At 67.5% G+C, this 44152-nt stretch carries 39 protein-coding genes (1 of these 39 only partly in view); 24 read left to right on the top strand and 15 right to left on the bottom strand.

Going from position 1 to position 44152, the window contains the following annotated elements; all coding sequences use genetic code 11:
* Both Q1W68_RS08765 and Q1W68_RS08770 read left to right on the top strand, forming a co-directional pair.
* On the top strand, nucleotides 1-1359 hold the 3' portion of the coding sequence (locus Q1W68_RS08765) for an AsmA family protein (RefSeq protein ID WP_300661613.1). The gene continues 738 nt to the left of window position 1, outside the view; the window shows 1359 of its 2097 coding nt (coding positions 739-2097); its start codon lies beyond the left edge, outside the window; its stop codon occupies nucleotides 1357-1359.
* Nucleotides 1360-1484: 125 nt separating this feature from the next.
* The gene (locus Q1W68_RS08770; RefSeq protein ID WP_300651814.1) at nucleotides 1485-1649 is read left to right on the top strand and encodes a DUF1328 domain-containing protein; all 165 of its coding nucleotides are present in this window, start codon (nucleotides 1485-1487) and stop codon (nucleotides 1647-1649) included.
* 10 nt (nucleotides 1650-1659) lie between these two features.
* Here Q1W68_RS08770 and Q1W68_RS08775 read toward each other — a convergent pair whose 3' ends face one another.
* The 3 genes from Q1W68_RS08775 to Q1W68_RS08785 are packed head-to-tail and all read right to left on the bottom strand — an operon-like array spanning nucleotide 1660 to nucleotide 5125.
* Entirely contained in the window at nucleotides 1660-2349 is a 690-nt protein-coding gene (locus tag Q1W68_RS08775) for a hypothetical protein (protein WP_300651817.1), read from the bottom strand.
* On the bottom strand, nucleotides 2346-2831 hold the full coding sequence (locus Q1W68_RS08780; RefSeq protein WP_300651819.1) for a DUF1854 domain-containing protein: 486 nt from the start codon (nucleotides 2829-2831) through the stop codon (nucleotides 2346-2348). Before Q1W68_RS08780 ends, Q1W68_RS08775 begins: the two co-directional genes overlap by 4 nt.
* Nucleotides 2828-5125 (bottom strand): ABC transporter ATP-binding protein, encoded by a 2298-nt coding sequence (locus Q1W68_RS08785; protein ID WP_300716220.1) that lies wholly within the window; start codon nucleotides 5123-5125, stop codon nucleotides 2828-2830. Before Q1W68_RS08785 ends, Q1W68_RS08780 begins: the two co-directional genes overlap by 4 nt.
* Nucleotides 5126-5335: 210 nt before the next feature.
* Here Q1W68_RS08785 and Q1W68_RS08790 point away from each other — a divergent pair, with 210 nt between their 5' ends.
* Both Q1W68_RS08790 and cphA read left to right on the top strand, forming a co-directional pair.
* On the top strand, nucleotides 5336-7486 hold the full coding sequence (locus Q1W68_RS08790) for an acetate--CoA ligase family protein (RefSeq protein ID WP_300651825.1): 2151 nt from the start codon (nucleotides 5336-5338) through the stop codon (nucleotides 7484-7486).
* A gap of 46 nt (nucleotides 7487-7532) precedes the next feature.
* On the top strand, nucleotides 7533-10121 hold the full coding sequence (gene cphA, locus Q1W68_RS08795; protein ID WP_300716223.1) for a cyanophycin synthetase: 2589 nt from the start codon (nucleotides 7533-7535) through the stop codon (nucleotides 10119-10121).
* On the opposite strand, the gene Q1W68_RS08800 is transcribed toward cphA, so the two are convergent.
* From Q1W68_RS08800 to dnaA, 5 genes are all read right to left on the bottom strand, one after another.
* Complete coding sequence (locus tag Q1W68_RS08800) at nucleotides 10070-11194, bottom strand: acyltransferase (protein ID WP_300651831.1); 1125 nt, start codon at nucleotides 11192-11194, stop codon at nucleotides 10070-10072. The genes cphA and Q1W68_RS08800 overlap by 52 nt on opposite strands.
* 19 nt (nucleotides 11195-11213) lie before the next feature.
* Entirely contained in the window at nucleotides 11214-11873 is a 660-nt protein-coding gene (locus tag Q1W68_RS08805) for a hypothetical protein (RefSeq protein WP_300651834.1), read from the bottom strand.
* Between the two features lie 37 nt (nucleotides 11874-11910).
* Nucleotides 11911-14499 carry a DNA topoisomerase (ATP-hydrolyzing) subunit B gene (gene gyrB / locus Q1W68_RS08810; protein WP_300716226.1) on the bottom strand — a complete coding sequence of 863 codons (2589 nt, stop codon included), beginning with the start codon at nucleotides 14497-14499 and terminating at the stop codon, nucleotides 11911-11913.
* Nucleotides 14500-14578: 79 nt separating this feature from the next.
* Entirely contained in the window at nucleotides 14579-15685 is a 1107-nt protein-coding gene (dnaN, locus tag Q1W68_RS08815; protein ID WP_300716228.1) for a DNA polymerase III subunit beta, read from the bottom strand.
* A gap of 105 nt (nucleotides 15686-15790) precedes the next feature.
* Nucleotides 15791-17209 (bottom strand): chromosomal replication initiator protein DnaA, encoded by a 1419-nt coding sequence (dnaA, locus tag Q1W68_RS08820; RefSeq protein WP_300650574.1) that lies wholly within the window; start codon nucleotides 17207-17209, stop codon nucleotides 15791-15793.
* Nucleotides 17210-17431: 222 nt separating this feature from the next.
* Between dnaA and rpmH the strand changes: the two genes are divergently transcribed.
* The 7 genes from rpmH to Q1W68_RS08855 all read left to right on the top strand — a co-directional run bounded on the left by rpmH (nucleotide 17432) and on the right by Q1W68_RS08855 (nucleotide 22954).
* Nucleotides 17432-17566 carry a 50S ribosomal protein L34 gene (gene rpmH / locus Q1W68_RS08825; RefSeq protein ID WP_006299042.1) on the top strand — a complete coding sequence of 45 codons (135 nt, stop codon included), beginning with the start codon at nucleotides 17432-17434 and terminating at the stop codon, nucleotides 17564-17566.
* A gap of 80 nt (nucleotides 17567-17646) precedes the next feature.
* Nucleotides 17647-18066: a ribonuclease P protein component gene (locus Q1W68_RS08830; protein ID WP_300650577.1), complete on the top strand. Its 420-nt coding sequence runs from the start codon at nucleotides 17647-17649 to the stop codon at nucleotides 18064-18066.
* Nucleotides 18056-18343, top strand: a complete 288-nt coding sequence (gene yidD / locus Q1W68_RS08835; RefSeq protein WP_300650580.1) for a membrane protein insertion efficiency factor YidD — start codon at nucleotides 18056-18058, stop codon at nucleotides 18341-18343. The genes Q1W68_RS08830 and yidD overlap by 11 nt, the downstream gene beginning before the upstream one ends.
* Entirely contained in the window at nucleotides 18340-20052 is a 1713-nt protein-coding gene (gene yidC, locus Q1W68_RS08840) for a membrane protein insertase YidC (RefSeq protein ID WP_300661627.1), read from the top strand. The genes yidD and yidC overlap by 4 nt, the downstream gene beginning before the upstream one ends.
* A gap of 148 nt (nucleotides 20053-20200) precedes the next feature.
* The gene (mnmE, locus tag Q1W68_RS08845) at nucleotides 20201-21595 is read left to right on the top strand and encodes a tRNA uridine-5-carboxymethylaminomethyl(34) synthesis GTPase MnmE (protein ID WP_300650315.1); all 1395 of its coding nucleotides are present in this window, start codon (nucleotides 20201-20203) and stop codon (nucleotides 21593-21595) included.
* Nucleotides 21596-21701: 106 nt separating this feature from the next.
* Nucleotides 21702-22193 carry a cyclic nucleotide-binding domain-containing protein gene (locus Q1W68_RS08850; protein ID WP_300650318.1) on the top strand — a complete coding sequence of 164 codons (492 nt, stop codon included), beginning with the start codon at nucleotides 21702-21704 and terminating at the stop codon, nucleotides 22191-22193.
* A 110-nt stretch (nucleotides 22194-22303) separates the two neighbouring features.
* Complete coding sequence (locus Q1W68_RS08855) at nucleotides 22304-22954, top strand: hypothetical protein (RefSeq protein WP_300650320.1); 651 nt, start codon at nucleotides 22304-22306, stop codon at nucleotides 22952-22954.
* Nucleotides 22955-22972: 18 nt separating this feature from the next.
* Here the strand turns inward: Q1W68_RS08855 and Q1W68_RS08860 are convergent, their stop codons facing one another.
* The 3 genes from Q1W68_RS08860 to Q1W68_RS08870 all read right to left on the bottom strand — a co-directional run bounded on the left by Q1W68_RS08860 (nucleotide 22973) and on the right by Q1W68_RS08870 (nucleotide 26676).
* The gene (locus Q1W68_RS08860) at nucleotides 22973-23518 is read right to left on the bottom strand and encodes an adenine phosphoribosyltransferase (protein ID WP_300650321.1); all 546 of its coding nucleotides are present in this window, start codon (nucleotides 23516-23518) and stop codon (nucleotides 22973-22975) included.
* Nucleotides 23519-23607: 89 nt separating this feature from the next.
* Nucleotides 23608-24570 carry an MBL fold metallo-hydrolase gene (locus tag Q1W68_RS08865; RefSeq protein WP_300650322.1) on the bottom strand — a complete coding sequence of 321 codons (963 nt, stop codon included), beginning with the start codon at nucleotides 24568-24570 and terminating at the stop codon, nucleotides 23608-23610.
* Nucleotides 24571-24690: 120 nt separating this feature from the next.
* Nucleotides 24691-26676, bottom strand: a complete 1986-nt coding sequence (locus Q1W68_RS08870) for a monovalent cation:proton antiporter family protein (RefSeq protein ID WP_300661630.1) — start codon at nucleotides 26674-26676, stop codon at nucleotides 24691-24693.
* Between the two features lie 73 nt (nucleotides 26677-26749).
* On the opposite strand from Q1W68_RS08870, the gene Q1W68_RS08875 reads away from it, so the two are divergent.
* Genes Q1W68_RS08875 through Q1W68_RS08890 form a run of 4 tightly spaced genes read left to right on the top strand, consistent with a single transcriptional unit; the run spans nucleotide 26750 to nucleotide 29792 of the window.
* Nucleotides 26750-27748 carry a KpsF/GutQ family sugar-phosphate isomerase gene (locus Q1W68_RS08875; protein WP_300650152.1) on the top strand — a complete coding sequence of 333 codons (999 nt, stop codon included), beginning with the start codon at nucleotides 26750-26752 and terminating at the stop codon, nucleotides 27746-27748.
* Nucleotides 27749-28312: an HAD family hydrolase gene (locus Q1W68_RS08880; RefSeq protein ID WP_300650150.1), complete on the top strand. Its 564-nt coding sequence runs from the start codon at nucleotides 27749-27751 to the stop codon at nucleotides 28310-28312.
* Nucleotides 28309-28980 (top strand): LPS export ABC transporter periplasmic protein LptC, encoded by a 672-nt coding sequence (gene lptC, locus Q1W68_RS08885; RefSeq protein ID WP_300650148.1) that lies wholly within the window; start codon nucleotides 28309-28311, stop codon nucleotides 28978-28980. Before Q1W68_RS08880 ends, lptC begins: the two co-directional genes overlap by 4 nt.
* A gap of 5 nt (nucleotides 28981-28985) precedes the next feature.
* Entirely contained in the window at nucleotides 28986-29792 is an 807-nt protein-coding gene (locus tag Q1W68_RS08890) for an SDR family oxidoreductase (protein WP_300650146.1), read from the top strand.
* A gap of 117 nt (nucleotides 29793-29909) precedes the next feature.
* On the opposite strand, the gene Q1W68_RS08895 is transcribed toward Q1W68_RS08890, so the two are convergent.
* Nucleotides 29910-30341, bottom strand: coding sequence for an RNA-binding protein (locus Q1W68_RS08895; protein ID WP_069048428.1), 432 nt, complete (start codon nucleotides 30339-30341; stop codon nucleotides 29910-29912).
* A gap of 397 nt (nucleotides 30342-30738) precedes the next feature.
* Between Q1W68_RS08895 and Q1W68_RS08900 the strand changes: the two genes are divergently transcribed.
* Both Q1W68_RS08900 and metW read left to right on the top strand, forming a co-directional pair.
* Nucleotides 30739-31908 (top strand): homoserine O-acetyltransferase, encoded by a 1170-nt coding sequence (locus tag Q1W68_RS08900; RefSeq protein ID WP_300716238.1) that lies wholly within the window; start codon nucleotides 30739-30741, stop codon nucleotides 31906-31908.
* Nucleotides 31905-32486, top strand: a complete 582-nt coding sequence (metW, locus tag Q1W68_RS08905) for a methionine biosynthesis protein MetW (protein ID WP_300716240.1) — start codon at nucleotides 31905-31907, stop codon at nucleotides 32484-32486. Before Q1W68_RS08900 ends, metW begins: the two co-directional genes overlap by 4 nt.
* Nucleotides 32487-32492: 6 nt before the next feature.
* On the opposite strand, the gene Q1W68_RS08910 is transcribed toward metW, so the two are convergent.
* On the bottom strand, nucleotides 32493-33179 hold the full coding sequence (locus tag Q1W68_RS08910) for a transglutaminase family protein (protein WP_300652169.1): 687 nt from the start codon (nucleotides 33177-33179) through the stop codon (nucleotides 32493-32495).
* A gap of 239 nt (nucleotides 33180-33418) precedes the next feature.
* On the opposite strand from Q1W68_RS08910, the gene Q1W68_RS08915 reads away from it, so the two are divergent.
* From Q1W68_RS08915 to Q1W68_RS08945, 7 genes are all read left to right on the top strand, one after another.
* Entirely contained in the window at nucleotides 33419-34993 is a 1575-nt protein-coding gene (locus tag Q1W68_RS08915) for a methyl-accepting chemotaxis protein (protein ID WP_300661641.1), read from the top strand.
* 134 nt (nucleotides 34994-35127) lie between these two features.
* Complete coding sequence (locus Q1W68_RS08920) at nucleotides 35128-35655, top strand: chemotaxis protein CheW (protein WP_300652173.1); 528 nt, start codon at nucleotides 35128-35130, stop codon at nucleotides 35653-35655.
* A gap of 41 nt (nucleotides 35656-35696) precedes the next feature.
* Nucleotides 35697-37481 (top strand): methyl-accepting chemotaxis protein, encoded by a 1785-nt coding sequence (locus Q1W68_RS08925; RefSeq protein ID WP_300716245.1) that lies wholly within the window; start codon nucleotides 35697-35699, stop codon nucleotides 37479-37481.
* A gap of 59 nt (nucleotides 37482-37540) precedes the next feature.
* A complete protein-coding gene (locus tag Q1W68_RS08930; RefSeq protein WP_300716246.1) occupies nucleotides 37541-38968 on the top strand; it encodes a methyl-accepting chemotaxis protein in 1428 nt (475 codons plus the stop codon).
* A gap of 60 nt (nucleotides 38969-39028) precedes the next feature.
* Entirely contained in the window at nucleotides 39029-40600 is a 1572-nt protein-coding gene (locus tag Q1W68_RS08935) for a methyl-accepting chemotaxis protein (RefSeq protein WP_300716249.1), read from the top strand.
* Nucleotides 40601-40716: 116 nt separating this feature from the next.
* Nucleotides 40717-42219: a M20/M25/M40 family metallo-hydrolase gene (locus Q1W68_RS08940; RefSeq protein WP_300716251.1), complete on the top strand. Its 1503-nt coding sequence runs from the start codon at nucleotides 40717-40719 to the stop codon at nucleotides 42217-42219.
* A 34-nt stretch (nucleotides 42220-42253) separates the two neighbouring features.
* The gene (locus Q1W68_RS08945) at nucleotides 42254-43117 is read left to right on the top strand and encodes an alpha/beta hydrolase (protein WP_300660480.1); all 864 of its coding nucleotides are present in this window, start codon (nucleotides 42254-42256) and stop codon (nucleotides 43115-43117) included.
* A 4-nt stretch (nucleotides 43118-43121) separates the two neighbouring features.
* Here the strand turns inward: Q1W68_RS08945 and Q1W68_RS08950 are convergent, their stop codons facing one another.
* Together Q1W68_RS08950 and Q1W68_RS08955 are read right to left on the bottom strand one after the other, a co-directional pair.
* Nucleotides 43122-43619, bottom strand: coding sequence for a YidB family protein (locus Q1W68_RS08950; protein WP_300648947.1), 498 nt, complete (start codon nucleotides 43617-43619; stop codon nucleotides 43122-43124).
* Between the two features lie 24 nt (nucleotides 43620-43643).
* Nucleotides 43644-44152: MFS transporter (locus tag Q1W68_RS08955; protein ID WP_300716255.1), on the bottom strand; the 509-nt coding region annotated here is incomplete at its 5' end.

Consider the following 44152-nt stretch of genomic DNA (forward strand, 5'->3'; position numbering starts at 1 on the left):
CTGTTCGACGGCCAGGCCGCCGCCCTGCTGGGCACCCCGCGCCTGCAGGGCGAGATCCGGTTCAAGGGCCGCTCGCTGGCCGCCGTGGGCGATCCGCTGGGCATCACCCTGCCCCAGACGCCGCCGTTCGACCTGCGCGGCACGATCGACCACGAAGCCGGTGCCTGGCGCCTGAAAGCCCAACGCGCGGTCATCGGCAGCAGCCAGCTGGCGGGCGACCTCCTGTTCGACCAGCGCGAGAAGCCCGCCAAACTCTCGGGCCAGCTCACCGGCAGCCGGCTCGCGCTGGCCGACCTGGGGCCCGCCATCGGTGGCCAAGGCGGCGACACCACCCGGGACGACGCCACCCCACCGGGCCGCGTGCTGCCGCAGCGCCGCTTCGACCTGCCCTCGCTCAAGGCCATGGACGCCGATGTGCAGGTCGACATCTCCCAGCTGGACTTCGGCACCACCGCCATGGCGCCGCTGCAAGGCGTGAAGACGCGTGTGCGCCTGGCCGGCGGCGTGCTGAAGCTGGACGACTTGAAGGCCTCGGTCTCGGGCGGATCGATCGCGGGTTCGACGCAACTCGACGCCAACGCCAGCCCGGCCGCCTGGGTCGCCAAGCTCGACTTCAAGGCCATCGACATGGCGGGCTGGCTGCGCGGCCTCAGCACCGACGGTCCGCCCGCCAGCGCGCCGGCGGCCAAGGGCGCGGCCACCCTGAAGAAAGAGCGCAACCAGGCCCGCCAGGGCGGCGACCAGGCCGTGCAGAGCTACCTCACCGGTCTGCTGTTCGGCAGCGTGCACGTGCGCGGCGCGGGCCGTTCCACCGGCGAGATCCTGGCCAGCCTCGATGGGCCCGTGCAGCTCACCCTGCGAGACGGCACGCTGTCTCACCTGGCCACCGAAGCCATGGGCCTGGACGTGGCCGAATCGCTGGGCGTGCTGATCCGCGGTGACCAGCCCCTGCCCCTGCGCTGCGCGCGCTTCGACATGATCGCCCGCAACGGGGTGGTGGCGCCCACGCTGGCGGTGATCGACAGCGCCGACAGCACCATCCGCATCACCGGCCAGGTGAGCCTGCGCGACGAGTCGCTGGCGCTGCGCGTCGTGACCCGTTCGCACGACTGGTCGCCGTTGTCGCTGCGCACGCCCGTCACCGTGAGCGGCACGCTGGCCGACCCGCAGGTGGGCATCGAGGCGCAGGGCCTGATCGGTCGGGTGCTCGGTGCGGTGGCGCTGGGCGTGGCGGCCGGCCCGGCGGCCGCCTTGCTGCCGCTGATCGAGCAAGGTTCCACCGCGAAGGTCGACCCCTGCACCGTGGCCGCAGCGCCGGCCCAGACAGAAGCCCAGCCAGCGGTGCCCCGCAAACCCTGAGCGGGCGACGGGCGTCGGCGTTTTCCTACACCCGGTCAGGGCATCGGCTGGCCGTCGGCCGCGTCGACGCTGCCTACATTGGAGGCATCGCAACGGTCGTCGTTGCGCCCCACCAGGAGCCTCGCATGCTGCACTACGCCGTCGTCTTTTTCGTCATCGCCCTGATTGCGGCCGTGCTGGGCTTTGGTGGCCTGGCCGCGGGTGCCGCGAGCATCGGCAAGGTGCTCTTTGTCATCTTCATCGTGATGGCCCTGGTGACCATCGTGGCCGACATCGTGCGCCGCCGCTGAGCATGCCCGCTCAACGCGTGTCGACAGACAGCAGGGCCTTGGCGGCTTCGATGCGCAGCGCCAGCGGCGCTGTGGGGTCGTTCATCACCGTGTGCAGGAAGGCTCGGGGTTCCACCGGCGCCAGGCCCACGGGCAAGGCCTGCTGAGGACGGGCCGCCGGTTCGGCAGGACGCAGGCACTGCAGGGCGTGGTTCCACGCGTCGGCCGAGATGCATTTCTGCCGCGACAGCAAATCGGCTTGCTGGTCCAGACCGGGTGCCGTGTCCAGCCACGGGTCTTCGCCGAACACGGCGGGCAGATCCGGACTCACAAAGGCCGACCAGTTGCCCGTCAGCGGCTGGTGCGCAGGCACCGCCGGCGCGCTGCGCACAGCGTCGGGGCAGGCGGGGTCGGCGGAAGGCAGCCGCTGAACGCGCGAGATCGCCACCTCCGGCAGGTAGCGCAGGCGCAGCTGCTCCAGGAAGTCGTGGGCCTGCGCCAGCGAGATCGGCTGTGCCAGCGAAAACCACAGCTGGTAGCTCTCGCTGCCATCGACCGCGATGGCCGGGGCAGGCAGTTCCAGCTCGGCCTGGACGCCCTGCCACACGTTGCGCAGCACGGCCCAGTCGGCTGGCCGCGCCAGTCCCAGCACCATCGCGCGCGTGTGGCCGTCCGGGCTCCCGCCAAAGAGACGTTGCTGTTCGGCGTCGAGCCGGTTCACAGGAAACGCTCCAGGTAGCGCCGCGACGCGCGGTCAAGCTGGTTGCGGTCGGGGATGTCGAACACCACACCGTGCGCGCTGGTGATCAGCAGGCGGCGCTGGCCGGGCAGGCGGCGGATGTCCTCCTCCACCTTGAGCACGAGTTCGGTGGGGCCGCGATCGGTGTCCACCTGCCAGGTGCTGGGCGTGCCGAACGTGCTGACCTCGCGGATGCGCTGGATCACCGGCGAGAACTCGCGCTCGGCCAGGGCTTGCGCCACCGCCGTGCGACGCGGCTCGTCCAGCGCGTCGAGCCGCGCCACGAACACCAACTCGTGCCCGTCGGGGCCGACGATGGAGATCGACTCCATGGGCGCGCTCAGCGGAAACGAGCGCACCACCTGTACGCCCACCTGTGGCTCGGCGCCGGCCACGCGGCACACCCAGCGGCCCTGGGCGTCGCACAAGAGTTCGAAGTCGGCCATGGAGGTGGTGGTGTTCATGGCGTGAGGTTGCCGGTGTGGGCCGAGGGCTGCGGCAGGTGGTGGGCCAGGGCGTTGCCGACGTGGTCCGGGTCTTCGGCGGCGGCCTGGCGGGCCTGGGCTTCGTGCAGGCGCCAGTAGTGGCCCTGGCGCGCCATCAGCTCGTCGTGCGGGCCCACTTCCACCACCTCGCCACGGTCCATCACCACCAGCCGGTCGGCCTTGCGCAGCGTGGACAGTCGGTGCGCGATGGCGATCGTCGTGCGGCCCTGCACCAGGTTGTCCAGCGCCTTCTGGATCTCTTTTTCGGTCTCGGTGTCCACCGCCGAGGTGGCTTCGTCCAGGATCAGGATGCGCGGGTCGATCAGCAGCGCGCGCGCGATGCTGATGCGCTGGCGCTCACCGCCCGAGAGGCCCTGCCCGCGCTCGCCCACCAGCGAGTCGTAGCCGTGCGCCAGCCGCAGGATGAATTCGTGCGCGTTGGCCGCGCGCGCGGCCGCCACGATCTCCTCGCGCGTGGCGCCGGGTTTGCCGTAGGCGATGTTGTCGGCCACGGTGCCGAAGAACAGAAACGGCTCCTGCAGCACCAGGCCGATGTGGCGGCGGTAGTCGGCCACGGCAAAGCGGCGGATGTCGGTGCCGTCGAGTTCGATGCGGCCTTCGCTCACGTCGTGGAAGCGGCAGATCAGGTTGACCAGCGTGCTCTTGCCCGAGCCGCTGTGGCCCACCAGGCCGATCATTTCGCCGGGGCGGATCTCCAGGCTGAGGTCGCGGATCACCGAGCGGTTGCCGTAGCGAAACGCGATGCCGTGAATGGCCAGCCCGCCCTGCACCCGCACGTCCTTCACCGGGTCGGCGGGCTCGGGCACGTTGGACACGTGGTCCAGGATGTCGAAGATGCGCTTGGCGCCGGCCGCGGCCTTCTGCGTCACCGAGACGATGCGGCTCATGGAGTCGAGCCGGCCGTAGAAGCGGCCGATGTAGGCGATGAAGGCGGTGAGCACACCGACCGTGATGTCGCCCTTGGCGATCTGCCAGATGCCGAAGGCCCAGACCACCAGCAGGCCCACGTCGGTGAGCAGGGTCACGGTGGGGGTGAACAGGCTCCAGGTCTTGTTGATGCGGTCGTTGACCACCAGGTTCTGCGCGTTGGCCTCGTGAAAGCGCCCCGACTCGCGCTTTTCCTGCGCAAAGGCCTTGACCACGCGGATGCCGGGGATGGTGTCGGCCAGCACGTTGGTCACGTCGCCCCACACGCGGTCGATCTTCTCGAAGCCGGTGCGCAGGCGGTCGCGCACGCGGTGGATCATCCAGGCGATGAAGGGCAGCGGCAGCAGCGTGACCAGCGCCAGCCAGGGGTTGATGGAAAACAGGATGGCCGAGGTCATGAGCAGCATGAGCACGTCGGTGGCGAAATCGAGCGCGTGCAGCGACAGGAACACCGAGAGCCGGTCGGTTTCCGAGCCGATGCGCGCGATCAGGTCGCCGGTGCGCTTGGCGCCGAAGTAGTCGAGCGAGAGACCCAGCAGGTGGTCGAACGCGCTGGTGCGCAGGTCGGCCGCGATGCGCTCTGACACCAGCGCCAGCAGCCAGGTGCGCGCCCAGCCCAGGCCCCAGGCCACCAGCGCCGCGCCCAGCAGGCCCGACAGCAACAGGGCCACATAACCGGTGTCGATCTGCTGGCCGTTCTGGAACGGGATCAGCACGTTGTCCATCAGCGGGATGGTCAGGTAGGGCGGCACCAGCGTGGCGGCGGTGGACGCCAGCATGAGCAGGAAACCCGCCAGCAGCTGCCAGCGGTAAGGCCGCGCAAAGCGCCACAGCCGCAGCAGCACCCAGGTCGACGGCACCTCGGCCGGCTGCCGCGCACACACCTCGCACGCCTCGCTGTCAGGGTGCATGAGCGACTGGCAGGTCGGGCAGCGCTGTCCCGCTTCGGGCACGGGTGCCGGGCCGCCCTGCAGGCGGTGGATGGCCAGGTCGAACTGGCGCACCAGGCGCAGCGCGTCGGGGTTCTGGGCCAGGGTGAAGCGCCAGCGCTGGCGCAGACCGCCGGCGTCCAGCAGATCCAGCGTGGCCACGCCGGCCAGGTCCGTGTGCTGCAGGCGCTGCGCGTGGTCCAGGGGCCAGGCCTGGCGGCCACCGTCCGCGTGCCGCTGCACCAACCCGGTCGGGGTGAGCAGCAGCTCGCCGCTGGCGAACTGGCCTCGGGCGTCCAGATCGAGGGCCATGCGGGCCAGCACGTCCGCGGGGGAGGCATCGGCCGTGGCGGGGCCGAGGGCGGCGGAACGGGGTTGGGCGGACGTGGTTTGCATGAACCGGAAATTGTGCGCCAAGTCACCGGCCTTGCCGGTGTGACATACAGCCACAATTTGTCGTGCCCGGCTCAGCCGCGTGTCCCCGGGACGGCGCAGAATGCGGGGGTTGGTGGTCGCAGCCGCCGACGCGGGTGGCGCTCCAGGGCGCGCACCCACCGTGACAGCCGGGTCCACTGCCCGGCTTTTGTGTGTCCAATCCCGGGTTTTATGGATTCAAACCGTTTTGCGCTGACCGTGCTTCGCCACCGTTTCCTCGGAGGTCCGAACGTCTGGACTTACCGCTCCACGATGGAGGTGTGGCTGGATCTGGGGGAACTGGAGCAACGACCCTCCCACACCATCGAGGGCCTGACCGACCGCCTGCTGGCCCTGTTGCCGGGTCTGGCCACCCACCACTGCGGCGTGGGCGAGGTGGGCGGTTTTGTGCAGCGCTTGCGCGAAGGCACCTGGGCCGGCCACGTGCTGGAGCACTGCGTGATCGAGCTGCTCAACCTGGCGGGCATGCCCACCGGCTTTGGCCAGACGCGCAGCACCAGCCAGCCCGGCGTCTACCGCATGGTGTTTCGCGCGCGCAACCGCGCCACCGCCGAGGCGGCGTTGACGCACGGCCACGCGCTGCTGCAGGCGGCGATGAACAACGAAGCCTTTGACGTGACCGCTGCCGTGAAGGCCCTGCACGATGTGGTCGACGCCACCTGGCTGGGCCCCTCCACCGCGGCCATCGTGAACGCGGCCACCGAGCGCGGCATTCCGCACCTGCGCCTGACCGACGGCAACCTCGTGCAACTGGGCCAGGGCGCGCGCCAGCGCCGCATCTGGACGGCCGAGACCGAACTCACCAGCGCGATCGCCGAGAACATCGCCAGCGACAAGGACCTGACCAAAACCCTGCTGCAAAGCTGTGGCGTGCCGGTGCCCGAGGGTCAGATCGTGGCCAGTGCCGCCGAGGCCTGGGAAGCGGCGCAGGACATCGGGCTGCCGGTGGTGGTCAAGCCCAGCGATGCCAACCACGGGCGCGGCGTCTCGCTCGAACTCAGCGAGCAGGCCGACATCGAGCGCGCCTTTGCCATCGCCGATGCCGAGGGCAGCGACGTGATCGTGGAGCGCCACATCCTGGGCAACGAGCACCGCTTGCTGGTGGTGGGCGGGCGTGTCGTGGCGGCCAACCGGGGCGAGAGCCTGTGGGTCACCGGCGACGGCGTGGCCACGGTGCGAACGCTCATCGACCTGCAGCTCAACAGCGACCCGCGCCGCGGCGAGGCCGAAGAATTCCCACTCGAGACGATCCGCCTGGAGCGCGAACCGGCCATGGCCCTGCTGCTGGAGCGCCAGGGCCTGGGGGCCGACGCCGTGCCCGCCGCGGGCCAGCGCGTGCTGGTGCAGCGCAACGGCAACATGGCTTACGACTGCACGGACGACGTGCACCCCGAGGTGGCCTACATGGCGAGCCTCGCGGCGCGCGCCGTGGGCCTGGACATCGCCGGCATCGACATGGTCACGCAGGACATCGGTCGCCCGTTGCACGAAATAGGCGGCGCCATCGTGGAAGTGAATGCCGGCCCCGGCCTGCTCATGCACCTGCGCCCGGCCATCGGTCAGCCCCGCCCGGTGGGTGAGGCCATCGTGGCGCAACTGTTCGACCCGGCCACGCCCATGGCCGGGCGGGTGCCCCTCATCGGCGTGAGCGGCACGCGCGGCACCGCCCTGCTGGCGCGCGCGGCGGCCTTCCTGCTCGATCTGGCCGGTGCCCCCGCCGGTCTCGCATCGAGCGAAGGCATCCACATCGGACGCCGGCGCATCGAGCGCGCGGGCGCCGACTACTGGGAGCAGTGCCAGCGCCTGCTCATGAACCGCGAGATCCAGGGCCTGGCGGTCGAGACCGCGCCCTCGCTCATCCTCGACCACGGCCTGCCCTACGACCGCTGCCTGGTGGGCGTGGTGACCGATCTGGGTGGCTGGGAAGGCCTGGCGCACCACGACATTTTCGACGCCTCGGGCATGCCGCGCGTGCTGCGCACCCAGGTCGACGTGGTGCTGTCGGAAGGTGCCTGCGTGCTCAACCTGGACGAGCCGGGCGTGGCCGACCTCGCCGTGCATTGCGATGGCAGTTGCCTCGGCTATGGCGCCGGACCCGTGCCGGACGGTGTGGCCATGCCGCGCACGGTGCGCTGGCAAGACGGCGCGGTGTGCCTCCTCGACCACGGCGAGGTCGTGGCCCGCGCACCGCTGGCCGACCTGGCCGATGCCGGGACCGCGCACACCCTGTGCGGTGCCGCGGCGGCGGCCTGGGCCGCCGGCCTGAGCCCCGCGCTGGTTGCCGCCGGCCTGCAGCGTTTTGACACCCTGCCCCGCGCCTGAAGCCCCGCGACACCCACCGCACCCCAACCGAATTCCGACATCCGCCATGGACATTTCCCGCATCCGTGCCCTGCGTGGTCCCAACCTCTGGACACGCCAGACCGCCATCGAAGCCATCGTGCATTGCCAGCCCGACGAACGCTCACTGAGCTCGTTGCCGGGCTTCGAGGTGGCCCTGCGCGAGCGCTTTCCCCAGCTCGGGCGCTGGCCTCGCCCGGCCGCCGAGCTCTCGCTGGCCAACGTGCTCAAACTCGTTGCGCTGGGTCTTCAGGCCCAGGCCGGGTGCCCGGTGAGCTTTTCGCGCTGCACCGAAACGGTGGAGCCGGGCACCTACCAGGTGGTGGTGGAGTACACCGAAGAAGCCGTGGGGCGCGAAGCGTTCAAGGCGGCCGAGCAGCTGATTGCCGTGGCGCGTGGCCAGGGCGACGTGACCTTCGATGTGGATGCGGTCATTACCCGCCTGCGCGAGCTGGACGAGGACGTGCGCCTCGGTCCGTCCACCGGCGCCATCGTCAACGCGGCGGTGGCGCGGGGCATTCCGTTTCGCCGCCTCACGCAGGGCTCGCTGGTGCAGTTCGGCTGGGGCTCGCACCAGCGCCGCATCTGGGCCGCCGAGGTCGACAGCACCAGCGCGGTGTCGGAAAGCATTGCGCAGGACAAGGACCTCACCAAGAACCTGCTGCGCGCTGCGGGGGTGCCGGTGCCGCTGGGCCGGCCGGTGGACAGTGTTGAAGAAGCCTGGACCGCGGCGCAGTACATCGGCCTGCCGGTGGTGGTGAAGCCGCGCGACGGCAACCAGGGCAAGGGCGTGACGGTGAACATCGTCACGCGCGAGCACCTGGAGCTGGCCTACCGCGTTGCGGTGGAGTACGGCCAGCCGATGGTGGAGAAGTTCCTGCCCGGCAGTGACTACCGCCTGCTGGTGGTGGGCGACAAGCTGGTGGCAGCAGCGCGGCGCGATCCGCCACAAGTGACCGGGGATGGTGTGAGCACCGTGACCCAGCTGGTGAACCTGGTCAACGCCGATCCCCAGCGCGGCGACGGCCATGGCACCTCGCTCACGCGCATGCGCATCGACGAGATTGCGCTGGCGCGCCTGCAGATCCAGGGCCACACGCCCGACACCGTGCCGGCCAAGGGCGAGCGTGTGGTGCTGCGCAACAACGCCAACCTCTCCACCGGTGGCACCGCCACCGACGTGACCGACGACGTGCACCCCGAGGTGGCCGCGAGCGCTGTGGCCGCCGCGCGCATGGTGGGGCTCGATGTGTGCGGTGTGGACGTGGTGTGCGAGACCGTGCTCAGGCCTCTGGGAGACCAGAGCGGCGGTGTGGTGGAAGTCAATGCCGCCCCGGGTCTGCGCATGCACCTGAGCCCCTCGTACGGCAAGGGTCGAGCCGTGGGCGAGGCCATCGTCGACCACCTGTTTGCACCCAGCCAGAACGGCCGCATTCCGGTGGTCGCCGTCACCGGCACCAACGGCAAGACCACCACCGCGCGTCTGGTCGCGCACCTGCTGCACACCCAAGGCTATCGCGTGGGCATGACCAACACCGACGGCGTGTATGTGAACGGCCGCCAGACCGACAGCGGCGACTGCGCCGGCCCGCGCAGCGCGCGCAACGTGCTGATGCACCCCGAGGTGGACGCGTCCGTGTTCGAGACCGCGCGCGGCGGCGTGCTGCGCGAAGGCCTGGGCTTCGACCGCTGCCAGGTGGCGGTGGTCACCAACATCGGTTCGGGCGACCACCTGGGCCTGAACTACATCACCACCGTGGAAGACATCGCGGTGCTCAAGCGCGTGGTCATCCAGAACGTGGCGCCCAACGGCTACGGCGTGCTCAACGCGGCCGACCCGCACTGCATCCGCATGGCCGAGGTGTGCACCGGCCAGGTGATCTTTTTCTGCGGTGATGGCAACAACCCCGTGCTGGCCACGCACCGCGCGCAAGGCCGCCGCGCCGTGTGGGTGGACGGCGCCAACATCGTGGCCCAGCAGGGCGAGCGCCGCCACGAGGTGGCCCTGGCCGACATCCCCATGACCATGGGCGGGCGCATCGGCTTTCAGGTGGACAACGCCATGGCGGCGCTGGCCGCGGCCTGGGGCCTGGGCATTCCGTGGGCCCGCATCCGCAAGGGCCTGGCCACGTTCCAGAGCGACACCGCCAGCGTGCCCGGCCGCTTCAACCTCATGACCCTGCGTGGCGCCACCGTGATCGCCGACTACGGCCACAACCCGGACGCCATGCGCGCCCTGGTCGCGGCCGCCGAGGCCATGCCGGCCCAGCGCCGCACCGTGGTCATCAGCGGCGCGGGCGACCGGCGCGACGAAGACATCCGCGAGCAGACCCGCATCCTCGGCGCCGCCTTCGACGAAGTCATCCTGTATGAGGACGCTTGCCAGCGCGGCCGCACCGAGGGGGAGGTCACGGGGCTGCTGCGCCAGGGGCTGGAAGGCGCCACACGCACGACCCGCATCGACACCATCCAGGGCGAGTTCAACGCCATCGACACGGCGCTCGCGCGCCTGCAACCGGGCGATCTGTGCCTCGTGCTGATCGACCAGGTGGAGGCTGCGCTGGCTTATTTGCGCGAGCGCTGCGATCCCGTTCCCGCGGCCAGCGCCGCCGCCTGAGCGGGCTCGGCGTTCGGGCGCGCCCGGCCCAGCCGGCCCAGGCGCTGCTCCACCCCGTGGTGAAAGGCGGCGCCGGCGAGGTTGCACGCCAGCCAGGCCACCAGCACGCCCAGTGTCTGCACGCCCGCGTCGGCGCTGGCGTAGCGCGTGAACCAGGCGTTCACCACCAGCGCCACCGGAAAGTTGAGCAAAAACACCCCGTATGAAATGCGGCCCAGGTAGCCCAGCGCCCGGCTGCGCGGCCAGGTGAACAACCAGCCGCTGCGGTGCGCCCAGGCCAGCGCCAGCGCCACCCCCAGCGCCAGTGCGATGCGGGTGCGCCAGTCCATCGCGAGCGCCAACCCGGTCAGCAGCGCCATACCCGCCCACCACGCGGTGGCGCCGTGACCGGCGTCGGCACGGCTCAACCAGTACGCCAGGGCGCCCAGACCGTAGGCGCCAAAGAAGTAGATGGCCCAGTTGTCCCAGTCGCTGTCCAGGTTGAAATAAAACAGCGAGGCGAGCGCCACGGCCGCCACCAGCAGCGGCGCAGCCCAGCCCAACCGCCGCCCCAGCCACAGCAGGCCGAGCAGCAGCGCAAACAGCTGCACGTCGATGGCCACATACCAGACCCCTGCCGACAGCGAATCCACCCCCAGCAGGCTGTGGACCAACAGCGCGTGCGCCACGAACTGCCACAGCGTGGGCGGCGCTGGCAACGAGTCGTGCGCCATCCAGTACCGCGCGAGTTCGGTGCACACCATGGCCAGCAGCAGTGCGACCATGAGCGGCAGGCTCACCCGCACAAACCGCTGCCACAGCAGGGCGAGCGGGCGCTCGCTGCGCAAGCGGCCGTCGGGCGCCAGGCTGCGCGCCGCCAGGAAACCCGCCACCACCAGAAAGACCTGCACCGCGATCCGCGCGTGCTGGCTGAACCACGCCACCAGGTCGGGGGCGAGCTGGTGCGTCCCATCCGACAGGGGGCCGTAGAACGCCAGGTGGTGCAGCACGATGAACTGCGAGCCGACGGCCTTGAGCGCGTCGATGAAGGGCATGCGCTCGCCAGTGGGCGCGCGGAACGTCGGGGCTGACATGGATGGGTACGGATGGGACTCAGGGCGCGTCGCTCAACGGAGAAACGCCGGCCGCCGCCGCGCTGCCTCCCCCGCCGCCGCCAGCACCGCCGCGCCCACCACGGGCTTCGGCGCCGCCCGCGCGCCGCGCGCCTGCGCCACCGGCATTCACGCGCAACGGGCCCTGGTTCGGAATGAGGTCGGCCGGGGCGGGCGTCAGGTCCAGGGCCTGGCGGATGAAATCGCGCAGCGAGATCACCAGCGGGGCCACCTCCACGTAGCGCCCCGCCACCATGTCGTTGGCGGCTTGTGCGGCCAGGCGCACCTGTTCTTCGGTGCCCAGCAGGACGACATCGGACAGCGCGGCTTCGACGGCATCGCGGATGCGGCGGCGGCGCTCGGAAGCGCTGGCCTGGGCATCCATCTCGACATCCTCTTCGGTGACGGCGTCCCTGCGCTGGTCACGCCGGTGTGCCGGATCGACCGTCAACACGCCGGTGAAGGAGCCCCCCAAGGTTTTGTAGGCCGCGATCAGCACCTTCAGGCGCTCGTTGATCTGGCGGTTTTCGCGCTCGCGCCGGCGCTGAAAGGTCTGCATGAACACCAGCCGGATCCCGACCAGCACCAGAGACACCACCACAAGGCTGAACAGCGTGGTGAACACGGTGGACCACGAGCTGAAATCGAGCATGCCGCGCAAGAAAGGACCTCAGAAGCGGTCGCGAGGGCGTGCGAACTCAAACATCGATGTTCCCCGCCCGCAGCGCGTTGGCCTCGATGAAATCGCGACGCGGCTCCACCTCGTCGCCCATCAACATCGTGAACACGCGGTCCGCTTCAATGGCGTCGTCGATCTGCACACGCAGCAGGCGGCGCACGGTCGGGTCCATGGTGGTTTCCCAGAGCTGGGCCGGGTTCATCTCGCCCAGGCCCTTGTAGCGCTGGCGCGCGGTGGTGCGCTCCGCTTCGCTGATGAGCCAGCGCATGGCCACGCGGAAGTCGGCCACTTTTTCTTCTTTCTGTTTCTCGCCTTCGCCGCGCATGACCTTGGCGCCTTCGCCGAGCAGCCCACGGAAGGTCTCAGCCGCGGTGGCCAGGGCCGCGTAGTCGGCGCCGTGCACGAAGTCCTGCGTGAGCACGCTGCTTTTCGTGTTGCCGTGGTGGCGGCGGCTGATGCGCAGGATCGGTTTGTCGGTGCGCACATCGAATTCAGCGGCCACTTCGGCCGGCACGCCGGTGGTGGTGAGTTCGCGCAGCTTGGCCTGCAGCGCAATGGCGCTGACCTCGGCCTGCTCCACGGTGTCGAGGTTGAGCGACACGCCGTCGGCGATCGAGCGCAGGGCTTCGGCGTCCATGAAGTTGGACAGGCGCGCGATCACGCTCTCGGCGATCTGGTGCTTGCGCGCCAGCTCGCCCAGGGTGTCGCCCGTGAGCGTGGTCTGGGTGGCGCCACCGGTGAACACGCTCGCATCTTTGAGCGCGATGCGCAGCAGGAAGCCGTCGAGCGCGGCAGCGTCTTTCAGGTACAGCTCTTCCTTGCCGGACTTCACCTTGTAGAGCGGTGGCTGCGCGATGTAGATGTGGCCGCGCTCCACCAGCTCGGGCATCTGGCGGTAGAAGAAGGTCAGCAGCAGGGTGCGGATGTGGGCGCCGTCCACGTCGGCGTCGGTCATGATGATGATGCGGTGGTAGCGCAGCTTGGCGACGTTGAAGTCGTCCTTGCCGTCACCGTTGGCGCTTTCACCGCCGGCCTTGCCGATGCCGGTGCCCAGGGCGGTGATGAGGGTGAGGATTTCGTTGGAGGTGAGCAGCTTTTCGTAGCGCGCTTTCTCCACGTTCAGGATCTTGCCGCGCAGCGGCAGGATCGCCTGGAACTTGCGGTCGCGGCCCTGCTTGGCGGAGCCACCGGCGGAGTCGCCCTCCACGATGTAGATCTCGCACAGCGCCGGGTCTTTTTCCTGGCAGTCGGCCAGTTTGCCGGGCAGGCCCATGCCGTCGAGCACGCCTTTGCGGCGCGTCATTTCGCGTGCCTTGCGGGCGGCTTCGCGGGCACGGGCGGCGTCCACGATCTTGCCGCAGATGATCTTGGCGTCGTTCGGGCGCTCCTGCAAATAATCGGCCAGCAGGCGGCTCACGATGTCTTCGACCGGGCCGCGCACTTCGCTGGACACCAGCTTGTCCTTGGTCTGGCTGCTGAACTTGGGCTCGGGCACCTTGACCGACAGCACGCAGCACAGGCCTTCGCGCATGTCGTCACCGGTGACCTCGACCTTGGCCTTCTTGGCGAAGTCGTTGTCGTCGATGTACTTGTTGATCACCCGCGTCATGGCCGCGCGCAGGCCGGTCAGGTGGGTGCCGCCGTCGCGCTGCGGGATGTTGTTGGTGAAGCACAGGACTTGCTCGTTGTAGCCGCTGTTCCACTGCATGGCCACTTCGACGCCGATGTTGGTGCCCTGGTCGCTCTGGCGGTCGCCCAATGCGTGGAACACGTTGGGGTGCAGAACCGTCTTGCCCTTGTTGATGAAGTCGACAAAGCCCTTGACGCCGCCGGCGCCGGAGAAGTCGTCTTCCTTGCCGCTGCGTTCGTCCTTCAGGCGGATGCGAACGCCGTTGTTGAGGAAGGACAGTTCGCGCAGGCGTTTGGACAGGATCTCGTAGTGGAAGTCGGCGTTCTCGCGAAAGATGTCGTAGTCGGGCAGGAAGTGCACCTCGGTGCCGCGCTTCTCGGTGTCGCCGGTCACTTTCATGGGCGAGATCTCGACGCCGCTGGCGGTGGTCTCGACGATGCGGTTCTGCACGAAGCCGCGCGCGAACTCGATCTGGTGCATCTTGCCTTCGCGGCGCACGGTCAGGCGCAGCCACTGGCTCAGCGCGTTCACGCAGCTCACGCCCACGCCGTGCAGGCCGCCCGAGACCTTGTAGCTGTTCTGGTTGAACTTGCCGCCCGCGTGCAGTTCGGTGAGCGCGATCTCGGCCGCCGAGCGCTTGGGCTCGTGCTTGTCGTCCATCTTCACGCCGGTGGGGATGCCGCGGCCGTTGTCGGTGACGCTGATGGAGTTGTCGGAGTGGATGGTCACGACGATGTCGTCGCAGTGGCCGGCCAGGGCTTCGTCGATGGAGTTGTCGACCACCTCGAACACCAGGTGGTGCAGGCCGGTGCCGTCGGACGTGTCGCCGATGTACATGCCCGGCCGCTTGCGAACCGCTTCAAGGCCTTCGAGGATCTGGATGCTGCCTTCGCCGTAGGCGGCGCTCTGGGCCGCATCGTCGGCGGCTTTGGCAGTCTTCTTCGCTGCGTCGTCAGACGGGTTCAGTGCTTCAGTCATCGAGATTCAAACTCATGGTTCGGCCGACTGCGCGTGCAGCGCGACCCTTCAACAAAATCCGGCAGCAACAGGCGATCGATCAGATTCGCATCGGCATCACGACGTACTTGAACCCGGCCTGCTCGGGCACGGTGATCAGCACGCTGGAGTTGGTGTCCTGCAGTTCGAGCTTGATCATCTCGGCGCCGATGTTGGACAGCGCGTCCATCAGGTAGGTGACGTTGAAGCCGATCTCGATGCTGTCGCCGGCATAGTCGATCTCGAGTTCTTCCTTGGCTTCTTCCTGTTCGGCGTTGCTCGACGCGATGCGCAGCGTGCCCGGCTCGATGTTGACGCGCACGCCCTTGAACTTCTCGCTGGTCAGGATGGCGGCACGCTGCAGGCTGGAAAGCAGCGAAGCGCGCCCGAGCGTGATGTGGTTCTTGTGGTTCTTCGGGATCACGCGGTTGTAGTCGGGGAACTTGCCCTCGACCAGCTTGGTGACGAACTCCATGCCGTCAAAGCTGAACTTGGCCTGGTTGGCGGCGAACTGCATCTCGATCGCGCCTTCCTTGTCGGACAGCAGGCGCTGCAGCTCCAGCACCGTCTTGCGCGGCAGGATCACTTCTTGTTTGGGCACTTCCACGTCGAGCGTGGCCCTGGCAAACGCCAGGCGGTGGCCGTCGGTGGCCACCAGGCTGAGCTGCTTGCCTTCGGCGACGAACAAGATGCCGTTCAAGTAGTAGCGGATGTCGTGCACGGCCATCGAGAACGACACCTGACCCAGCAGGCTCTTGAGCGTCTTCTGCGGCACCGAAAACACCGGGCCGAAGCTGGCGGATTCTTGAACCAGCGGAAAGTCTTCGGGCGGCATGCTCTGCAGCGTGAAGCGGCTCTTGCCGCCTTTCAAGATGAGCTTGCCCGCGCTGGACTCCAGGCTCACGCTCTGGTCGCCCGACATGGTGCGCAAGATGTCGATGAGCTTGCGCGCGCCCAGCGTGGTGGCGAAGTTGCCGCTGTCGCCGTCGAGCTCGGCGGTGGTGCGGATCTGGATCTCCAGGTCGCTCGTGGTCAGCTGCACTTGCGAGCCCGTCTTGCGCAACAACACGTTGGCCAGGATGGGCAGGGTGTGGCGCCGTTCCACGATGCCGGCCACCGATTGCAGCGCGGCCAGAACCTTGTCCTGGGTCGATTTGAAAACGATCATGTCAGACTCTTTCGTCTCTGGTTGCTTGTGGTCCGGGGGTTGCCTCCCCGGCGGGCCCTGCGTTTGTCGGAGCCAAATCTTCGCTATTTTCGCCTTTTTACGGGCTCATCCCTTGAGGGTCTGTTCCAGCACGTGCAGCTGCTGGTTGAGCTCGGTGTTCTGCTGTCGCTCGGCCCCGATCTTGCGCACCGCGTGCAGCACCGTGGTGTGGTCGCGTCCGCCAAACAACTCGCCGATTTCGGGCAGGCTTTTCTGGGTCAGTTCCTTGGCGATGAACATCGCAATCTGGCGCGGGCGCGCAATGCTGGCCGGGCGCTTCTTGCTGTACATGTCCGCGACCTTGATCTTGTAGAAATCGGCCACGGTCTTCTGGATGTTCTCCACGCTGATCTGCCGGTTCTGGATCGACAACAGGTCTTTCAGCGCCTCGCGCGCCAGCGCGATCGAAATCTCTTTCTGGTTGAAGCGCGAATACGCCAGGATCTTGCGCAGCGCACCTTCGAGTTCGCGCACGTTGGAGCGCACGTTCTTCGCCACGAAAAACGCCACCTCTTCGGGCATCACCGCGTTCTCCACCGCCGCCTTGTTGATCAGGATGGCCACGCGCATTTCCAGCTCGGGCGGTTCGATGGCCACCGTCAAGCCCGAGCCAAAGCGCGAGACCAGCCGGTCGGAAATGTCGGCCAGCCCCTTGGGGTAGGTGTCGCTGGTCAGCACGATGTGGCTTTTCTTGGCCAGCAAGGCTTCGAAGGCGTTGAAGAATTCTTCCTGCGTCTTCTCCTTGCCCGCGAAGAACTGCACATCGTCGATCAGCAGCAGGTCCAGCGAGTGGTATCGCTCCTTGAACTCGTCGAAGGTCTTGCGCTGGTAAGCCTTCACCACATCCGACACAAACTGCTCGGCGTGGATGTACAACACCTTGGCCTGTGGACGGTCGGCCAGCAGGTGGTTGCCGATGGCGTGCACCAGGTGGGTCTTGCCCAGGCCGACGCCACCGTAAATGAACAGCGGGTTGTACAGCTGGCCCAGGCTGCCGGCGATGTGCATCGCGGCGGCGCGCGCCATGCGGTTGGCCGAGCCCTCGACCAGCGTGGAGAATGCCAGCGCCGGGTTGAGCCGGGTCTTGGGGCCGCTGGGCGCGGCCACCTCGACCGGCGCGAGGTCGGGCAGCTCGGCCAGCACCTGCTCTTGCGCCGTGCGGGGTGCGGGCGAGGTGCGGCTGGGACCTTCGCGCGGAGCGAGCACCAACTCCAGCACCACGGGCGCGCCGTGGACGGCCTCCAGCAGGGCGGTGATGCGGGCGGCGTACTGGGTGCGGATCCAGTCCAGTTTGAATCGGTTGGCCACCGACACGGTGACCCGGGAGGCGTCGGGCGCCACGGTGGCCGAGAGGGGGCGGATCCAGGTGTTGAACTGCTGTTCCGGGATCTCCTGGGAGAGCCGATCCATGCAGGCCGACCACAGGGACAGGGTGTCGGCGCCGTCGGAAGGCCGTGACGCGCTGGGGGGAAGGCCCTCGATCATGCTGGGATGCGGTGTTGTTGTGGTTGTGGACAAATGATGCGGGGCGCGTCGGGCATTGTAGGGGTGCAGACGACTTATCCACAAGACGACCGGTGTGGCCTTCAGACCCGCTGTGGGGGGTGCTTGGCTGAGGTGTTTCGTTGCCACGTGAGGCCAAGTGCTTGCCGCCGTAGGGATTTCTTTGCGATAATCGCGGGTTTCCCCGATTTGTAAGAGACCACCATGAAACGCACCTACCAGCCTTCCAAGATCCGCCGCGCCCGCACCCACGGCTTCCTCGTTCGCATGAAGACCCGTGGTGGCCGTGCCGTGATCAACGCCCGCCGCGCCAAAGGCCGCAAGCGTCTGGCTGTCTGAGTCGGCGTGTTGAATCGGCGGATGTCGTGCCGGCGTTTCTGTGCCCGGCCCGTCTGCCTTCCAATGCCGGCGGTTGTTCAGTGACCCAGCGCCTGCGGTCCCGCCCGCAGTTTCAGGCCGTGATGGCCGGAGCGCCCGTGGCCAAGACTCCCCACTTCGCCTTGCACCGCGCTGCCCTGGACGTCCCCGTCGAGGGCAAGGCGCTGTTCCCCGTGGCCGATGCCTGGCTGGGCGTGTTGCTGCCCAAGCGCTGGGCACGCCGTGCTGTCACGCGCAACGCCATCCGTCGCCAGATCTACGAAGTGGCGCGGCACCGCGCTGCCCCGCTGCCCCAGGCCGCCTGGGTGGTGCGCCTGCGCAGCGAGTTCAGCCGCAAACAGTTCGTGAGCGCTACGTCCGATGCGCTCAAGCAGGCTGTTCGCGCCGAGCTGGAACAGCTGCTGTCGCGAGCCCAGTTGCCCAGGCCGGTCCTGCCCGCGGAGGCCCGTGATGCTGTCTGACTGGCCGCGCCGGGCGTTGGTGGGGCTCGTCAAGGGTTACCGGCTGCTGCTGAGCCCATCGCTGGGCAGCGGTTGCCGGTTTGAGCCCACGTGTTCCCTGTACGCCATCGGCGCACTGGAGCAACACGGTGCGGCGGCCGGCACTTATCTCACGGCTGCGCGTCTGATGCGCTGCCATCCCTGGTGCGAAGGTGGTTTCGACCCGGTGCCCGAGTCCCGGCCCGCCCTCTTTTCCCGTCTGCTTTCACCCTCCTCAGCAAAGAAGAACGCGTCATGAATGACATCCGTCGGTCCATCCTGTGGGTGGTGTTTGGTCTGTCCATGGTTCTGATCTGGGACAAATGGCAAATCCACAATGGACAGCAGCCCACTTTCTTCCCCGGGTCCACCACGGTGGCCGCGCCGGCCGCAGCACCCGCGCCGGCCGCTGACGCGAGTCTGCCCACCGCCGTGGCCGTGCCCGCAGGCACCACCGCCGCCAACGCCGTGCCGGGCGAAGCGCCCGCCGGTGCGCCGAGCCCGGTGGCCGCGCGCCACGAGGTGAGCACCGACGTCTTCAAGCTGGTGTTCAACACCGAAGGCGGATCGCTGATCGGCGCCGAGTTGCTCAAGCACGCCGAAGCCACGCAGCAAAGCAAGGACCAGAGCGAACTGCCATTCACCCTGCTCACGCAGAGCGGTGACCGCATCTATGTGGCGCAGACCGGCTTGATCGGCGGTGCGTTCCCGACCCACAAGACGCCCATGACGCTGCTCACGCCCGAGACCGCGCTGGCCGAGGGGCAGAACGAATTGCAGGTGCGCTTTGAGTCCGCCGATGTGGGCGGTGTGAAGCTGGTGAAGACCTACACCCTCACGCGCGGCCGCTACGACATCGCGGTGAAGCACGAGGTGCAGAACCTGGGCACGCAGGCGGTGAGCCCGCAGCTGTACGTGCAGCTGGTGCGCGACGGCAGCAAGCTCAGCAGCGAAACGCCCTTCTATTCCACCTTCACCGGCCCGGCGGTCTACACCGACGAGAAGAAGTACCAGAAGGTCGAGTTCACCGACATCGAAAAGAACAAGGCCGAATTCACCAAAACCGCCAGCGACGGTTACGTGGCCATGGTGCAGCACTACTTTGCGTCGGCCTGGTTGCTGGACGCGGGCGTGGCGCGCGACAACTTTGTTCGCAAGGTGGACAACAACCTTTTTGCGGCGGGAAGCATCACCAACCTCGCGGCGATCGAGCCTGGCCAGACGCAAAGCATCCAGGCCCGCTTGTTCGTGGGTCCGCAAGAAGAGAAGGTTCTTGAGACCATCGCGCCGGGCCTGGAGCTGGTCAAGGACTATGGCTGGCTCACCATCCTGGCCAAGCCGCTGTACTGGCTGCTGGAGAAGATCCACGGCTTCGTGAGCAACTGGGGCTGGTCCATCGTGCTGCTGGTGGTGCTGATCAAGGCGGCGTTCTACTGGCTCAACGCCAGCGCCTACCGCAGCATGGCCAAGATGAAGAAGATCAACCCCCGCATCATGGAAATGCGCGAGCGCCTCAAGGGCAATCCGCAGGCCATGCAGCAGGAAATGATGAAGATGTACCGGGAAGAAAAGGTCAACCCGCTGGGTGGTTGCTTCCCCATCCTGATCCAGATCCCCGTGTTCATCGCGCTGTACTGGGTGTTGCTCTCGAGCGTGGAAATGCGCAACGCGCCGTGGATGGCCTGGATCACCGATCTGTCTTCGCCCGATCCGTTCTACATCCTGCCGCTGGTGATGGCCGTGACCACCATGATCCAGACCGCGCTCAACCCGTTGCCGCCGGATCCGCTGCAAGCCAAGCTGATGTGGCTGATGCCGCTGATGTTCTCGGTGATGTTCTTCTTCTTCCCGTCCGGCCTGGTGCTGTACTGGATCACGAACAACGTGCTGACCATCTTCCAGCAGGCGTACATCAACAAGGGCATGGGCGTGCCGTTGAAGTTCAGCATGCCGAACTTCAAGAGTTGACCCCCCTGCGCCGCTGACGCGGCTTCCCCCCTGGAGGGGGGACGGCGTCTTGGGCCGGCGGAGCCGGACCCTTGACGTCCCTGGGTTGGGGCACTTTGTTCCTCGCCGGGCCTGCAATGCAGGCCCTTCTTCTTTAAGCTCGCTTTCTATGCTCGCCGCCTCGCGTGATCCCATCGTTGCCATTGCCACCGCGCCCGGACGGGGTGGGGTGGGCATCGTCCGGGTGTCGGGGCGGGGGCTCGCGCCGTTCGTTCAGGCTTTGCTGGGGCGGGCGTTGACGCCGCGCGAGGCGACCTACCTGCCGTTCGCCGATGCGGCCGGGCAGCCGATCGACCATGGTCTGGCTTTGTGGTTTGCGGGCCCACACTCCTACACCGGTGAAGACGTGCTGGAGTTGCAGGGCCATGGCGGACCGGTGGTGTTGCAGCTGTTGGTGGCGCGCTGCCTGGAAGTGGGCAGCGCCGTGTTGCCCGCGTTGCGCGTGGCGCGGGCCGGCGAATTCACCGAACGCGCGTTCCTCAACGACAAGCTCGACCTGGCGCAAGCCGAGGCGGTGGCGGATCTGATCGATGCGAGCACCGAGGCGGCAGCGCGCAGCGCGACGCGCTCGCTCGCGGGGGTGTTCTCCGGCCGAATCCACGAGTTGCGCGATGCCTTGGTGAACCTGCGCATGCTGGTGGAGGCCACGCTGGACTTCCCCGAGGAAGACATCGACTTTTTGCAGAAGGCCGATGCCACCGGACAACTGCAGCGCTTGCGCCAGGCGTTGGCCGGTGTGCAGGCGCAGGCCCGGCAGGGCGCGCTGTTGCGCGACGGTCTGCAGGTGGTGATCGCCGGCCAGCCGAACGCGGGCAAGAGCTCGTTGCTCAATGCCCTGGCCGGCGCTGAGCTGGCCATCGTCACGCCGGTGGCGGGCACGACACGCGATGTGGTGCAGCAGACGATCCAGATCGAAGGTGTGCCCTTGCACGTTGTTGACACCGCTGGACTGCGGGACAGCCCGGATGTGGACGAGGTCGAGAAGATCGGCATTGAGCGCGCCTGGGGGCGCATCCGGGAGGCCGATGTGGTGCTGTTCCTGCACGACCTGACCCGCACCGACACGGCCGCTTACCAGAGCGCCGACGCGGCCATTGCGTCCAGCCTGGCGCAGACGGTGCCGGGCGGTGTGCCGGTGCTGCATGTGTGGAACAAGCTCGACCAACGTCCGTCACCTCGTGCCGACCTGCAGGACGGTGTGGCGATTTCGGCCAAGCAAGGCGAGGGTCTGGCGGTGCTGCGGCAGCGTCTGTTGGCCCTGGCGGGCTGGCAGCAGCCCGGCGACGGTCTGTTCATGGCGCGCGCCCGTCACCTGCTGGCGCTGCAACGGGTGGACGAGCACCTGCTGCAAGCCGATGGTTTGCTCGCTGCACAGGCCGAGCACCTGGACCTGCTGGCCGAAGAGCTGCGGCTGGCGCAACGGGCCTTGGGCGACATCACCGGTGAATTCACCGCCGACGATTTGCTGGGCGAGATTTTTTCGCGTTTCTGCATCGGAAAGTAGGCCGGCGGCGCCGCCCGGAACGCTTCGAATGCCGCTGGGCGGTGCAGTTGTAAACACTGGTAATTACAGCTTGCGTGGGCGGGTGGGGCGCGGGTATCTTGACGTGATGCATGTCACACCTCCGACATCCTTGCGCTTCGACATCAAAGGCCTGGCCCAGTCCATGCGGCACAGCAGTGCCCTCGACGCGGTCCCTTTGAACCTCACCGACAACCAGTGGCCTTTGCTCGCCAACTACCTGCAACCTGTGGCGTTGCAGCAAGGGCAGGTCCTGATCGAGCAAGGGGTGAAGGATCGCACGGTGTATTTCGTGGAGAGCGGCACCCTCACCGTGCACTACGAAGACGACAAGGAGCGCGTGCGCATCGCGGTGGTGGGTTCGGGCTCGTTGCTCGGTGAAGGTGCCTTTTTCAGCCACCTGCCCCGCAGCGCCACGGTGCACGCCGGCAGCGACTGCCGACTCTGGTGCATGACACCGCTTCGCTTTCGCGAGCTCTCTGTGCGCCACCCCGACATCGCCCTGGAATTGACGGTGGCCATGTCGGCGGTGCTGGCCCGGCGCATGTACAACAAACCCAAGCGGGTGGCGGTCACCTGATGACCGCAGGACGCCTGGTGACAGGTTCCGCGCCAGCGCGGGGTTCTGTTCGCACCGCCATTCAGACCACTTCAGCAGAACGCCTTGTGCGCACTTTGACCATGTCATTCATGAGCTGGCTGCAAGCCAAGAAAACCAACCCATCGGGCAAAGGTCGCATGGCGCGCGCACGCAAGTCGTTCAGCCAGACCACCTTGCCGCTCATTTCGCCGCGCAAGGGCCGGCGCATCTTGCGCCGCGAACAGCTGTTCGGTGTGGTGCGCGAGTCGCTCATCCGCGCCGGCGTGCTGTCCACCAGCTACGAGTTCAAGGTGCTCACGCTGGACGCCAACGGCGATTGTTTTCTGGTGCTGGTCGATCTGGCCTTGCCCGCCGAAGGCATGCCCGACGAATACCTGTTGGAGATTGAAAGCTGGATCCAGCAAAGCGCCAAGGCACGGCACGGCATGCAGGTGCGCTCGGTGTATTGGCGCCGCCGCGCGGCGCACGACCAGGTGGGCGTTGCGTTGCGGGCAGCGGTGTCAGCGCAGACCCGGCGGGACACCGAGCTGTTCAATCCCACGGCTATTCCCAAACCGAACATCCGCTCCTCCCATGCACCCATGCAGGCCCTCGGCAAAGACGAGGTGAACGCTTTCCGTGCGGTGCTTCAGAGCGCAGCCCAGCCGCCGTTTGCTTCCACCGAAGAGGCGGCCTTGCCCGTTCCGGAATCCCACAGCGATTTCGCAGCGCTCAGCGAAACGCAACACGGCAAACTCTGAAACGACGCGCCCTGGCGTTCAGTGACCGGCGAAGTCGACCAGCGTGAAGAGCTTCAGGCCGGAGTCCCTGAGCTTCTGTGAACCGCCCAGCTCGGGCAGATCGACGATGGCTGCGCCCTCCATCACCTCTGCACCCAGTTTCTCCAGCAGGCGTCGCCCGGCCATCATGGTGCCGCCGGTGGCGATCAGGTCGTCGATGAGCACGACCTTGTCACCGGCCTTGACAGCGTCGGTGTGCAGTTCCACCGTGGCGCTGCCGTATTCCAGCTCGTAGGTTTCCTCCACGGTGGTGAAGGGCAGCTTGCCCTTCTTGCGGATGGGCACAAAGCCCACGCCCAGTTCGTAGGCGAGCACCGAGCCGATGATGAACCCGCGTGCATCCAGGCCGGCCACGACCGTGGGCTTGAGGGCCGGTGCCATGTACCGGTGCACGAAGGCGTCGATCAGCACTCGAAACACATGCGGGTCCTGCAGCAGGGGCGTGATGTCGCGGAACTGCACGCCGGGCGCGGGCCAGTCGGGCACCGTGCGGATGTGGGCTTTGAGGAAAGCAGAGGTGTCCATGGGCGTTTGTTCGAGAAGGATGGCCCATTATCGACCGACGAAAAAAAGCCCCGGCACAAAGGCCGGGGCAGGCGTCCATGGCGACCCTGTCAGGCCATGGGTTTGAACTGGTAACCGTTGCCGGCCGCTTCCAGCGTGCCGAGGGCGGGGAACGGGAAGTGGAAACCGCCCATGGCCATCTTGTCCTTCACCAGCGTGTCGAAAATGCGGCGACGCGTCTGGCGGGCCATCTCGGCGTCCATGTCGAAGGCCACCGCCCAATCGGGGCTGCGGGCGAACAGCGAGGGCACGTTGGTCACGTCGGCCGTGTACATGAACGACTGTCCTTCAGAACGCACGGTGAACACCGACATACCCGGCGTGTGGCCGAAGGCGGCCGACGACTGGATGCCCGGGGCGAGCTCGGCGCCAGGCTCGAAGCGCACCAGGCGGTCGGCCGGGATGGCACCCAGGACCTTGCGGGCGTTCTGGAAACCACCCTGCGCAGCAGGCGGTGCCGCGGCCATCTTGGCGTCGTCCATCCAGTGGGCCATTTCCGGGGCGGGCACATGCACCTTGGCTTTGGGGAAGGTCAGCGAGCCGTCCTTCTTGATCAGGCCGTTGATGTGATCGCCGTGGAAGTGGCTGATGATGACGTGGTCGATGTCTTCGGGCTTGTACCCTGCAGCCGCCATGTTGGTGGCCAGGCGGCCTGTGGTGGGTGGGCCGTTGTCGGCGAAACCGGTGTCGATGAGGAATTTGGTGTTGCCGCTCACGATGAGGTAGGGCGTGAACGGGATGTCCACGTAGTCGGTGGGCAGGTTCTGCGACGCGAGCATGGCCTTGACCTGCTCGAGCGGCGCGTTGCGCACGAACTCTTCACCCAGCGGGCGGCGCAGCGCGCCGTCGTTGATCGCGATGATCTCCATGGCGCCGAGCTTCATCTTGCGGAAACCCGGTTGAGGCAGGGTGGGCATGCCCAGGTTGGGGGTGTTTTGCGAGAACACCGACGAGAAGGTCAGCGCGGAAGCGCCGGCCACACCAGCACCCAGGAACAAGCGGCGGTCCATCATGGAGAGTCTCCAAAATTAAAATCGGAAGCATACATACCGTTCAGTCACTCGTCAGACCTGAAGGTTGGAATGCCCACTCGGCGTTCGGGGGTTTGCGGCAGCTCGGGTCCCCAGGGACGCTCAGCCCGACAGCAGCTTGTCTTCGGCCAGCGCGAGTGCCGGCGCCTTGCCGCTGAGCACCAGCGTGTCGCCGCCCTGCAGCACGGTGTTGTCGGTCAGGGCCGCGGGCATGCCGCTGGCATGGCGCAGGCTGACCACCCGCACGCCCACCGCGTGCAACGCCAGACTCTCCAGCGTCTTGCCCACGTTGCGGCCGGCCGGCGGGAGGGTCACGGTGTTCAGGCGTTCGTGGTCGATTTCGTCCGCGCCGCTGTCGTCGGCGCCGTGGAAGTAGCCGCGCAGCAGGTTGTAGCGCGCATCGCGCTGGTCCTGCACCACGCGGATCACGCGGCGCATGGGCACACCCACCAGCGCCAGCGCGTGGCTGGCCAGCATGAGGCTGGCTTCGATCGCCTCGGGCACGACCTCGGTCGCGCCGGCGGTGCGCAGTTTTTCCAGATCGGTGTCGTCGACCGTGCGCACCACCACCGGCACGTTGACCGCCTGCTCGTGCGTGTGACGCAAGACCTTGAGCGCGCTGGGCGTGTCCAGGTACGTGATCACCACGGCGCTGGCGCGGTGCAGACCGGCGGCCATGAGCGCTTGCAGCCGCGCAGCGTCGCCGAACACCACCGAGTGGCCGGCGGCCGCGGCCTGGCGCACGCGGTCGGGGTCGAGGTCGAGCGCCATGTAGGGAATGCTCTCGGCTTCGAGCAGGCGCGCCAGGTTTTGCCCGCAGCGGCCGTAGCCGCAAATGATCACGTGCTTGTCGGCGTTGATGGCCTTGCGCGCGATGCTGGTCATCTGCACCGACTGCATCAGCCAGTCGCTGCCCACCAGGCGTGTGACTGTTGCGTTGGCGTACAGGATGACGAAGGGCGTGGCCAGCATCGACAGCACCATCGACGCCAGGATGGGGTTGAACAGCGCCGGCGGAATCAGGTTGTTGTTGCCGGCCAGGGTGAGCAGCACCAGGCCGAACTCACCGGCCTGCGCAAGGTACAGGCCGGTGCGCAGCGCCACGCCCATGGGCGCACCGAGCATGCGCGTGAGCCCGGTGATGAGCGCCAGCTTGAAGCCCACCGACAGCGACAGCAACAGCAGCACCAGTGGCCAGCGGTCGAACACCAGGCGCCAGTCCAGCATCATGCCGATGGTGATGAAGAACAGACCCAGCAGCACGTCGTGGAAAGGCCGGATGTCGGTTTCCACCTGGTGCTTGAATTCGGTCTCCGAGATCAACATGCCGGCGACGAAGGCACCCAGCGCCAGCGAGAGGCCGGCGTGTTCGGTCAGCCAGGCCAGGCCCAGCGTGATCAGCAGCAGGTTGAGCATGAACAGCTCGTCGCTCTTGCGCCGCGCCACCAGCGTCAACCACCAGCGCATCACCTTTTGCCCGCCGGTGAGCAGCAGCCCCAGCAGCACGATGGCCTTGAGCGTGGCCCAGCCCAGCGCGGGCAGCAGGTCTTCGGGCGCGGCGGCCAGTGCGGGAATGAGCACCAGCAAGGGCACCACGGCCAGATCCTGGAACAGCAGGATGCCCAGCACGCGCTTGCCGTGTTCCGACTCCAGCTCCAGCCGCTCGGCCACCAGTTTGATGACGATGGCCGTGCTGCTCATGGCCATCACGCCGCCCAGCGCCAGTGCGGTCTGCCAGCTGATGTCCCACCAGGTCGGCAGCAGCACGGTCAGCGCCAGCGACGCCAGGGTCGTGATCAGCACGGTGAGCACCACCTGCGACAGGCCCAGCCCGAACACCAGCCGCTTCATCGCGCGCAGCTTGGGCAGGCTGAACTCCAGACCGATCACGAACATGAGGAAGACCACGCCGAATTCGGCCAGGTAGCGGATGCCGCTGGAATCCTGCGCCAGCGCCAGCGCGTTGGGCCCGATCAACACCCCCACCACCAGATAACCCAGCATGGGCGGCAGGCGCAAGAACCGGCAAGCCACCACGCCCAGCACCGAGGCCAGCAAATACAGGAGCGCGATGTCGAGCGAGGTCATGCAGCCATGTTAACGGCCGGTGCTCTTGCCGCGAGGGCCGCACTGCCGGCAGACCCACGGCGATAATCCGGCCATGACCTTGCCCGCCACCTTTGACGCTGCCCGTGCCCTGGCCATGGCCCACGAGACGCTGAGCATCGAGGCGCAGGCCGTCACGGCCATGGCCCTGCGCATGGACGACAGCTTTGCCACCGCGGTGGCCACCATGCTGTCGTGCAGCGGCCGAGTGGTCGTCATGGGCATGGGCAAGAGCGGTCACATCGGCCGCAAGATCGCCGCTACCCTGGCTTCCACCGGCACGCCCGCGCAGTTCGTGCACCCGGCCGAAGCCAGCCACGGTGACCTGGGCATGGTCACGCCCGCCGACGTGGTGCTGGGCATCAGCAACAGCGGCGAGAGCGAAGAGCTCAACGCCATCCTCCCCCTCATCAAGCGCATGGGCGTGCCCCTGATCGCCCTCACCGGGCGCCCCGGGTCCACGCTCGCGCGCCACGCGATCGCGGTGCTCGACAGCTCGGTCGACAAGGAGGCCTGCCCGCACAACCTGGCCCCCACCGCCAGCACCACCGCACAACTCGCCATGGGCGATGCGCTCGCCGTGGCGCTGCTCGATGCGCGTGGTTTCAAGGCCGACGACTTTGCCCGCTCGCACCCCGGTGGCGCGCTCGGGCGCAAGCTGCTCACCCATGTGAGCGACGTGATGCGCAGCGGCGCCGACGTTCCGCGCGTGAGCCCGCAGGCCAGCCTGATGGAACTCATGGGCGTGATCAGCGCCAAGGGCCTGGGCATGAGCGCGGTGGTCGACGCCGACGACCGCGTGCTCGGCATCTTCACCGACGGCGACCTGCGCCGCTTGATTGAAAAAACCGGCAGCAGTGCCGACCTGCGCACCCTGCGCGCGGTCGATGTGATGCACGTTCAGCCGCGCACCGTGCTGGCCGATGCGTTGGCGGTGGAGGCGGCCGGCGTGATGGAAGCCAGCCGCATCACCAGCGTGCTGGTGGTGGACGCGCAGGGCCGCCTCATCGGCGCGCTCAACACCAACGACCTGATGCGTTCGAAAGTGATCTGAATGAACGCCTTGCCCGCCTTGCGCCCGGCGCTCAACTTTGCGCCCGAACTGCTGCTGCTGGCGCAGGGCATCCGCGTGGTGTTTTTCGATGTGGACGGTGTGCTCACCGACGGCGGCCTGTACTTCAGCGAGTCGGGCGAAACCCTCAAGCGCTTTCACACGCTGGACGGCCACGGCATCAAGCTGCTGCAGCGCGCCGGCATCACGCCGGCGGTGGTGACCGGGCGCGACTCGGCGGCCCTGCGCGCGCGTCTGAAGGCTCTGGGCGTGGCGCACGTGCGTTTCGGCACCGAGGACAAACGCCCCGCGGCCGAAGAGATCCTGGCCGAGCTGGGCCTGGACTGGTCGGCGGCCGCTGCCATGGGCGACGATTGGCCCGACCTGCCCATGCTGCGCCGCGCTGCGCTGGCGTGCGCCCCCTCCACCGCCCACGCCGAGGTGCTGGCCGTGGCGCACCACGTCACCACCCGCCTGCCGGGCGCCGGTGCCGTGCGCGACCTGTGCGACCTGCTGCTCGTGGCCAGCGGTGTTTACGCCCGCGAGCTGGAAGCGGCTGCCCGATGAGCACGTCCGATCCGCTGGACTTCCTGGACACGGTCGACCTGACCGAGCCCGCGGCCCGGCCGCCCAAACGCAAGCCCAAGCTGCTCGACCGCATCTCCATTTACCTGCCGGTGCTGCTCATGGGCCTGCTGGCGCTGGCGTCTTACTGGCTGCTGCGCGCCACCCCCGCGCCCGAGGCGCCCCAGGCCGCGCGGCCGGTGAGCAGCGAGCCCGACTACTTCATGCGCGGTTTTTCCGTCAAGGCCTTCGACGCCGACGGCTCGCTCAAGTCCGAGGTGCTGGGCGACGAGGCCCGCCACCACCCCGACGACGACCGCATCGAGATCGACAACGCCCGCATCCGCAACATCGGCCCCGAGGGCCGGCCCACCGTGGCCACGGCGAAGCTCGTCACCACCAACGCCGACAACAGCGAGTTCGTCCTGCAAGGCGATGCCGTGGTGGTGCGTGAAGCCGCCACCGGGCCCAACGGCCAGGCACTGCCCCGGCTGGAATTCCGGGGCGAATACCTCAAGGTGTTCGTGGACCCCGAGCGGGTCGTGTCCGACCAGCCCGTCACCCTGTTGCGCGGCACCGACCGCCTGGTGGCCGACTCGCTCGACTACCGGGGCGACACCGGCATGGCGGATTTCAAGGGCCGGGTGAAAGCGCAACTGATCCCCCGCTGAACACCATGACCACCCCAGACGCCACATCGCCACTGGCCTTCATCACCGGCGCCTCCAGCGGCATCGGCCAGGCCCTGGCGGCCCGCTTCGCCCGCAGCGGTTACCGGCTTGCCCTGGTGGCCCGACGCACCGCCGAGATGCAGGCCTTTGCCGACGCCCACGGCTGGGATGCCGGTCGCTGCCGCGTGTATGGCGCAGACGTGGCCGACATCCACAGCATCGTGGCCGCCGGGCAGGCGTGTTTGCAGGCACAGGGTGTGCCCGACGTGGTGGTGGCCAACGCCGGCGTGAGCATCGGCATGGACACCCGCGAACGCGACGACCTGGACGTGATGGCGCGCACTTTCGCGCTCAACAACACCGGCGTGGCCGCCACCTTCCACCCGTTCGTGGCGGCCATGGCGGCGCGTGGCAGCGGCGCGCTGGTGGGCATCGCCAGCGTGGCGGCCATCCGCGGCCTGCCCGGGCACGGCGCCTACTGCGCGAGCAAAGCCGCCGTGGTGGCGTATTGCGAGAGCCTGCGCGGTGAACTGCGTGGCAGCGGCGTGTCGGTCGTGACCCTGTTGCCGGGCTATGTGGACACGCCGCTGACGCGCGAGAACCGCTACGCCATGCCGTTCCTGCTGAGCCCCGAGACCTTTGCCGACCGCGCGTTTGATGCCATCGTGGGAGGCGTGAGCTACCGCGTGATTCCCTGGCAAATGGGCGTGGTGGCCAAGCTGCTGCGCCTGTTGCCCAACGCGGTGTTCGATCGGGCCTTGTCGGGCCGCGCGCGCAAGCACCGGCAAGGCGGAGCCCAGAGCGGCCCTTGATCGGGGGCCATGGGAGCGCCCATGAAAAAACCCCTGGGGCCCAAAGCCGCAGGGGTTTTTTCCTGGCTGATCGGCGGATCCTGAGATCCGCTGAATCAAGCTGATCGGGGGAGTCGATCAGTAGCCGCCACGGCCACCGCCGCCGCCGCCACCTTCACGACGGCCACCGCCGCCACCGCCACCGCCGTAGGGGCTGCGGAAACCACCGTCGCTGCCGCCACCACCGCCACCACCACCGTAGCCGCCGCCACCGCTGCGGCCACCGCCGAAGCCGCCGCCACCGGAGCGGGGAGGACGGGCTTCCATCGGACGGGCTTCGTTCACCACCAGGCTGCGACCGCCCAGGGACTGGCCGTTCATGCCTTCAACAGCGGCTTGCGCTTCGGCATCGTTGCCCATTTCGACAAAGCCGAAACCTTTGGAACGGCCGGTATCGCGCTCCATCATGACTTTGGCGCTGTTGACCGAGCCATAAGCGCTGAATGCTTGCTGCAGGTCTTCGTCGCGGACGGTGTATGGCAGGTTGCCAACGTACAGTTTGTTGCCCATGTTCGGGACTCCTAATAACACTGATGAAAATAGCGATGGAGCCCCGTTAGCACACAAAACCTGTAGCACGCGAAACCGACCGATCACTTGTCAAAACGAGCGCCTTGGGCGCTCGCCAGCGGATTATGCGCGCAGCGCCGCGAAAACAGTAACTATTTTTCAGGACGCCCGTGCCCCGTCTGGCCGCGACGTGGCCATACAACACGGGCGCCTTGCCCCGCCGTGCGGCGCAAACCGGCGCTTCAATTTATACTGCCCACCCACAGCGCCGATTTGTTCCGAATTGCGGGCGCTCTAAAAATGCCGCTAAAGAAGAGACTCCTGGTCCAGCATCCCGGTCTCGCTCTTGGCGGTACCGGGATTTTTTTCGGGCGCGCGCCGCCCACAGGACACCAGCTTGATCGTCACGCCCCAAACGTTCCGATTCACCGAACCGCTGCCGCTGCGCAGCGGCGCCAGCCTGCCCGCCTACGAGCTGGTGGTGGAGACCTACGGCACGCTCAATGCCGAGCGCTCCAACGCGGTGCTCATCTGCCACGCGCTCAACGCCTCGCACCACGTGGCGGGCCGCCACGCCGACGAACACGGCAAGCCGATCGCGCGCAGCGAAGGCTGGTGGGACAACATGATCGGCCCCGGCAAGCCGGTGGACACCGACCGCTTCTTCGTGATCGGCGTGAACAACCTCGGCTCTTGCTTCGGCTCCACCGGACCCACCCACACCAACCCGGCCACCGGCGCGCCCTGGGGCGCGGATTTTCCGGTGGTCACCGTCGAAGACTGGGTGGACGCGCAGGCGCGGTTGCTGGACGCCATGGGCATTGAGACGCTGGCGGCCGTGATGGGTGGCAGCCTGGGCGGCATGCAGACCCTGAGCTGGACCTTGCAGTACCCGGCGCGCGTGCGCCACGCGGTGGTGGTGGCCAGCGCGCCCAACCTCACGGCCGAGAACATCGCGTTCAACGAGGTGGCGCGCCGCGCCATCGTGACCGACCCCGACTTCCACGGCGGCCACTACCTGCGCGAGGGCACCTTGCCCCGGCGCGGTTTGCGCATCGCCCGCATGATCGGCCACATCACCTACCTCAGCGACGACGTGATGAACGAGAAGTTCGGGCGGAGTTTGAGGTCGAGTGACGACACCGATCCCCCCGCGGCGGCCGAGCTGGCCTACCGCTACACCACGCAGGACGTGGAGTTCCAGATCGAGAGCTACCTGCGCTACCAGGGCGACAAGTTCAGCGAGTACTTCGACGCCAACACCTACCTGCTGATCACCCGCGCGCTGGATTACTTCGACCCGGCGCGCGAGCACGGCGGCAGCTTGAGCGCTGCGCTGGCCAAGGCGCGCGCCAAATTCCTGCTGGTGAGCTTCACGACCGACTGGCGGTTCTCGCCCAAACGAAGCCGCGAGATCGTCAAGGCTTTGCTGGAGAACCGGCGCGACGTGAGCTACGCCGAGATCGACGCGCCGCACGGGCACGACGCCTTTTTGCTCGACGACCCGCGCTACCTCAACGCGGTGCGCGCCTACTTTGAGCACACCATCGCGGGAGGCGTGCAATGAGCGACACACGCTTGATGGAAAGCATCGCCCGCCTGGTGCCACCCGGCTCGCGCGTGCTCGACCTGGGCTGCGGCGACGGCGCCATGCTGGCCCACCTGCAGGCCACGCGCGCCTGCAGCGGCTATGGGGTGGAAATCGACGACGCCAAGGTGCTGGCCTGTGTGCGCCGCGGTGTGAACGTGCTGCAACTCAACCTGGAAGACGGGTTGAGCACCTTCGGCGACAACGCCTTTGACGTGGTGCTGCAGATCGACACGCTGCAACACCTGCGCAACGCCGAGACCATGCTGCGCGAGACCGCGCGCGTGGGCCGCATCGGCGTGGTCGCGTTCCCCAACTTCGCGCACTGGCCCAACCGGCTGGCGGTGGTGCAGGGCCGCATGCCCGTGACCAAGCGCCTGCCCTACCAGTGGTACGACACGCCCAACATCCGCGTGGGCACGCACGCCGACTTCGAGGTGCTGGCGCGCCGCAATGGCCTGACCATCGAGAAGAGCTTCGGCCTGCACGAGGGCGAAGAGGTGCACCGCTGGCCCAACCTGCTGGCCAGCACGGCGGTGTTCCGCTTCACGACCTGAGCCTGGTCAGCCGCGCGAAGCCTCGCGCGCCGCGTCCGCCGCAAAGTCGCCCTCGATGGGCTGTCCCGCAGTGATCGACGGGTAGACCTCGGCAAACACGGCCCGGATCTGGGCCAGCGGCAGATCGTCAAAGGCGCCGTGATCGTTCACGTACTCCATGTGCTGGCGGCCGGCCCGGTCGAACGCGTGGTACAGCGAATCGTGCACGCCGTCGAACTCCAGCGGCAGCAGCCCGAACTTGTCGCACAGCTCGATGTTGAACGCCGGCGTCGCCTTGCGCCAGGCGCCGTCGATCCACAGCTCGGTGTAGCCGTGCCACGCGAACACGTCGGTTTTCATGGTCTCGCGCAGCTTCTCGGTGGACAGGTGGTTTTTCACGTCGGCAAACCCCAGCCGCGCCGGAATGCCCGCCGCCCGCGCCAGCGCCGCCAGCAGCACCGCCTTGGGCACGCACCAGCCAAAACCTTGCGCGAGCACCGTGCTGGCGGTCATGCCGTGGTCCGAGAGGTCGATGCGGTAGGGGTCGTAGCGGATCTGGTCGCGCACCGCGAGGTAGAGCGCCACGGCCTTTTCCCGATCGCTCGCACCCTGCGCATGGGCTCGGGCGAACGAGACGATCGCGGGGTGGTCGCTGTCGATCGTGCGTGTGGCGCTCGTGCAGCCCGGTGCCATCGGCTTCAAAGGGGTGTTCATGCCACCAAGTTAACCGATTTGCCCGTCCGTCGTTTTGAGCGGCGGCAGCCCTCAAGTTTTTTCAGGGGATCGCGCTGTGCGTGAGAAACCGCATATGAATTGGTGAATGTTGATAGCCAGTGCCTAAAGCGGGGCCGGTGTGCACCGATACACAAGGCAGACGGCGGTGGTGACGAGTCCCAACCGACCGCCGGGTTCGCCGCACCCCGTCCACTGCGCGGCATTTCTGACGCCAGACCATGTCCTCCAAAACCCCCGTCCGGGTCCGTACCCAACTCACGTCGTTGTGCGCTCTCCTGGTGGTTCTCATGATCGCCGTCGGCCTGTGGGGCGCGGCCTTGGCGCGCGAGCAGTCCGCGCTCATGCTCTCCATGTACCAGGACCGCGTGGTGCCGCTGGCGCAACTCAAGCGCGTGGCCGACCAGTACGCGGTCAACATCGTCGATGCGGCTCACAAGGCGGCCGACGGCGCGCTGACGCCCGAGCAGACCTTGCAGGCCGTGGGGCAGGCGCGCGACACCATCCGCACCGCCTGGACCGCCTACCTGGCCACCGAACTGGTGAGCGAGGAAAAGCGGTTGATCGCGCAACTGTTGCCGTTGATGGCGGCGGCCGATGCGTCGGTGCTTCAGCTGGAAGCGCTGGTTCGTGGCGGCGACATGACCTCGCTGCAAACCTACACCGCGCGCGAGATGTACCCGGTCTTCGATCCCTTGCAAGAGGTGGTGGGCCAGCTGATCCAGCTGCAGGTGGACGTGGCCCGCGAGAGCTACGAGCAGGCACAGGTCGACATTCGCGAAGCCTTCTCCGGCATGGCGGCGCTCGCGGCCCTGGCCATCGCCATGGGCGTCTCGCTCGCCTTCTGGATCATCCGCGGCCTCGACCGTTCGCTCGGCGCCGAGCCGCACGAAGTGCGCGACGTGGCCGCTGCGATCGCCGGGGGCGATCTTGGGCAGGAATTGCGCGTGCGCCCGGGGGACGCCACCAGCCTCATGGCCACCATGCACCACATGCGCCAGCGCCTGCGCGTCATGGTGACCGAGGTGCGCGAAAACGCGGGCGGCGTGGCTTCGGCCAGTGAACAGATTGCCCTGGGCAACCAGGACCTGAGCTCGCGCACCGAAGAGCAGGCCAGCGCCTTGCAGCAGACCGCGGCTTCCATGGAAGAGGTGGGCACGACGGTGACCCACAACGCCGAGAACGCGCGCCAGGCCAGCGAGCTCGCCCAGCAAGCCTCGGCGGTGGCCACCGAAGGCGGCGCGATGGTGGCCCGGGTGGTGGTCACGATGGACCAGATCAACGACAGCAGCAAAAAAATGAGCGACATCATTGGCGTCATCGACGGCATCGCTTTCCAGACCAACATCCTCGCGCTCAACGCCGCGGTGGAGGCCGCGCGGGCCGGTGAGCAAGGCCGGGGTTTTGCGGTGGTGGCCGCCGAAGTGCGCAACCTCGCGCAGCGCAGTGCTGCCGCGGCCAAGGAGATCAAGGTGCTGATCGGTGCCAGCGAAGACCAGGTGGGACTCGGCGTTTCCCTGGTGGACCAGGCGGGCAGCACGATGCAGAAGGTGGTGGACGCCATCCACCGCGTCTCGGCCATCGTGCGCGACATCAGCGATGCCAGCCGCGAACAGAGCACGGGTGTTTCCCAGGTGGGTGACGCGGTCAGCCAGATGGACCAGGTCACCCAGCAGAACGCGGCGCTGGTGGAAGAGAGCGCCGCCGCGGCCGCTTCCCTGACGCACCAGGCCCAGCGGCTGGTGCAGGCGTTGGCCGTGTTCCGGCTGGAGCCTGGCCAGCCGCCAACGGCCTGAAATCGCCCGTCAAGCGAGTTCAAAAGCATTCATGGCCCGGTTTTGACCGGGCTTTGTCTTTTTATTTCCGGCTTTAGCCGGCGCCCGACTCGCCGATATTCATCTGACCAACCCGATAACCGAGGACCCATCCCATGGACATGCGCAACGAAGCCAGCCACATCGCCCGCCACGACAGCGCCCGCGCAGCGGCCGCCCAAAAGGCCAGCGCCGAATTCCTGACCTTCCGCCTGGGCGGCGAGGAGTACGGCATCGACATCCTGCGTGTGCAGGAAATCCGCTCTTATGAAGAGCCCACCCGCATCGCCAACGCGCCCTCGTTCATCAAGGGCGTGGTCAACCTGCGCGGTGTGATCGTGCCGGTGGTGGACCTGCGCATCAAGCTCGGTTGTGACAAGGTGGAATACAACGGCTTCACCGTGGTGATCGTGCTCAACGTGCGCGGCCGTGTGGTCGGTGCCGTGGTGGACTCGGTGTCCGACGTGCTGGAACTCGCCGGCGAGTTGATCAAGCCCGCACCCGAGATGAACACCAACGTGGACACCAGCTTCATCACCGGCATCGCCAGCGTGGGCGAACGCATGCTGATCCTCATGGACATCGAAGCCCTCATGTCGAGCACCGACATGGGCTTGATGGACACCACGCAGTCCCTCCAGTGAGTGCGCCAGCACTTTCCTCTCAGATTTCGCAGGAGACCCCCATGTTCAACCGCCTCAAGATCGGCCAGCGCCTGACGCTCGGCTTTGCCAGCGTCCTCGTGCTGCTGGTGGCACTCACCGCCCTGGCCTGGACCAGTTTGCAGACCGCACAAGGCTCCACCGCCAGAGTGATCGAGATGGAACACCGTTCTTCGTTGATGGAGGAATGGCTGGCCAGCACGCGCCTGAACATCAACCGCGTGCTGGGCGTGGCCAAGTCGGGCGCCAACCCCGAGGTGGACGCCTACTTCAAACCCCTGATCGCGCAGACCACCGAGCGCATCAACGAATTGCAGAAGACACTGGATGCCGAGGTCACCAGTGAAAAGGGCAAGGCCCTGATGAAGGACATTGCCGATCGCCGCGCCGAGTACATTGCCGTGCGCAAGACCTACTTCGACACGCTCAAGAGCGGGGACATTGCCGTGGCGGCCCAGCAGCTCGATTCAGCGTTGCTGCCGGCGGCCAACCGCTACACCGACACCATGGTGGAGTTGCAAAAGTACCAACGCGAACTGGTCAACGTGGCGGTGGCGGCGTCGGAACAGACGGTCAACCGCCAGGCAATGATCATCATGGTCCTGGCCGCCCTGGCCGTGGTCCTGGCCAGCCTGGTGGCGTGGCGCATCACGGTGTCGGTGACCGCGCCGCTGCACGAGGCCGTCGGCATCGCCACGGCGGTGGCGGCAGGTGACCTCAATGGCCACGTGCAGACGACGCGCAAGGACGAGCTGGGCGACCTGCTGAACGCCCTGGCGTCGATGAAAACCTCGCTGATCCAGACCGTGGGTCAGGTGCGCAGCGCCACCGACAGCATCAACACCGCTTCGTATGAAATCGCCTCGGGCAACCAGGACCTGAGCGCGCGCACCGAGCAGGCCGCGAGCAACCTGGAAGAGACCGCGGCCTCGATGGAACAACTCACCAGCACCGTGCGCCAGAGCGCGGACGCTGCGCGCCAGGCCAACCAGCTGGCCGCGAGTGCGGCCGAGATCGCCGTGCGCGGTGGTCAGGTGGTGGGCCAGGTGGTCACGACCATGGACGAGATCAACCACAGCAGCAAGAAGATCAGCGACATCATCGGCGTCATCGACGGCATTGCCTTCCAGACCAACATCCTGGCGCTGAACGCGGCGGTGGAAGCCGCGCGCGCCGGTGAGCAGGGCCGGGGCTTTGCGGTGGTGGCCGGTGAGGTGCGCAACCTGGCGCAGCGCAGCGCAGAAGCCGCCAAGGAAATCAAGAACCTGATCGGTGCCAGCGTGGACCGCGTGGAAGCGGGCTCGCGGCTGGTGGCCGACGCGGGGCAGACGATGAGCGAGATCGTGGGCTCGGTGCAGCGCGTCTCCGACATCATCGGCGAGATCACGGCGGCGGCCGGCGAGCAGAGCGACGGCATCGGGCAGGTCAACGTGGCGGTGACGCAGCTGGACCAGATGACGCAGCAGAACGCCGCGCTGGTGGAAGAAAGTGCCGCTGCTGCCGAGAGCCTGAAAGACCAGGCCAGCCGCCTGACCGAGGTCATCAAGATCTTCCGCATCGACTCGGCCCAGGCTTACAGCGCCCCGGCGACCGTGGTGGCCAAGCCGGCCAACACCTTCAAGCCAGTGGCCCACAAGCCCGCCAGCCTCAGACCCGTCGCTGCAAAGCCCGCCTTGTCGGCACCGGCCACCCCCAAAACCGAGGCCTTGCCGCGTCCGGCGGCCACACCGGCGGCCGTTGTGCGCCCTGCGCCCGCCGTCCGCCCCGCGGTGGCGGCGGGTGCCGAAGGCGACTGGGAAAGTTTCTGAGTTGCCTCTGACCGCCGAGCCTCGCCGGCGGTTCTTTTCTCCCTGCAACGAAAGCACCCGTGAACGCCTCGCCTCTGTCGCACGTCCCGAAGTCACATCCACCAGAGGCCCAAGCCGTGCTGGGTGACCAGGTGATGCTCGCGGCCATCATCTTGAGCGCGCTGGGTGCTGTGGTGATCGGCTTCACACATTACGAGCTCACGCTGGCGCTGATGGGCGCCTTGCTGTTGTCGGGGCTGGGGTTGGCGGCTTACGTTCTCGGGCGCGGTTCGCTCGCCTCACGCCTGGTGCTCACGTTCGCGCAGGCCGCTTTGGTGGCGTTGCACATCCAACTGGCGCACGGTGAGTCCGAGTTCCACTTTGGCATTTTTGTCACCCTCGCCCTGCTGCTGGTTTACCTGGACTGGCGGCCGATCGTGTTTGCAGCGGGCTTGTTTGCCGTTCATCACGTGTTGTTTGACCGTCTGCAGGCCATGGGCCTGGGCTTCTACTGCACCACCGAGGCCAACTTCTGGCGTGTCATGTTGCACGCGGCCTATGTGGTGGTCCAGACGGGTCTCGAGGTGGTCTTGGCTGTGAGCATGGGGCGAACCGCGCGCGAGGGCGCTGAACTCGGACGCATGGTGAAGGCGATTGATCAGGAAGACGGTATTGCGCTGGATGCCGGCGGCATGGTCGTGAGCAGCACGGGAGCACGCGCTTTGCAGAGCGCGTTGCAAAAGATGCGCGCGACGGTGGCATCGGTCCAGTCGTCGGCCGACTCCATCCAGTCCGCCAGTCGCGAAATCGCCTCGGGCAACCAGGACCTGAGCGCGCGCACCGAGCAGGCCGCGAGCAACCTGGAAGAGACCGCGGCCTCGATGGAACAACTCACCAGCACCGTGCGCCAGAGCGCGGACGCTGCGCGCCAGGCCAACCAGCTGGCCGCGAGTGCGGCCGAGATCGCCGTGCGCGGTGGTCAGGTGGTGGGCCAGGTGGTCACGACCATGGACGAGATCAACCACAGCAGCAAGAAGATCAGCGACATCATCGGTGTCATCGACGGCATTGCCTTCCAGACCAACATCCTGGCCTTGAACGCGGCGGTGGAAGCCGCGCGCGCCGGTGAGCAGGGCCGGGGCTTTGCGGTGGTGGCCGGTGAGGTGCGCAACCTGGCGCAGCGCAGCGCAGAAGCCGCCAAGGAAATCAAGAACCTGATCGGTGCCAGCGTGGACCGCGTGGAAGCGGGCTCGCGGCTGGTGGCCGACGCGGGGCAGACGATGAGCGAGATCGTGGGCTCGGTGCAGCGCGTCTCCGACATCATCGGCGAGATCACGGCGGCGGCCGGCGAGCAGAGCGACGGCATCGGGCAGGTCAACGTGGCGGTGACGCAGCTGGACCAGATGACGCAGCAGAACGCCGCGCTGGTGGAAGAAAGCGCGGCCGCGGCCGAGAGCCTGAAAGACCAGGCCAGCCGCCTGACCGAGGTCATCAAGATCTTCCGATGACGGATCGCGCAGCACGTGCCTTCAGCCACTTCTCAATCGAATCACTCTCGAAGAACGACCATGCAAGCTTTGATGCGCCAGTTTTCCATCCGCACCCGAATGATGGGCGCCATCGGCGTCGTTCTGCTGTTGTTGACCATGATCGGCGGCGCCGGTCTGTGGGGCATGAACCGCCTGCACGCCCTGAGCGTGGAGTTTGTTGATCATGCTTTCGAAGAGACGCTGACCCTGTCGCGCCTGCAGGTGGCGCTGGGCGACATGGGTCGCTTCGAGAAGGACATGATCATTGCCTACGAGAAGCCCGAGGAAGTGGCGAAGGCCAAGGCCCAGTGGCAGGGCGCGCGCGACGCGGCCGTGCAGCAGATGGACCACATGCTGGTGGGCGATGAGGACGGCGACAACACCGTCGTGCGCGAGATGAAAGACCAGCTCACCGCCTACGCCAACGCGGTGGAGCCGGTCACGCGCCAGCTGGCCGACAACGGCTACGACACCGCCACCGTGGCCAACCGCATGCTGGCGCGCGCGCACGAGCAGTACGCCGGGCTCCTGGCCAACCTGAAGCGGGTGGAAGACGTGCTCAAGGTGGAGGCCGCCACGCTGCAACAGGAAGAGAAGGACATCAACGCCCAGACGCTGCTGATCTTCGGTGTGGCCGTGGCACTGGCCGCGCTGGTCGTGGTGCCCACCACACTGTCCAACATGCAGAGCATCTGCCAGCCGCTCAACGAAGCGCAGCGCGTGGCCACCGCCATCACCAACGGCGATCTGACCCAGACCGTTCACGTCAGCGGCAAGGACGAACTCGCGGCCCTCATGCAGGCCCTGGGGGGCATGCAGGCGTCGCTGGTGCGCATCGTGGGCGAGGTGCGCAACAGCACCGACAGCATCGGCACCGCCAGCGAAGAAATCGCCAGCGGCAACCAGGACCTGAGCGCGCGCACCGAGCAGGCCGCGAGCAACCTGCAGCAGACAGCTGCCAGCATCGACCAGATCAACAGCACCGTGCGCCAGAGTGCCGATTCGGCGCGCCAGGCCACGCAGATGGCCGTGGTCAACGCCGAGGTGGCGGTGCGCGGCGGTCAGGTGGTGAGCCAGGTGGTCACCACCATGAACGAGATCAACCAGAGCAGCCAGAAGATCGGCGACATCATCGGTGTCATCGACGGCATCGCCTTCCAGACCAACATCCTCGCGCTCAATGCGGCGGTGGAGGCGGCGCGCGCCGGTGAGCAGGGCCGTGGTTTTGCCGTGGTGGCGGCCGAGGTGCGCAGCCTGGCGCAGCGCAGTGCGCAGGCCGCCAAAGAAATCAAGGTGTTGATCGAGGCCAGCGTGGGCAAGGTCGAGACCGGCTCGCGCCTGGTGGCCCAGGCCGGCAGCACCATCGGCGAGATTGTGGCGAACGCAGAGAAAGTCTCGGCCTTCATCAGCGACATCACCACCGCCGCCCAGGAGCAGTCGCAAGGCATTGGCCAGGTCAACGCCGCCGTGACGCAGCTGGACCAGATGACGCAGCAGAACGCCGCGCTGGTGGAGCAAAGCGCCGCCGCCGCCGAAAGCCTCAAAGACCAGGCCAGCCGACTGGCCGAGGTGGTGCGGGTGTTCCGGTTGTCGGGTTCCGCTCACGCCTGAGGCGCGCGGAACCCTTGACGAGGACCGAGCGCGGCCACAAACGCCGGCCGCTCTGCCTATACTGCTCCGGGTAATGTCCCGGTCTTCGCGGGACACCCTGCCTGGAGACCGCCGTCATGAACGCCCGCCTGCCCCAAGCCCTGCCGCCGCTCGACCCCACTGCGCTGCAAAGCCACATCGAATCCGCCTGGCAGCAGACCATCGTCCCCGAGCTGGTGCGCTACATCGAGGTGCCGGCCAAGTCCCCGGCCTTCGACCCCGACTGGGCCCGCCACGGCCTGTTGGACCGGGTGCTGCGCGGCGCGGCCGACTGGGTGCAGGCGCAGAAGGTGGAAGGCCTCACGCTGGAGGTGATCCAGCTGCCCGACGCGCGCGGTGTGCCGCGCACGCCGGTGCTGTTTTTTGAAGTGCCGGCCTGCGCGGGCCGTGACGGCACGCCGGCACCGGCGTCGGGTCAGACCGTGCTGATGTACGGCCACCTCGACAAACAACCCGAGTTCAACGGCTGGCGCAGCGACCTGGGCCCCTGGATGCCCAAGATCGACGGCGGCAAGCTCTACGGCCGTGGCGGTGCCGACGACGGTTATGCGGTCTACGCCAGCATCGCCGCGCTGCAGGCGCTCAAAGCCCAGGGCGTGGCGCACCCGCGCATCGTCGGCCTGATCGAGACCTGTGAAGAAAGCGGCTCGGGCGACCTGCTGCCCTATGTGGACGCGCTGCGCACGCGCCTGGGCGACGTGGGCCTGGTGATCTGCCTGGACAGCGGCGCCGGCAACTACGACCAGCTCTGGCTCACCACCAGCCTGCGCGGCATGGCCAGCGGCGTGCTCAAGGTCGAGATCCTCACCGAGGGCATCCATTCCGGCGACGCCTCGGGGCTGGTGCCGTCGAGCTTCCGCATCATGCGCCAGGTCCTCGACCGGCTGGAAGACAGCGCCACCGGCCGCCTGCTGCCCGCCAACTTCCACTGCGAGGTGCCGGCCGAGCGCGTGGCGCAGGCGCGCGCGACCGCCGCCATCCTGGGTGACGAGATCTACAAACGCTTCCCCTGGGCGCACCACGACTGCGGCGGCTCCACCGTGTTCGCCCTGCCCACCACCACCGACCCGGTGGACGCCCTGCTCAACCGCACCTGGCGGCCCACGCTGTCGGTCACCGGCGCCGATGGTTTCCCCGAGATGCGCAATGCCGGGAACGTGCTGCGGCCTTACACCGCGTTCAAGCTGAGCCTGCGCCTGCCCCCGCTGGTGGACGCGCCCGCCGCCGTGCAGGAGCTCAAGGCGCTGCTGGAGGACAACGCGCCTTACCAGGCCAAGGTCACGTTTGAGGGTGAGGGCGCGGCCAGCGGCTGGAACGCGCCGGCCACCATGCCCTGGTTCGAGCAGGCCTTGCAGGACGCATCGCAGGCGCACTTTGGCGCTGGTTGCGGCACCATCGGCCAGGGGGGCACCATCCCGCTCATGAACATGCTCAGCCAGGGTTTCCCGACCGCGCAGATGATGGTGTGCGGCGTGCTCGGTCCCAAGAGCAATGCGCACGGCCCGAACGAATTCCTGCACCTGGACTACGCGCGCCGCCTGACCGCCACCGTCGCGCAGGTCATCGCCCGCATGCCCTGAACACGGCCCGTCCCATTTCTTTCCCTGCGCCGACATGACCGACACGACCCAGGCCCCCTTCACCTTGCGCGACGGCCTCAACCTCGCGTTGTACGACTGGCCGCTGCCGATGCGCCGCCGTCCGCGCGGCGTGGTGCTCATCGTGCACGGGCTGGGCGAGCACGCCTGGCGTTACGACGCCGTGGCGCGGCGTCTCAACGACTGGGGCTTCTTCGTGCGCGCCTTCGACCAGCGCGGCCACGGCGATTCGGGCGGCGCGCAGGGGGTGCTGCCCGACGACGACGCGCTGCTCGACGACCTGGCCGAGGTGCTGGACGACACGCGCCGCCACATCGCCCAGCCGTGGGCCTGTCCCCTCCTTCTCATGGGGCACAGCATGGGCGGTCTGGTGTCGGCCACCTTCGTGCAGCGCGGCATGGCCAAGGTCGACGGCCTGGTGCTGTCCTCGCCCGCGCTGCAGGCGGGCCTGGGTCTGGTGCAACGCAGGTTGATCGATCTGATGTACCGGTACGCACCCAACAAGACCCTGTCCAACGGGTTGGACGCGAGCAAGATTTCGCACAACCAGGCCACGGTGGCGGCCTATGAAAGGGACCGCCGCGTGCACGACCGCATCTCGGCGCGGCTGGCGCGTTTCATCGACAGCAACGGGCCCAGTGTGCTGGCGGCGGCGCCCGGCTGGAGCGTGCCGACCTTGCTCATGTTCGCGGGCGACGACCACCTGGTGAAGTCCGAAGGCAGTCGTGCCTTTGCTGCGGCTGCCCCCCGAAGCACCGTGCATTCACAGGCGTTCGAGGGCCTGTACCACGAGATCTTCAACGAAGCAGATCCGTCGGCCGTGTTCGGCACGCTCAAAGCCTGGCTGGACGTTCAGGCGCCCCAGCCCAGAACCGCCTGAGGCCCTAGCGGCGCGGCTGCATCAGGCCGCCGAGCATGCCCATCAGATCACCCGCTGCCGGGTTGCTCTGACCACCGAGCAAGGCGCCGAGTGCGCCCAGACCGTTGTCGGCCGGCACCTGGCCTTGTGGTGTTAGCTGGTCGATCAGCCCTGGCAGCAGGTCGGCCAAGGTGGTGGATGCCTGCCCCGGGTTGCCACCCAGCTGGGCGGCGATCATGCCCATGAGGTCCGGGCCGAGGGCCTGCCCGAGCCGATCGGGGTCCACCGGCTGGTTGGCACCCGTGCCCACCCACGATTGCGCGGCTTCCCCCAACCCGGCCGACTGCAGCTTGGCGAGCAAACCCTGCAAACCCCCTGCGTTGTTCAGCAGCGAGCTCACCAGGGTGATCAGCAGCTGTGGATTGAGGCCGCCAGCGCCCCCGGCGGGTGAGGCGTCGGCGCCGCGCTGGGCGCCCATGGCGGCTTCGGTGGCCGCGCCGATCAAAGAATCCAGCAATCCCATGCCGAGCCTCCGTGGTTACTTGGGTCAGGTCGGATTGTGGGCTTGCCGACCGCGCCATGCAAGCCAGACCAGGGCCGCTGCGGTGAGTCCCAGCGGCAACAGCGAGCCCACGTTCAACCATTGCCAGCCCTGCGTGGTCACCAGCGCGCCGGAGGCAAACGAGGTGAGCGCCATGGTGGCGAACACGCAGAAGTTGATGGCCGCCTGCGCGCGGTCTTTTTCCTCGGGTCGGTACGACTGCAGCGAGAGCGTGGTGCTGGCGGTGAAGAGGAAGTTCCAGCCCACGCCCAGCAGGAACAGGGCGATCAGGAACTGGTGCAGCTCCACGCCCGACAAAGCGATGACGACGCACAACACGTTGAGCGCGACACCGGTGCCCATGATGCTGAGCACACCAAACCGCTTGATCAGGTGGCCGGTGAAGAAGCCCGGCGCGAACATGCCGATCACGTGCCATTCGAGCACCAGGGCCGCGTCCTCGAACGGAAAACCGCAGACCTGCATGGCCAGCGGCGTGGCCGCCATCAGCAGGT

It is taken from the genome of Hydrogenophaga sp., assembly GCF_030158645.1.
Lineage (GTDB): Bacteria > Pseudomonadota > Gammaproteobacteria > Burkholderiales > Burkholderiaceae_C > Hydrogenophaga.

Excerpts from the sequence above, each read along its gene's own strand:
- Q1W68_RS08920 (WP_300652173.1), top strand. The coding sequence starts at position 35,128 with ATGGACATGCGCAACGAAGCCAGCCACATCGCCCGCCACGACAGCGCC.
- Q1W68_RS08855 (WP_300650320.1), top strand. The coding sequence starts at position 22,304 with ATGAGCTGGCTGCAAGCCAAGAAAACCAACCCATCGGGCAAAGGTCGC.
- dnaA (WP_300650574.1), bottom strand. The coding sequence starts at position 17,209 with ATGATCGAGGGCCTTCCCCCCAGCGCGTCACGGCCTTCCGACGGCGCC.
- Q1W68_RS08790 (WP_300651825.1), top strand. The coding sequence starts at position 5,336 with ATGGATTCAAACCGTTTTGCGCTGACCGTGCTTCGCCACCGTTTCCTC.
- Q1W68_RS08880 (WP_300650150.1), top strand. The coding sequence starts at position 27,749 with ATGAACGCCTTGCCCGCCTTGCGCCCGGCGCTCAACTTTGCGCCCGAA.
- Q1W68_RS08925 (WP_300716245.1), top strand. The coding sequence starts at position 35,697 with ATGTTCAACCGCCTCAAGATCGGCCAGCGCCTGACGCTCGGCTTTGCC.
- dnaN (WP_300716228.1), bottom strand. The coding sequence starts at position 15,685 with ATGATCGTTTTCAAATCGACCCAGGACAAGGTTCTGGCCGCGCTGCAA.
- Q1W68_RS08870 (WP_300661630.1), bottom strand. The coding sequence starts at position 26,676 with ATGACCTCGCTCGACATCGCGCTCCTGTATTTGCTGGCCTCGGTGCTG.
- Q1W68_RS08770 (WP_300651814.1), top strand. The coding sequence starts at position 1,485 with ATGCTGCACTACGCCGTCGTCTTTTTCGTCATCGCCCTGATTGCGGCC.
- Q1W68_RS08850 (WP_300650318.1), top strand. The coding sequence starts at position 21,702 with ATGCATGTCACACCTCCGACATCCTTGCGCTTCGACATCAAAGGCCTG.
- cphA (WP_300716223.1), top strand. The coding sequence starts at position 7,533 with ATGGACATTTCCCGCATCCGTGCCCTGCGTGGTCCCAACCTCTGGACA.
- lptC (WP_300650148.1), top strand. The coding sequence starts at position 28,309 with ATGAGCACGTCCGATCCGCTGGACTTCCTGGACACGGTCGACCTGACC.
- Q1W68_RS08785 (WP_300716220.1), bottom strand. The coding sequence starts at position 5,125 with ATGCAAACCACGTCCGCCCAACCCCGTTCCGCCGCCCTCGGCCCCGCC.
- rpmH (WP_006299042.1), top strand. The coding sequence starts at position 17,432 with ATGAAACGCACCTACCAGCCTTCCAAGATCCGCCGCGCCCGCACCCAC.
- Q1W68_RS08780 (WP_300651819.1), bottom strand. The coding sequence starts at position 2,831 with ATGAACACCACCACCTCCATGGCCGACTTCGAACTCTTGTGCGACGCC.
- Q1W68_RS08865 (WP_300650322.1), bottom strand. The coding sequence starts at position 24,570 with ATGATGGACCGCCGCTTGTTCCTGGGTGCTGGTGTGGCCGGCGCTTCC.
- Q1W68_RS08895 (WP_069048428.1), bottom strand. The coding sequence starts at position 30,341 with ATGGGCAACAAACTGTACGTTGGCAACCTGCCATACACCGTCCGCGAC.
- yidC (WP_300661627.1), top strand. The coding sequence starts at position 18,340 with ATGAATGACATCCGTCGGTCCATCCTGTGGGTGGTGTTTGGTCTGTCC.
- Q1W68_RS08875 (WP_300650152.1), top strand. The coding sequence starts at position 26,750 with ATGACCTTGCCCGCCACCTTTGACGCTGCCCGTGCCCTGGCCATGGCC.
- Q1W68_RS08915 (WP_300661641.1), top strand. The coding sequence starts at position 33,419 with ATGTCCTCCAAAACCCCCGTCCGGGTCCGTACCCAACTCACGTCGTTG.
- Q1W68_RS08935 (WP_300716249.1), top strand. The coding sequence starts at position 39,029 with ATGCAAGCTTTGATGCGCCAGTTTTCCATCCGCACCCGAATGATGGGC.
- Q1W68_RS08890 (WP_300650146.1), top strand. The coding sequence starts at position 28,986 with ATGACCACCCCAGACGCCACATCGCCACTGGCCTTCATCACCGGCGCC.
- Q1W68_RS08910 (WP_300652169.1), bottom strand. The coding sequence starts at position 33,179 with ATGAACACCCCTTTGAAGCCGATGGCACCGGGCTGCACGAGCGCCACA.
- mnmE (WP_300650315.1), top strand. The coding sequence starts at position 20,201 with ATGCTCGCCGCCTCGCGTGATCCCATCGTTGCCATTGCCACCGCGCCC.
- Q1W68_RS08940 (WP_300716251.1), top strand. The coding sequence starts at position 40,717 with ATGAACGCCCGCCTGCCCCAAGCCCTGCCGCCGCTCGACCCCACTGCG.
- yidD (WP_300650580.1), top strand. The coding sequence starts at position 18,056 with ATGCTGTCTGACTGGCCGCGCCGGGCGTTGGTGGGGCTCGTCAAGGGT.
- Q1W68_RS08800 (WP_300651831.1), bottom strand. The coding sequence starts at position 11,194 with ATGTCAGCCCCGACGTTCCGCGCGCCCACTGGCGAGCGCATGCCCTTC.
- gyrB (WP_300716226.1), bottom strand. The coding sequence starts at position 14,499 with ATGACTGAAGCACTGAACCCGTCTGACGACGCAGCGAAGAAGACTGCC.
- Q1W68_RS08945 (WP_300660480.1), top strand. The coding sequence starts at position 42,254 with ATGACCGACACGACCCAGGCCCCCTTCACCTTGCGCGACGGCCTCAAC.
- Q1W68_RS08860 (WP_300650321.1), bottom strand. The coding sequence starts at position 23,518 with ATGGACACCTCTGCTTTCCTCAAAGCCCACATCCGCACGGTGCCCGAC.
- metW (WP_300716240.1), top strand. The coding sequence starts at position 31,905 with ATGAGCGACACACGCTTGATGGAAAGCATCGCCCGCCTGGTGCCACCC.
- Q1W68_RS08950 (WP_300648947.1), bottom strand. The coding sequence starts at position 43,619 with ATGGGATTGCTGGATTCTTTGATCGGCGCGGCCACCGAAGCCGCCATG.